Below are 52,988 nucleotides of genomic sequence, written 5' to 3'. Positions count from 1 at the left end.
GACTCGACGGGGCGGCCGTCGCCGGGATGGGACTCATCCTCGCCGGCGTCTACTGTCTGAACGTCCTCTCTAACGTCTCCGCACACTGAGAACGCATCGTAGTGCGCCGATTCGCACGACCACTTCCGCTGCGCGTGCCGAAGCTTGAACTACTGCGAGCGGCCACTGCGAGACATGTACGCCGTCGTCGGCTGTAGCGAGTGCTCGAACCTCTGGATCATCGAGGGCCGGTCGGAGACGACCCAGTGTCCCCGCTGTGGCTCCCGCAAGGCCTACGAGAAACGCAAGAAGTTCGTCGAGACCGACGACGCGGCCCACGCCCGCGACGTGCGCGCCTCGATGCTCGCGAACCGACAGGGCGAGGCCTTCGCCGAACTCGACTCCTTCGCCGCCCTCGAGGACGACGTGGCCGACGGCGTCGTCGACGACGCAGAGTACCTCGAGGAATCCGGACTCGATGTCGCGGAAGTCGAAGCGGCCGGCGACCGCGATCCGCGCGGCCCGAGTCGCAGCGGCAGCAAAAAGGAGATCGTCGAAGGCGCGCTCGCGGCCCTCGAGCGGCCGACCGAGGACGAGGTCGTCGACTACGCAAGCGAGCGTGGAGTCGACGCCGAGTACGTCAGGGACGCCCTCGAGAAACTCACTCGGCGCGGGGTCGTCAGCGAGAGTCGCGGGCGGTATCGCTTGCTGTAGGTCGGTACAGCGTATTGTCTGCTGGAGATCGGCGCGGCGGTATCGCCACGGCTATCCCCGTTCAACGGTTCGAGCCGGTATGACAGAGACGATCGATCTGCAGGGGAGCGTCATCGGCGCGGGGCTCTTGCTCGCGGTCGGATTGCTCGTCTACGGAACGGTCGTCAGCGAGACGATCGTCGGGATCGACGCGGCGGCCGCGGTGACGTGGGTCCTCGCGCTGACGTTCATCGCTCTCGCCGGCGTTCACGCGAGCGTCGGCCAATACGATTTCGCGCTCGGACACGGGGGTGCCGCCGCCGGCTGGCTGTTCGTGCTGCTCGGGTCATCGGGATTTCAGACCGTCCTCGGACTGGTACTGCTCGTCCTCTCCGGGAGTTACATCGCCATCAAAACGCTGCGAGCGCGGTCAGACGGAACCGACGAAGACGGAACCGACGAAGACGGGACCGGTACGGATAGGGAACGGAACTCGGTCTCGGACGACACGGAATAACGGACTCGCAGTCTCGGGAGACCCGCACGTCGCCGGCTGGGCGCGGGTGGCGGGACTCGAGGCCGACGTTACCCGACACCCGACTCGAGCCCTTATCGGCCCAGATCCTCGTGTGCGCTCGCGAGGTGTCGCGAGGAGAGCGCGCCGAGCAGGGAGAGTTCGCCGGCCAGCGCGCCGACGGCGATGATCTCGGCGAGCGCGTCGGCGTTCGAGCCGGCCGGATCTCCCCCGCCCTTCAGACCCAGAATCTCGAGCGCTTCGGCCTGCGTCGGCAGTTTCGTCCCGCCGCCGACGGTCCCGACCTCGAGCGAGGCGAGCGAGACGCTGGCGTAGAGGTTGGTGGTGCCGTCCTCGCGCTCGCGGGCGTCCATGGTCGTGATCGTGTTCGCGGCCTCGACGACTTGGGCCTCGTCCTGTCCGGTCGCGAGGAAGGCCGCGCCGACGACGTTGGCGGCGTGGGCGTTGAAGCCGAGACTTCCCGCTTTGGCGCTGCCGATCAGGTTCTTGCGGGTGTTTGCCTCCGCGATGGCGTCGGCGGTCGTGTGGAGGCGGTCCTCGACGAGTTCGCCCGGGATCTGGACATCGGCCGTCACCGAGCGTCCGCGACCCTCGACCGCGTTGACCGCGGCGGGTTTCTTGTCCGAGCAGAGGTTGCCCGAGAGCGCGACGAGGGAGGCTGGGGTCTCGCTCTCGACGAGTTCGCAGGCTTCGCCGGTCGCGATCGTGGCCATGTTCATCCCCATCGCGTCCTTGGTGTCGTAGGCAAAGCGCAGGTAGACGGAGTCGCCGACGACGTAGGGCTCGATATCGAGGAGTTCCCCGTGGCTCGTCGTCGACTCGGCGGCCTCCCGAAGCGTCTCGAAATTGCCCTCGACCCAGTCGACGGTCTCGGCGGCCTCGGCGACGCCGTCGACCCGGAAGACCGGGGCTCGAGTCATCCCGTTTTTCGTCACGCGTGCATCGGCTCCGTCCGCCGCGCGGATCACGGAGAGCCCGCGGTTGACCGACGCCAGCAGCGCGCCTTCCGTCGTCGCGAGCGGGAGGTAGTGTTCGCCGTCGGCCGCGCCGCCGGAAACGGGCACCGGGCCCACGACGCCCATCGGCACCTGGGCCGCGCCGATCATGTTCTCGATGTTCGGCTCCGCTCGCTCGGCGGGGAACGCGTAGTCGCCGATCGCCTCGAGTTCGGTTCCCGTCTCGCGCTCGACGAGCACCCGGCGTGCCTCGGCCGCGGTGTCGTAGTCGGCGTGGTCCTCGAGTTCGTGAAGACGAAGGTCGCCCTCGCGCACTCGCTCGGCGAGGTCCTCGGGGTCTGTCATGGCTCAGCCAAGTGGGCGGTGGCTCCTAACAGTTGCTGATCGTGACGGCTCGAGGAATGTCCGCCGCTCGAGACTCGACGACGGCCGCCGCGTCGGCGATCAGGAAACCCGCGTCACGGACTCGTCGCTCGCAGTTCGGTAGTCGGTGAGAACCTCGTAACAGACCAGTGCGACGAGCGAGCCGGAGCCGATCACCCCGATCAGCAGGTGGGCCAGCCCCTCCGCATCGGCGGCAAACGCGATCGCGAACGCTGCCGTTGCGACCGCGGCGAACCGGAGCCGGCTCCGCGATCGGTCCCCGCTCGGAGAGTTCTCGTCGTCGGTGATCGCGAGATACAGTTGTGGGAGCGCCACGGCGAGGCCGGCAAACAGGAGATACGACAGAAGCGGCCAGTCCCGAATCCCGAGTCCGAACTGGCCGTCGATGACGAGCGAGCCGGCGATCGCGAGGACGAGCGCGAGGAGCGAGCCGAAGACGATGCGATCTTCACGATCGAGCATACGAACCGGTCGACGTGCCGGTAAGTCAACCTTGCGCTCGAATTCGACCCGTAGGCCGCCGTTACACTCCGGTATCGGCTGTTGGCGGTCCCTACTGACAGACACGCAAGCAGCGACGGCGGGCGGTGAGAGTCGGCGGACCCAACTGTTTTGGCACTCGCCCGCGGGCACTCTCCCATGACGGCGGCTGCAGACCTCCTGTTGATCAATGGAGAGGTCCACACGCTCACCGAACCCGATACCGTCCACGAGGCGGTTGCGATCCGGGACGGCGAGATCATCCGCCTCGGCGATACGTTCGACGTCGAGTTCCTCGCGGGCGTCGAAACCGACGTGATCGACTGCGAGGGCCGCGTCGTCCTGCCGGGGTTCATCGACGCGCACACGCACATGGAGCAACTGGGACAGCATCTGGTCCACGCGGACCTCTCGGCCGCCGACAGCGCCGAGGACTGTGTCAAGCGGCTCCGCGAACTGGCCGCGGACGAGCCCGACCGCGAGTGGCTCCTCGGGTTCGGCTACGACGAGAGCGAGTGGACGGGGACAGGGACGGAGACGGGAGCGAAGACGGAATCGGCACCGCTCACTCGAGCGGATCTCGACCGGGTCAGCGAGGATCGGCCGATCGTCGCGATGCGAGTCGATCTGCACACCGCGTCGCTGAACACGGTCGCGCTCGAGCGCCTCGCCGAGGAGTTGCCCGATGCCGATCTGCGATACGAGGACGGCAAACCGACCGGGATCGCCGTCGAAGACGCGGCCGAGGCCGTCAGGAAGCGACTCACGGCCGACCGAGGGGAGATGCGCGAAGTGCTCGCAGCGGCGACCCGTGACGCGGTCGAACGCGGTGTCACCGGCGTCCACGACAAGATCCGGGGCTCGGTCGCGCCGCGGGTCTACCGCGACATGGCCACCGACGGCGACCTCCCGCTGCGGGTTCGGATCGACTACTGGAGCGACCACCTCGAGGCCCTCGCCGAGGTCGGAGTCGGGACGAACGACGGAACCGACCGCGTCCGAACAGGCGCAATCAAGTCCTTCTCCGACGGTAGTTTCGGCAGCCGGACGGCGAAGCTCCGGGAGCCGTACGCGGACGCCAGCGGCGATAGTATCGACGAAGGAGCCGATGGCGACCCCGACGAATCCGAGGGTGGCGACCGCGGCCAGTGGGTCGTGGAGCCGGACGACCTCGCCGCTCTCGTCGAGCGGGCCGACGCCGAGGGGTTCCAGCTCTGCGTTCACGCCATCGGCGACGAAGCGATCGAGGAAACGCTGTCCGCCCTCGAGGCGACCGCCGACCCCGGCGGCTCGCGCCACCGGATCGAACACGCGGAGCTGGCGACCGACGACCAACTCGAGCGCATGGCCGCGGCGGGAATCGTCGCCTCGATGCAGCCGAACTTCCACCGCTGGGCCGGCGACGGCGGGCTCTACGAACAGCGACTCGGCGAGCGGCGGCGCGATCGGACGAACCGGTTCCGGCGGGTGCTCGAGGCCGGGACGTCCCTCGCGTTCGGCTCGGACTGCATGCCGCTGGATCCGCTGTTGGGCGTTCAGTACGCGGTGAACCCACCGACCGAGACACAGCGGCTGTCGGTCACTGAGGCGCTGCGGGCGTACACCGCTGGCGCGGCATACGCCGGCTTCGACGACGATCGGCTGGGGACGATCGAATCCGGCAAGCGCGGCGATCTGGTCGTGCTCGAGGAGTCGCCGTGGGACCGGGCGGATCGAATCGACGAGATCGAGGTCGCGATGACGATCGTCGACGGCGAGGTCGTCTTCGACGGACCCGACGGATAAGACGGACGGCAGCTGATGGTCGGTTCAAGCTTCATTGCGGTCGACGCCGAACGGCCGCGTATGAGTGACTCGAGGGCCATCGCCGAGATTACGCTCGTCCACCCGGAACTCGTATTGACCCCGACGATTCAGGCCGTCCCGGAGATGGAGAGCGAACTCGAGTACCAGACGATCGCCGGGCCGGGGGCCTATTACCTGTTCTTCAAGGTCATCGGCGGCGCGTTCGATCGGTTCGAAGCCGCGCTGGCGACGGATCCGACGGTGTCCGAGCCGACGATCATCATCGACGGGGGCGAGTTCCGAATCTACCGGATGCGGCTGACTTCCGCCGAGCGCCTCGTGCTGCCGAAAGCCGCGGAACTGGGCTTGCGCGTGCTCCACGCGACGAGCGGCCGAGGTGGCTGGATCGCGACGCTCGAGGTACCCGCTCTCGAGGCGCTCCAGGAGTTTCGGGCCCACTGTCGCGGCAAGGACGTCGAGTTCACCGTCGATCGACTCTACCACGCGAACGGTGACGAACCGGGGACCGAGTCGACCTACGGGCTGACACCGATCCAACAGGAGACGCTGCAAGTGGCCTACGAACGCGGCTACTTCGACGATCCGCGCGGGGCGTCCGTCGAGGATCTGGCCGAGGTGCTCGGAATCTCCTCGTCGGCGGTGAGCGGTCGACTCCGGCGCGCGCTCGACGCGCTCGTCGAGAACACGATCGCGCACTGATCGGGATCGTCGCCGTCGATCGGTATATAAAACCGGGTATATGCCGTCACCCCATTCAATCGGCTGAGAGCAGTAGAGTGTAGCAATGAGTAACCTCCTCTCCCGGCAGGACTCCGTTCCGCTCTGTCGAGCGCAGTTCGACCTCACCGGCCCGCGTCGGCCCTCGACCGCGATCATGGACGCGGTCGCGACCGCTGCGGACAGATCGCCGCTCGAAATCGAGCCGCTGTACGAAACGATCGAACTCGAGGCCCTCGATCGGCTGTTCGAGCACGCCGGGACCGCCGGCTCCGGACTCGCCCTCGAGTTCCCCGTCGACGAGTGGGACCTGCTCGTCACCGGCGACGGGCAGGTACTCGTCTTCGAGACCGACACCGACGACGAGGACATCGATATCGAAGCCGAGTGGACGGCGTAAGATCTATTTCGAGTCACCGATGCGGTTCTCCTAACGGGCCGGTGGAACGGGAGCAGGAAAGAGCGGGCGAGAACGGTTGGGTGAACGGGAAATTGGGGCCTTGCCCACGTCTCCAAGCCTGCAACGAACGAATCGATTTTTGCCGCCGGAGAGCGACGACACGCGCATGGAAACCGGACTCATGGTCACGGCGTTCGGCGATACGGACCTTGCGGACGTCGCGGTCCGCGCCGAAGACCGTGGCTACGATACCGTCTGGGTCGGCGAACTCTGGGGGGCAAGCGGCGTGGTCCAGGCGACCGAGATGGCCTGTCGAACCGACGAGATCGGAATCGGGACCGCGATCTTGAACGTCTACTCGCGCTCGCCGGCGGTCCTCGCGATGACGGCCACCTCGCTCGAGGACGCCGCCGATGGCCGGTTCACGCTCGGCCTCGGGACGAGCACGGCTGCCGCGGTCGAGGGCCTCCACGGAATGGCGTTCGATCGACCGGTGCGACGCGCCCACGAGACGATCGAACTGATACGCGACTTTACCGCCGGGACCGGCGACCCGGTCGACTACGAGGGCCAACTGCTCGAGGCGGCGAACTTCCCGTCGATCGAGACCGCGGTGCCGATCTATCACGCCGGCCTCGGGCCGGCGAACCGCCGCGTCGTCGGCCGGCTCTGTGACGGGTGGATCCCGCACAATATTCCGTTCTCGCGGCTCGAAGACGCCTTCGAAGAGGTCGCGGCAGCCGCGCGCGAGCGCGACCGAGAGCCCGACGAGATCACGATCGCGCCGTACGTCCCGTCGGCGGTCAGCGACGACTCGAGCGAGGCCCGCGAGGTGTTGCGGCGACACATCGCGTACTACGTCGGGAGCGGGGAGGGGTACCGGCGCGCGGTCGCGACGGAGTACCCGGACGAGGCGGATCGGATCGCAGACGCGTGGCGCGCCGGCGAGCGCGACGACGCCGCGAGCGCGGTGACCGACGCGATGCTCGCCGATCTCGGCGTGGCCGGAACGCCCAAAGAGGCCCGCGAGCAACTGCAGACGCTCGTCGCCGAGACGGGTATCGACCACCCGATCGTCGTCGTTCCGGAGCCGGCCTCGAGCGACGTGACCGAGACGACGATCGAAGCGCTCGCACCGGAGCGAACGTAGCGCCGGCTCGGCGCGGTCGCCACCCGAGGATCGGACCCCCTTGCGAATCCGCGGATAGCGTTTTTGCAGTCCACTGCCGACAGCCTCGAGTACCAGACGACCATGAGCACGAGCTATACCGACTTCATCGGCGAGATACAGCACCGAATCGAAGCCGGGACCCAAGCCGAGGCCGTCCGAACGACGCGAGCAGTCCTCGAGACCCTCGGCGAGCGCGTCGGGGAAGGCGGCGCGACGGACATCGCGAGCCCGCTCCCGATGGAGATCGATCGGCACCTCTTGGCCGCCGATCACGGCCAGACCTACGACTACGATGCGTTCGTCGATCGCGTGCTCGAGCGGCTGAACTACGAGGATCTGGCCCTCGACGCGTCGTACGGACGACCGGCGAACGTCGACCAATCAGAGGCGGTCTACCGGATCAAGGCCGTCATCGACCTCGTCAGCGAACGGGTCCCCGGCGGCGAACTGGCCCACGCCGAAGAGCAATTGCCCGAGGAGTTCAGGGACATGTTCGAGTTCGTCGACGCCGAGACGAAACCGTGGGAAGAGGCCTGACGGTCGCCGTCGCGGTGAAATCGGGGCCGGTCAGTCAGCGCCGGTCGTAGACCCGGACCGCCCGGTCGTGTCGCGTCGAGAGCCCGTTTGGATTTCGCTTGCTCGAGCGATCGGCATAGCGGGCGCGGACGCCGTCCCAGAGCCCGCGCGTGACGTTTGCGGCGACGTCGGTTCCGTCTCCTACCCACCCCGTCGGCGTCGCCTCGCCCGACGCCAGCCGGCGAACGCCGCTGAGGCCGTCCCGAAGCGCGCTCCCGGCAGTCCGGGCGAGGACGGCCGGCCGCAGGCCGTAGTTCTTCGCGAGTCGGTAGGACAGCGACCGGTAGGTCGCCCCCCAATCGGGGTCGGCCCGGCCGCCGTCGGTCCCGACCTCACAGCGGGCGGCCATCGTCGCCGACCACGACACCTCGTGGCCGAGTCCGGCCACGCGGTGGGCACAGTCGCGTTCGCTTTCCTCCTCGAGATACTCGTCGAAGCCGTCCAGGGACTCGAGGATAGACCGTTCGAACGCGACGTTGTCGCCGTGAAAGAGAGCGACCGATCGACCGGCGACCCGCCGCGGAGACTGCAGGTCCGCGCCGACGGGGCCACCGGTCACGGGGCCGGTGACGATCGGTGTCTCGTCGCCGATCGACTCCTCGATTGCGGCGTACCAGCTGTGATCGATCGCGTACTCGCCGTCGAGGAAGGCGACGACATCGCCGGTCGCGAGCTCGAAACCAGCGTTCCGGGAGACGCTCGCGTTTCGTTCCGAAATCTCGACGAGGACGTCGACGTCGTCCCGCTCGCGAACCACGCCGGTCGTCCCGTCCGAGGAGGGGCCGTTGACAACGATGACTTCCGTCGATGCCGGCGTCCGCTCCGCGAGGGCGTCGAGACACGATAGCAATCGCTCCCGGTCGTTGAGCGTCGAGACGACTACCGAGAGCTCCATACGCCCCGATAGGAGCTCCTGATAGTAAATAGATGGGATTCGAAACGAGTCTCAGCGGACCTGCGCGTTCCAGTACGATACCGACGCGAAATGGTCGGTGATCGGCAACTCCCCGACCGCGTTATCGAGCGCGCGCAGCGGCGACGCGAGTCCGTTCGGGATCGATCGGTACAGTCCGTACGGCAGGAGGAAATCGTCCTCGACGTCGACGAGGGTCAAATCCGTCTTCGCGAGGAGGACCGCTACTTCGCTCTTCGAGTAGAGCCGCGATCCCATCGGGAGCGCCCAGTTGTAGACGCTCCGCGTCGAAAACCGGTTGAACGTATCGAAGACGATCTGATCGCGGGAGACCCGGCGCATCTCTTCTAAGAACGCCTCCGGATCGTCTGCGAGGTGGAAAAACCGCATTGCGACGACGGTATCGAAGTGGTCGTCCGGAAACGGCAATCGCCCCGCGTCGCCGCGGAGGAACTCGAGTGTCCCGGCCAACTCCGCGTTCTGGGCCTTCCGCCGTCCCTGCTGTAGCATCGCCGCCGAGATATCCAGTCCGACGACGTCGGCACCCTGATGGGCCAGCATGACCGTAAACCGCCCGGTACCACAGGCGATCTCGAGGACCTTCCGGTCCTCGACGGGCATGATGGCCTCGAGGACGGCCTTTTTCTCCCGGCGGTCGATCAGCTGTCCGCCCTGGGAGAACCGCTTGTCGTCGTACTCCTCGGCGATATCGTCGGCTTGGTACCACTCCTGTCCTTTCACACTGGGCGAATCTACTGTTGTGATAGGATAAAACGATACTGGAGTCCGCTGGCGATTCCGTCCCGGCTACGGATTTGCCCCGACTCGGACCGACACCCGTCAATTTCGACGCTGGATACCACCGAAACACGGGGGTAAAAGTTCTGTGTTAATACCTCATTCATACACCTTATACAAACTGCATTATTCGTATCCACATATAGGGAAGCTTTACCATCACCGATTCCGCTCTCGTAGGTATGAGCATGAGTACAGCCGAGGACCGTGGCGCTGCCGCCGAAGAAACCCTCTCGGAGGACGAATACCGCGATCGGCTCCGGGATCTGCCGCCGAGCGCGAAACTCGTCGCGAAAGTCCTCGAGACCGATTCGCCGCTCTCGCAGGGCCAACTCGCCGAGGAATCGCTGCTTCCCGACCGCACCGTCCGCTACGCGCTCAACCGACTCGAGGACGTCGGCCTCGTCGGCTCTCGGTACAGCTTCCGAGACGCACGCAAGCAGGTGTACTTCCTCAAGCACTGAGCGGTCGAACCGATCCAGCGGCGAATCGATCGCGTTTCGCGACGGGTGGGACAGTCGTCACGGTCACGGGGGGCCGGGGCCGTCGATATTCACTTTTTCGCTCGGTCGCATGTCCACGTATGGATCTCGTTTCCCGGTCGCTTCCAGTCGCGACGCGTGCCCCCGGCGGCGAAACCAACGCCTATCTGCTCCGAGCGTCGACGCCGGCGACTGCTGACGGAGAACACCAACGCCCAGAATCCGATCCCAAGCCGGCGGTTCTCGTCGACCCGGCGGCGCGTACCGACGACCTCGACCGGCTGGTCCGCGACCACGCCGTCGAGCACATCCTCATCACTCATACCCATCCCGATCACGTCGGTGCCGTCGACGCCTACGCCGCCGAGACCGGTGCGACGGTCTGGGCTCGGTACGGTCGAACCGAGCGGTTTCGCGACGCGACGGGCTGCGAGCCGGACCGGACGTTCATCCCGGGAACGACGATCACACTCGAAGGAGAGCGCGTTCGCATCCTCGATGCACCGGGCCACGCGCCGGACCACGTCGCACTCGAGGCCGGCCGCGACGGCCCGATCGTCTGTGGCGACTGCGCCGTCCGCGAGGGCAGCGTCGTCGTCGGCGCGCCCGAGGGCGACATGCGCGCGTACGTGACGACCCTCCGACGGCTGTGGGCGATCGACCCGCCCGCACTGTTCCCCGGCCACGGCCACGAAATCGACACACCCCGTGCAACCCTCGAGCGACTGCTCTCCCACCGAGCCGAGCGCGAAGCGCGGGTGCTCGAGGCGGTCACTGCGGGAGCCGAGACCCTCGAGGATATCCTCGACTCGGCCTACGAGAAGGACCTCTCGGGGGTTCGCGACCTCGCGCGGGCGACGATCCTCGCCCACCTCGAGAAACTTGCCGTCGAGGGGCAGATCGAATGGGATGGCGAACGAGCGACGCCAGGAGCGACCGCGGGCGCGGACGACTGACTTTTCCGCGTCGACCGCGTCCACTGCGGTGTGCAATCGCTCGACGCCGAACTCGAGGACGCCCGCCGACTCGCCATCGACGACCTCGCGGACGCGATCGAGTCGATCGGCTTCGAGTGTACCCGCTGTGGGGCCTGCTGTACGGGCGAAGCCGAGGACGATCACACCGCGACGGTGTTTCCGGACGAAGTGCGTACTCTCGAGGAAAGCGACGAGTACGACGGCGACTACGACTGGCGCGATGTCGCTCGACCCATGCCCTACGGACTCTCGGAGACCGAGGCGGGCGGCCTCGAGGGCGAGACCTTCGAGTGGGCCCTCCAGACCGACGACTGCGGCGACTGTACCTTCTACGAGGAAGACGAGTCGGGCACAGGTGCCTGCGCCGCACACGGGGATCGCCCGCTGATCTGTCAGACCTACCCGTTCAGCGTCGCGCTCGCGGGGACCAGCCAGCCGATGGGCGAAGCAGTCGACGAAGCAGGCGTTGTCCGCGCCCACGAGTGCGAGGGGCTCGGCCGCGACATCTCCCGCGAGGACGCCGAGGAATTGGCTCGAGCGCTGAAAGAACGGGCGGTTCGAGAACTCGAGGAGGCCATCGCGGTCCGGGATAAGTACGAACCCGCGAGTCCGGACTCCGGCGAGGTCGTCGTCCACGACTCCGAAGGCGCGAAACGGGTAGACGGGACGCCGCTCGAGGAATGACCAATCACTTCGGTTCGAGCAACGAAAGCTTCTCAGGAGCGGTCATCGTACGGCGCGCGAAGCGCGCCGTTTCACCGAGCGCGAGCGGCGCTCGCGCTCGGCCTTTTTTGGCCGAGGTTTTTTGCCGGGGATTGAGGCCGGCGTCTTCGACGCCGGCCGATGTCCCCGGCAAAAAAGGTCGTTTCTAGAACGTGTCTTCGATGATCTCGCCGACCGCGAAGTTCGACTTGACCTCGGTGACTTCGATTTTGACGCGTTCGCCGACGTCGGCACCCGGAACGATGATGACGTAGCCGCGTTCGACGCGGGCGATGCCGTCGCCCTGTTTGCCGATGTCTTCGATCTCGACGTAGCGCGTCTCGCCGACGTCGACCGGCGGCTGGGGCTCCGATGGTGCGCTCTGGGGTGTCGCCGTCGTCGAGGCGTCCTCGTCGCTCGCGACCTCATCCTCGCGCGAGATGAGCGCGACGCGGTAGACCTCGCCCGGGTCGATGTCGCCGGTCTCGACCTCTTGACGTGGTACCTCGATGACGTATCGATCCTCCTCTTCCGAAACGTCCGTACTGAACAGACACAGCAGTTTTTCAGATATTTCCACAGGCAGACCCTCGATTTCACCTCTGACTGCCCTCCATAATAGAACTACCGACACCGTGCCGTCGATTGACGGGGAAATCCTCTTGGGATCGCGCGAACGGGCACCGCCACGGTCGGTTACGGGGTAGCCGTCCGATTAGATGTTTGGCTTAGTCTGCCGGCTCGAGCGGTCGCGTCGTCATGAACTGGGAGAGATCGAACTCGGTCCCGAGATCGGCGTCGGCGATCGCCTCGTAGGGCCGGTTGACGACGATGTCGCCGGCGGTGCTGTCGCCGATACCGGGGATGGCGGTGAGTTCGTCCATCGAGGCCGCGTTGAGATCGAGCGGGTAGGGGACGCCAGTTACCGAGCGGTAGCCGTGGTCGACGACGGCGACATCGATCGTCCGGCCGAGTTCGCGTTTGCCCGGAATCCCGACCAGCAGCGGGTAGGTGCCGAGCTGGCGGCCGAAGGTCTTGCCGTCCTGATGGTACTCGAGGTGGACGTTCTGGAGAACGGTCCCGGGCGGGGCGACCCGCTCGAGCATCGGGTTGTCGATCTCCTCGCGGACTTGTTGCTTGTACTGTTTGAACAGCTTCTTGTGGTCTCTGGCGATCTCGGCTCCGGTGTCGGACATGTCGGTACCGTCGAAGGCCATTACCTGCCGGATGTTGATCCGGCGGAGCATGTAGCCCTCGTCGTAGACCCGCTGGAGGAACTCGCGGTTGCGCTCGTAGGTCTCCTCGCGTTCGCCTTTGAGCCCGTGGAGGAGGTTGATTCCGGGGAGGAGCTTCGGCAGGTGACGCGATGCATCGTCGCCGAAATTCGGTGCCGAGTCCCTGTCCCCGTCCGGTCGCCACCCCGCTTCCTCGTTGACGATTCGGACGGCCTCGAAACACTCCTCGGCGCTGACGTTCAGATTGTTCTCCTCCTGGACGACCGGATCGGCCGACTCGAGCCCGAAGGCGGCCGTGTCGCCGGGCGTGTTGTGCTCGGCGATGATCCGGATCCCCTCGCGGCTCTGTTCGGGCCACTCGACGATCGTGATGGGGTTCATGTTGTCCAGATGCAACGTCTCGAGGTCGGGAGCGACCTCGCGGATGCCGCTGTAGAGCTGGCGCAAGGCGTCGGGGTTCGGTGCCTCGCCGTCGCCGCCGTAGGCGAGAATGTCGGCCTGTCGACCGATTCGGAAGTGTTTCACCCCGTAATTCGAGAGCGCGTCGACCTCGCCGACGACCGTCGGCGGCGGCCGGAACGAGGGGTTGCCGTAGAGCGGTTCCGTACAGAACGAACACCGATACGCGCATCCGCGGGAGGTCTCGAGCTCGCAGATGAGGTATTCCGGATGGTTGGGATGCTGTTCGACGATGAACGCGCCCTCTCGGGCCCACCGCGAGACCTCGTCGAGGTCCCGCATCCGGTTGTTGAATCCCTCGAGGCCGCTCTCGACCAGATCGTAGACGGCGGCCTCGACGTCGCCTTTGGCGACGAAATCGAAGTCCAGATCCTGCCGTTCGGTCTCCGTCGCGCCGGCGTTTTCGTCGCCGACGCCGAACTTGACGGGGCCGCCCATCAGGCTCGTGCCGTTGGCGGTCCAGGCCAGTTTACGGACCTCGTCGGGTTCAGCGGGCGTGCCGCCGACGTACTTGCCGGGAACGGTCATGCCGCCGAGGTAGAGCAACAGGTCGGCCTCGTCGACATCTCGCCAGTAGTCGGGCTCGTCGCGGAGTCGATCGATCGTGTGATACGTGATCTGCTCGCGCGGGACGCCCGCGTCAACGAGCGCGCCCGCCGCGTACCGCGGGTACGTCGAGATATACGGCGGCACCCCGAAGTGAGCGGGCTCGTCGACGTAGCCGTCGACGATCGTCACCGACAACGTCTCGGGGTCAGTCATGGCTCCCGATAGCGCCTCGAGCGATAAAACGGTGACTACACGCCGTCGATCGATCGTTCCGAGCCCGAGGCCGCTGTCCAGCCAGCTCGAGGAAGGCGACTGCAATAATTTAATGGACGAAGCGTTCAATTATCGTGAATAACTGGAAGAAACGCCGCCAGTCCCTCCCGCTGGTCATCACGCACTGAGCCGCGGCGCTCTGCCGTTCGATTCGCCCCCAATCCGCTTGCCCGCGCTGGCGACCGCGAGTCCACCACCGATCGATGTCTCGAGCCATGACCCGGAACACGACCGTTCGCACGGTGCTGTGTGCGAGTCTCGTCGTCGCACTCGTCGCGACGACGTTCACCGCCGGAGCCGCGGCAACGGTCACCGCCGGGCCCGAACACGAGACAGTGACAGCCGACTCGAGCGCGACTCAGTCGGTACTGGCAGTACAGAACGACTCTGACGATCCGGACGACCCTGACGATCCCGATGATCCCGATGACTCGGACGATCCGGATGGGACGACCGAGACGAACGATACCACCAGTTCTGACGATACCGACGGGACGACTGATACGAGCGATACCAGTGACCCGGACGATCCGTCTGATACGAGCGATACCAGTGACCCGGACGATCCGGCCGATACGGATGATCCAGATGACCCGGACGATCCGGCCGATACGGATGATCCAGATGACCCAGACAATCCGGATGATCCCGACGACTCCGACGACTCTGATGACCCAGATGACCCCGACGATCCGGACGATCCCGATAACTCGGACGACGTAAACGAGACCGAAAACTCGACGAACACCACCGAACCCGCCGACTCGGGGGACTCGAGCGGCGGGACCGAACCAGAATCCGACGGCTATCGTGGGGGATCGACGGCGAGTGACGGTGGCGGAAACGGCTCCGCTGTGGCCGCAGACGACGGGGAAGCGACCGACAACGAGAGCGAAGCGGCTCCCGAGGAGTCGTCACAACAGGGAGCCAGCATCGCGCTCGCGACCCTGCTCACGGCGGCGGCCGCCAACGCGTCGTCGGTCGGGACCGCGACGGCCGTCGTCGGCCAGTCGTCATCGCTGCAGGGGACGGTTCGCGTAGCGGCGACGGCCCTCGAGCGGGCGGGCTCCGACGGCGGGTGGCGATACCTCGGTACGCTGTTTCGCTACAGCCGGTTCGACGATTCCGATCCGCTCGAGCACGACTCCCGGCGGAAACTCTATCGAACGATCGCGGACGATCCGGGGATCAACCTCTCCGCGGTCGCGGCGGCGACCGACGCGTCACTGTCGACGGTCCGACACCACCTCCGAATTCTCGAGGAGGAAGGGCTGATCGATTCGGAGAAGGTCCGCGGGGAGCGCTGTTACCGTCGCGCGGATACGACCGACGATATCGATATCGCGCTCCAGACAGCACTCGAGAAGCAGGCGACCCGCCGGATACTCGAGACGCTAGCCGAGCACGGGCCGGCACAGACGACGACGCTGGCCGACGAGTTGGACCGGGACCCGAGTACGGTGACCCACCACCTCTCGACGCTGTCGGACGACGGACTCGTCGTCAGGGACCGAGACGGGTCGGCGGTCATCACCCGGCTCGCCCCCGGCGTCGAACGCAGCCTCGAGCGCCGAGAGTCGGCATCCGCGGACTGAAAGTATTACTGCTCCGTCGTCTCGAACGATGCCGGCCGAACGACGAGTTCGCCGTCGCTATGGACGACGACGGTGAAGTTCCGGAAGGCGATCCGAACGCAACTACCGGCCGGGCGCGGGCCGGCAGCGGTCGGTTCGAACAGCGAATCCAGCGCGTCCGGGTCGACCCGGTCGTGGACGGTCTCGGTTTCGGCGAACTCGAGAGCGGGGATGGCGTCGATGACGGTGACGATGGCGACCGTCGTCGATTGCGACGCCGTCCACTCCCGGGAGACGTGATACGTTCCGTCGGCCGGGTTGCGCTCGATCGGCGGGCTGACTGAGTCGGACATGTCGAAGCGATTAGCCGAGCGTGCCATATGGGTAGGGACAAACGCGTCCAAACAACCGGTCGGCAGACGGACGATCGGAACGCGGTCGATCCCTGCAGTCATCGTGGGTGAAGCCAATGTTGATTAGTTCGGCCCCCCAAGGGCCGATATGCCGCCGACGGAAGAGATCGTCTGTACCGACGAGGATTGTTTTCTCGACATCTTCGAGAACCACTACACGTACGACGTCCCCGACGATTTCGGCGTCTCGGAGCTGTCGTGTCCGGTCTGTGGGGGGACCGACTGTCTCGAGCGGGTCGAACTCTGACCGGTGCCCGTCTCCGCTCTCACACCGTCGGGACCCAACTGGGAACTGACGACTTCGTCAGACGTTTCTTTTGAACCGGGCGAAAGGGATATGAACAGGGCTGACATAGCCGCCTGTACGGCCATCTCTGCCATGTACTGTCACGCCCCCCTCTCGGTCCCCACGACCCCCGCCCGCGCCGCACGCGCCGCTCGAGGTGAGGCCCCGTGAGCCTCAAAGATCTCGGGAAATCGGTCGGCAGCACGCTCTACCGTCAGATCGGCCGCGCGAACGGCCGCGTCCAGAACCACCGATCGCTCCCCGTCGATATCCTCGAGACCGACACCTCGTATCGCGTCGTCTTCGACGCCCCCGGCGCTGAACCGGACGACGTGCAGGTCCGCTATCTCGAGGGGAACATCAAGATCCGCATCGACCGGTTCCGCCAGTTCCGCGAGGGGTACGAGATGCGATTCCCCGGCCGCGGAATGTCGCTGAACGGCGAAGCTGAACTCCCGACCGACGCCGTCGTCGACCCGGACGCCGGAACGGCTCGACTCAGCGAAACGGGCACGCTGAGTGTCGAACTGCCGAAAGACTCGGCGGTCGACGACGCCGATCGGACCGGCGCGCCGGACGGTCTCGAGGCGGATGGCGACGCTGACTCGAGCTCCGAGGCTGAGACGAACGATCGGACCGAATCAGCTATCGAGCAAGAAACGGAGACGGACACGGAACCGGTCGCCGTCGAAGACTGACCCGAAGGCCACCGCCTCAGTCCCGGTCGAGGGCCATCCCTTCGACGACATCGAACGACTCGTCGCCGTCGAACCGCGTCGGATCGAAGGCGTCGATCCCCGACCCGCCGAGTATTTCTTCCGCGAGTCGCGCGCCGATTGCCGGCGCGCGCATGAAGCCGTGGCCCTGGAATCCGGTCGCGACGTACAGCCCTTCCTCGATCCGTCCGACCAACGGGTCCCGGTCCGGCGTCGCCGTACAGAGGCCGGCCCACGCCCGCTCGAGGTCCCCGTCCGCGACCCCCGGAACCCGATGTGTGATTCGCTCGAGGAGATCGTCGGCGAACGTCGGGTCCGCGTCGCGATCGTACGCGTCTGGATCGGCCTCGCGTTCCTCGGTGCCGTCGCCGGCGAGGACGCCGTCGGCGTGGGGCCGCAGATAGAAGTCACCGCTCGCGTCGTAACACATCGGTTCCGCGAGGTCGGCGTCCGCGACGAGCGCCTGCACGCGGTAGGGTTTCATAGCGATCGAGATGCCCGCGTCCGCGAGCAGCGCCCTCGTTTGCGCACCGGCAGCCACGAGCACCGCGTCGACCTCGCTGGTCTCGCCGTCCGGATGGACGACCCGCGGCGGATCGGTCCGCACCGCGACCGGGGTCTCGGTCTCGAGGGTCGCACCGGACCCGGTCGCCGCAGCCGCGAGACAGGCCGTGTATTTCGCGGGATCGGTGTAGCCCGCCGCGCCGGCGATACCCGCCACGGCGACGTCGTCAGTTCGCAACGCGGGGAACCGATCGGCGAGCGCGTCGGCGTCCATCTCGAACGCGACGATCTCGTTGTCCTGCATGCGACGGACCTGTTCGCGGATGGCGTCGGCCCGGTCGGCGTCGCCCTCGCGGGCGAGCCAGACGTAGGGACACTCGACGAACGGGAAGGTGTCGTCCCCCGAGAGTGCGCGGAACCGCTCGATCGCGTCGCTGGCGATTTCGGCGTCGAGCCCGTCCGCAAAGGCGTCGTAGCAAATCCCCGCCGCCCGCCCGGTCGCGTCGCTCGCGACGGTGTCGCGATCGTAGAGGGTCACGTCCGCGCCCTCGCGTGCGAGATCGTAGGCCGCGGTCGCGCCGACGGCCCCCGCGCCGACGACCGCCACCTCGAGGCCCGCACCCTGGTCGATGAAGGCGTCCGCGCCGACGGCCAGCTCGGGCTCGTCGGATCCGCTCATGGCCGATCACTCGCCGGGGCGGGTCGGTGGGAGCGACTCGAAACGCGACTTCTGGGCGTCCTCGCGTCGTCGGGGTCGGCGTGCATAGTCCCAACTCGAGCCGGGGCCTACTTACCTGTGGGTGGTTACGGCGCGGAATGTACTGCCACGGCTCGAGCCGAGTCGGGTCGAAGTCGGACGGCTCTGACTGGCCATCGGCCGTGCAGTCGTCAGTCGGACGGAAGGAAGGGGGAAGGGGAGGGGTACGACGGCAGGGACGAGCTCCATGGTTCAGTGCCGTCTGTCCTGCCGTAATTCGATAAATCACGGACGAACGCATACGACTGTTCCCAAAACGATTTGGGTCACCCGAGATCCGGAGTCAAGACATCCCCACGGGCCCGGTCGAAGCGAGGACCGAACCGCAGTCCCGGTCTCACTCGAGGACGCAGGCGCGACTTACGTGATGTACAGCGAACGCGCGATCACGAGGAAGCCGGCGAGCACTAACAGGCTCTCGAGCAAGACACCGGTCATCAGCGGCACGGCGAGGAGTTCGTACAGCATACCGGCCAGTACCAGTCCGAGAGTGACGAGACCGAACCCGAGCGAGAGGTAGCCAAGCGCCGGCTGTCGCGTGCGCTGATAGGCCTTGTACGCGAAGAACGTAATCACGCCGCCAACCATGAGCACGAGCGTCTTGACGACCGCGAGCGCGATCGCCGTCGACATTGCCTCGGCGTGAAACGACATCTCTGTTCTCGTTTCGATATCCAAGACCCGAACCAAGAACCTTGCCGTTCCCAGAAGGTGTGATATATGTCAGCTTCTCACTCGTCGTGGTTCGCGCCGCTTGCCACCGCGAGCGAAGGGTTTTGCAGTCGGCGACCGGAGAAACGTCCGATGACACGACTGGTCGAACTCGAGGAGACGGGTCCACGCAAACTCGAGCCGTCGGATATCGACGACGAGAAGGGGGATATCGCGGTCTGTCGGTGCGGACTCTCTGACTCGTTTCCGTTCTGTGACGGGAGCCACCGGCGGACCTGCGACGAGGACGAGGGCACGACGTACGTCTACGAGAACGGCGATCGGCGGGAAGTCGAACGGATCGTGACGAGCGACGACGGCGATGGTGCGGATACGACGGACGCGACCGACACAGCGGACGACTAGATCAAATCGAAGCTGCAGTCGTCGACCAGCCGATGAAGCCGCGGTCGGCGATCGGCCGATCAGATCGACCGCGCCGAGTTACAGACGACGAGTGCACTGCTCGCCGCCATCGCGGCGGCGGCAAAGAGCGGGTTCAACAGCCCGGCGACCGCGAGTGGGATCGCGACCGCGTTGTAGGCGAACGCCCAGCCGAGGTTCTGTCGGATCCGACGGTGGGTCCCCGTCGCGATAGCGAGCGTCTCGGCGACGGCCGCCAGGTCATCGTCGACGATCACCGCATCGGCTGCCTCTGTCGCCAGTTTCGTCCCGCCGCCCATCGCGATACCGACATCCGCGGCGGCCAGCGCAGGGGCGTCGTTGCTTCCGTCGCCGACCATCGCGACCGTTCCGCGCGCTCGAAGCCGGTCGACGGTTTCTGCTTTCGCCTCCGGCGGAACGCCGGCGAAGACCTCGTCGACGCCCTCGAGTTCGCGAAATCGCTCGGCCGCCGGCCCTTCATCGCCGGTCAGGACGACGATTTCACGACCCGCGGAGAGCGTCTCGAGTGCGTCCTCGAGGGCTGCGCGCCGCGAGTCGCCGACGGCGATTGCGCCGCGGACCCGCCCGTTCCACCCGACGGCGACCGGAACGCGGCCGGCGGCGCGGACCTCGTCGATTCGGGACTCGAGGGCCGTGGGAACAGTCATCCCACGCTCGCGGCAGAAGTCGGGGTGGCCGACGGCGACGCGCTCGCCGTCGACGAGTCCGCTGACGCCCCGATCCGCGCGCTCGAAGCTTTCGACAGTGCTCGCGGTCGGGCTGTCAGCTGTGGGGGCATCCGCCGCAGCGTCTTCGGTTGCTGGCTCCGAGGCGGCGTCGGCGACGGCTTCCGCGATCGGGTGCTCGGAGAGCACCTCGACCGCGCCGGCACGGGAGAGGAGTTCGTCAGCACCGGTCTCGTCCGCATCGGCGGGATGGACCGCTTCGACGGCCATCGTCCCCGTCGTGAGCGTTCCGGTCTTATCGAGGACGACGGTGTCGACGTCAGGAGCGTCCTCGAAGATCGTCTCCGCGGCGACGACGATCCCGCGCTCCGCGGCGGTCCGAATTCCCGCGGCGATCGCCAGCGGGGTCGCCAGCCCGAGCGCGCAGGGACAAGAGACGATGATCACCGTCAGACCGACCAGCAGGGCCGTCGACGCGCTCGAGTCGGTCGCGAGCAAGACGGCGGCGGTTCCGACGGCGAGGGCGACGACCAGCGGGACGAAGACCGTCGCGAGCTTGTCCGCGAGCCGCTGGACGCCGGGCCGGGCGCTCTGGATCGACCAGAGCAGGGAGACGAGTCGGTCGAGCGTGCTCTCGGCTTCGTCGCCGACTTCGACGACGATCGGCGCGTCGGTGACGACGGTCCCGCCGCGGGCGAAGTCGCCGGACTCCTTCTCGACGGGGAGGGATTCACCGGTCACGAGCGATTCGTCGATCGCGGCGGTCCCCTCGGCGATCTCACCGTCGAGGGGCACCCGCTCGCCGGAGCGCACGAGGAGCCGGTCGCCGGGCTCGACGGCCTCGAGCGGCACCGTCTCGCCGTCCTCGCGGCGGGCTTCATCGACCTGCCGTTCGGTCAGCTCGGAGAGGAGACCGGTCGCGCGGCGCTTGACCGCCCGTTCGTAGTGGCCGCCCGCGGTCACGACGAGGACGATCGCGACGGTGATGTCGAAGTAGAGGTGAGACTGGCCGAGCACCGTCGCGACCGCGCTGTAGCCGTACGATCCCAGCGCGGCCGTCGCGACGAGCAAGTCCATGTTCGGCCGGCCGGCACGGAGGCTGACGAACGCGCCGCGGAGGATGGGGAATCCGGTATAGAACAGGATGAACGACGTCAGCAGCCAGATGTTCGCCGCGAGGAACGCCCCGTCGTAGCCGCCGAAGTCGGCGACGGGCTCGTAGCCGAAGTAGGTCGGGTAGAGAAAGAGGACGTACCACACCATCACCATCATCCCGAAGAACGCGCCGAGCAAGAGCGCGGCAACGCTGTCGTCCGCCCCCTCGTCGTCGGCGTCGGCCGATCGGTCGGTCGCGGTGTAGCCGTGGCCGGAGACGAGGTCGGGGAGGTCCGCGGCCGTGATCCGGTCGGGATCGTAGGCGATCCGGATCGTATCCGTCGCGTAACTGGCCGTCGCGCCGAGGATTCCCTCTTCGCGCTCCGCGGTCGCCTCAAGGAAGGCCTCACACGTCGAGCAGTGCATTCCCTCGACCGACAGGAAGGCGTCCTCGCCGTCGAGATCCGCGAGGTCGGGGCTGCGTTCCTCGCTCTCACCCTGCTGGCCGATCCGGGAGCGCAACGCCGACTCGTCCGGCGCGTCGTCGGCCGTCTCGAGGGTCCGAGCCACCTCGAGACAGCCCCGACAGCAAAACGAGCCATCGGCGTCGGGGTCGGTAACCGGATCGGCGGGGGTCGGCAGGTCACAGAGGTCGCAGGTATCGGCGTCGGTCGCCGCCCCCGGATCCGTCTCGGGAGCCGGACGCGCCGAGACGGCGGGCTCCGGCGTCGGTGCAGACGAGTTCGCGGTCGGCTGCGGGTCTCTGCTCATGTTAGAGTTGTGCGAACGGGATCGGCGGATGCGGCAGGTGAACGCCGTACAGCATCAGTCCGTGCGAGAGGGGAATGTAGCCGAGGACGATGAACGCCGCGCCAAGCCCGCGGTGAAGTCGCACGCGCGTGTCGGACTCGAGCGCGGTCAAGATCGTGCCGTAGGCGAACAGCGTCGGTATCGTCCCGACTCCGAGCGCGGCCAGCGAGAGCGCGCCGCGGGTCGGCGATCCGAGCGCGAACGCGTAGAGATAGGCCGGATAGATGATCGGACACGGCATGAACCCGTGAACCGCACCGAGCGCGACGATCCCCGGCGAGGTCGCGAGGCGGTCGATCCGGCTCGAGAGCGCGCCGGAGACGCGGCGAAACAGCGAGCCGACGACGGGGAGGCCATGACCGGGAACGGCGGTTTTCCCTCGCAGGTAGTAGCTGCCGCTCACGATGATCGCGACGCCGACGAGGATGCCGATCGCGCCCCTGACGCCGTTGCCGACCGCGGCGACGGTCTCGCTCGAGGCGATGGTCGCCGCGCCGAGCAGGCCGAACAGGCCGCCGATGGCCGCGTAACTCGCCGTTCGCCCGAGGTTGAACAGTGCGTGCTGGCGGACCTCGAAGGCGGAGAGGGCGTCCTCGCGGCGCTTTTCGCTTGCGGCCCCGATCCGATCGGCGTAGGTCGTCACCAGCGGACCGCACATGCCCAGACAGTGCGCGCCCGCGAACAGGCCGACGACGACGAGGACGAGCAGGTCCGCGTTCTCGAGGCCGGCGGACGAGAGCGCGAGGGGAACTGTCGTCATCGAGAGCGTGGGCGTCAACTCGCTGTGCCGCTCCTGTCGTGGTCGTGGCCGTGCCCGCCCTCGACCGGGGACATGGCGACGTACAGCGATCCGTAAATGAGCAGGAGGTTGATCCCGCTGACGACGCCGGCGAGCACCGAGTTCGTAGCCGCATAGACCAGTACCGGAACGAACGCCACCAGTCCGATGGCAGCCGCGTGTCGCGGCGTGACAGACTCGAGAGTCATACGCGCCACTGAGCGGGCTGACGGCTTAATACCCCACGGACTTCCCAATTGGCGGGAAATACGACTGGTCGTAAGTCCTCACTCTTCCGTACCCTCCTGTATGGCTTCGGCAACAGAAAGGCAGGAGACCGATCGAGTTCGGGAGATCGGTCACGACGAGTACGATCCCGTCGGCACGGCGATCTTGATCGGGATCTACTTCTTGATACTGGTACTGCTCTGGCTGTTCATGTACTTCGTGGAGTTCCTGGGCAACGGGCCGACCGTGGTCGGGGCGCTCCAGCCCGTTCTGTTGGGGGTGGGGCTGGCATGAACATTCACACGTACGAAAAAGTGTGGCTGGCCGCGGCGATGGTGTTGATCGTCGGCTTCATCGCAACGATTACCTACGGTGCGGTCGGCCCCGGCATCGCGATGATCGACGACGGCGGCGGGGACATCACGCCGAGCGAGATCAACGACGACGAACGCTTCGCCGAGCCCGGCGTCGAACACGTCGGCGACAACGAGTACGAAGTCGCCGTCGTCGCGCAGGCGTGGTCGTACACGCCGGAGCAAATCGAGGTGCCGGCAAACAGCGAAGTAACGTTCTACGTGACGAGTCGGGACGTGACACACAGCTTCTCGGTCGTCGGAACGAACGTCAATACGATGGTCATCCCCGGGCAAGTCTCGGAGATGACCGTCCGGTTCGACGAACCGGGCGAGTACGGCATCCTCTGTAACGAGTACTGCGGCGAGTATCACCACACGATGGAAGGGAAACTGACCGTCGTCCCCGAAGACGAATTCGACCTGACCGAGCTGTCGGTCGAGGCTCCCGACGAGGTCGACGCGGGCAACGAGACGACGATCACCGCGAACGTGAGCAACGGCATGCAGGACGACCTCGAGACGACCGTCGCACTCGAGATCGGCGACCAGCAGTCCGAACGAGACGTTACGGTGGCCGGCGACAGCACCGAGCAAGTCGAGTTCACCGTCGACACCGCCGACCTCGGCGAGGGCGACCACGACTGGACGGTGACCGTCGACGACTACGAGCAGAGCGGGACGCTCTCGGTCGTGACAGACGGCGGCAACGAGTCCGCCGACGGAGGTGATGGCGATGCGTAACGCCTACGTCGACCAGTTCCCCTCGGAAGCGCGGCTGATCTCGGCGGCGTTCTGGAGTTCCTTCCTCGCGCTCGCGATCGGCGGCTCGCTCGGCCTCGTGCAGGCGCTCCACCGAACCGATTACCTCCGCTTTATCGACTCAGCCGACTACTACACCGTCCTCACCGCCCACGGCGTGTTGCTGGCGATCACGTTCACGATCTTCTTCCTCGTGGGCATCTTCACGTGGGCGGTGACGACAAGCCTCGATCGCGGCCTCGAGGACCTGCGCTTTAGCTGGGCGTGGTACGCGATGATGGTGGTCGGAACGGTGCTGGTCGGGGTCTCGATCCTCGGCGGCGTCGTGGATTCGATCAATATGCAAGCGGACGTGCTCTTTACGTTCTACGCGCCGCTGCAGGCCCATCCGGCGTTCTACGTGGGACTGGTGCTGTTCGTCGTCGGAACGTGGCTCGCCGGGGCCGACTGGTTCCGGACGTGGTGGGCCTGGCGCGCGGAGAACCCCGATGAGCGGATCCCGCTGCCGACGTTCATGACGCTGACGACGACGCTGTTCTGGTACCTGTGTACGCTCGGCGTCGCGCTGTCGATTCTCGTGCTCCTATTGCCGTGGTCGATGGGGATCGTCGATTCGGTCAACCCGCTACTGACCCGGACGCTGTTCTGGTACTTCGGCCACGCCGTCGTCTACTTCTGGCTGATGCCGGCGTACATGATGTGGTACATCATGTTGCCGAAGCTCTCCGGCGGGAAGCTGTTCAGCGATCCGCTCGCGCGGGTCGTCTTCGTGCTCTTCCTCCTGCTGTCGACGCCGACGGGGATCCACCACCAGTACCTGGACCCCGGCATCGCTGAGGGATACAAGTTCATCGCGATGACGAACACGATGTTCCTCCTGTTGCCCAGCCTGCTGACCGCCTTCACCGTCGTCGCGAGCATGGAACACGGCGCGCGCCAGCGCGGCGGCAAGGGCTATCTGGGCTGGCTCAAGGCCCTTCCGTGGCGGGATCCGGTCTTTACCGGCATGGCGCTCGCGGGCCTGATGTTCGCCGCGGCCGGCTTCTCCGGCATGATCAACGCCGGCATGAACATCAACTACCTCGTCCACAACACCTGGTGGATCGTCGGTCACTTCCACCTCACTGTCGGGACCGCCGTCGCGCTGACGTTCATGGCCGCGGCCTACTGGTTCGTCCCGCAGGTCACTGGTAAGGAACTGTGGAACCGCTCGCTCGCGTTGGGGCAGGTACTGCTCTGGTTCGTCGGCATGACGTTCATGTCGAACGCGATGCACCGCTCCGGGCTGTTCGGCATGCCCCGGCGGACCGCCGAACCGCAGTACCAGAACTTCTCGTTCGAACCCGCCGCCGGGACCGTCGGCGAGATCAACGCACAGGTCGCACTGGGCGCGGCGTTGCTGACCATCGCGCTGGCCATGTTCCTCCTGAACATGGTCATGACCTCCATCGGAAACTCGAGCGACGCCATCCCGGACAACACCTACGCCGGGACGCTCTCGGGTCCCGAGGACGCGCCGGTCGTCCTCGACAACCTCAAGCTCTGGACCGCGATCGCGACCGTCCTCGTGGTCTTCGCGTACACGCTCCCACTCGCGAGCATCATCGACGCCGGCGGCCTGTTCGGCCCCGGCATCGACGGCTTCCAGCTGACCATCGGAACCGACCCCGCGATCGTCCTCGAGTCCGTCCGAGAGGTGATCCCCTAGATGCGAATCTCGCCGGGCGCACTACTGGTCGTCATCGCCGTCCTCGTGCCGTTCGTCGTCGAATTCCGGACGGCGCTCTCGTGGTTCGGAGTCGAACTATCCGTCCTCGAGTCGGTCGCGCTCGCCGGTGTGGTCGTCCTCGGACTCCTGATCTGGGCGATCTGGCCCCAGAACGGTGGCGACGAGATGGGATCGGCCGACTCGAACTAGCGGAGGAGAGCGGCTACTCGCGTTTTTTGAGCGGAGAGACGAGGAACACCTGCATCGGTCTCAGAACAGATCGCGCTCGCGCAGTCGAGTGACCGCGTCCCGGACCCGCTGTGAGGAGTCTCGCGGCGCGACGAGAATCCGATCGTCGTAGGCGGCCACGATCAGGTCCTCTACCTCGAGCAAGGAGACGTGAGCGTCGGGGGCCGCGACGACGTTGTTCGCGGCGTCGATCGAGAGGATATCCCCAGCGACGGCGTCGTTCGCTGTGCCTCCCGCTTCGTCGGCATCCGACTCGAGGGTTCGGCCGACGGCGTCCCACGTTCCGAGGTCGTCCCACGCGACCGACAGCGGGGTGACGAAGACGTCCGTCGCGCGCTCCATAATCGCGTAATCCACGCTGACGGGGTCGACCGCGTCGAAGCCGCGGTCCGGGTCGCCGGCCTCGAGCGCCTCGACCAGCGGGGCGAGCGGCGAGTCCCGAGCCGCGTCCAACAGCGCGCCGGGCGTCCACGCGAAGACGCCGGCGTTCCAGTACGCGCCGGCGTCGACGAGTCGCACCGCGTCCTCGCGGTCGGGTTTCTCGGTAAAGCGCTCGACCGCGGCGTAGTCAGCGCCGGAGTCGCCATCGGGACTGCTCCCCGAGGGGACGACGTACCCGTAGCCCGTCGACGGCCGCGTCGGCTCGACGCCCAGCGTGACCAGCCCGTCCGTTTCGACCGCGATTTCGGCGGCGCGCTCGAGTCGGGTCGCGAACGCCGCCTCGTCGTCGACGTGGTGGTCGCTGGGAAGGCAGACCAACACCGGCTCCCGGTCGAACCGCTCGCGGAGCCGCCACGCGGCGTAGACCAGCGCCGGGCCGGTGTCCTTGCCGTCGGGTTCGACCAGCACGCCCGCTTCGGGTGCGTGGCCGTGGATTTCGTCGGCAAAGGAGTCTCGAGTGAGCACGTAGCGCTCGTCGGCGAAGGCCGTGCGATCCATCGTCCGGGAGAGCAGCGAACGCTCCTCGCCGAGCGCGAGAAACTGTTTCGGGCGGTCGCCCCGGCTCGCGGGGTAGAGTCGGCTGCCGATGCCGCCGGCGAGGACGCAGGCGATGATCGGCCGGTCCATCTTACCACGTCTCGATGCGCCCGGCGCGGACATCCTCCGCACAGCCTTCGCAGTCGGGATGGCCCGCCTCGTAACAGGCCGGCCGGTACTCCGCGTCGAGTTTCGCCGCGCGCTGTTCGGCGTAGCGTCGGCAGACGATCTTCGCCCGGCCCGCCTCGTCGGATGGCAGTCCGCGGGCGTTCTTCGCGACTTCGTAGGAATCGCGGGCTTCCTCGAGTTGCTCGTCGGTCGATCTGCGGAGCTCTTCGAACTGCTCGCCCGCCTCCTGGAGCGTCGAACGGAGGAACCGCTCGAGTTGACGCCGATCCGCCATTGGGCCATCGTTCGCCCGCCGGACACATATACTGTTGGCCGTGGGCGGTCGTGGGATCCACCGAGCGTGTGACACCGATGACAACGGTTTTGCCCGGGTAGCCGAATCCACGGACATGGCTATCCGCGATTCGCTCCGAGGGATCACCTGTCCGCTGGTGACGCCCGTCGACGACGGAGAGATCGACGAGGACGCGCTGGTCGACCTGCTCGAGCACCTCCACGAGGGCGGCATCGACGCGGTCTTCCCCTGCGGAACGACCGGGGAATTCCCGTCGCTGACGGCCGACGAGCAACACCGCGTTCTCGAGGCGACCGTCGAGCACGCCGAGGTACCTGTCGTCGCGGGAGCCGCCGCGACGAGTGTCACCGACACGGTCGCTGCGATCGACCGCGCCGCCGAAGCCGGTGCCGACGCCGCCGCAATCGTCGCGCCGTACTTCATCGCCGCGAACGCACCTGAAGGGAACCAACGGTTCTTCGAGGCCGTCCTCGAGGAGGCGTCGCTCCCCCTCCTGCTGTACAACATCCCGCAGTGTACGGGCCAGCGAATCGAGCCCGAGACGGTCGCCGCCGTCGCGGACCACGAGCGGGCGCTCGGGATCAAGGACTCGAGCGGCGACCTCGCGTACTTCCTCTCGGTGCTCGAGGGGGCGCCTGATGAGTTCCTCTGTCTGCAGGGCTACGACGCCCTGCTGGTGCCCGCACTGCGAATGGGTGCCGACGGCGGGGTCAACGCGCTGTCGAACGTCATTCCCGAGATCATGGGCGAGGCGTTCGAGCGAGCCGGCGACGAGCGCGGGCGGGAGCTACAGCGCGACGCAATCTCGACGCTCTTCGAGGCGTGTACGACCCACGGCTTCGCCCCGGCGGCGAAGACCGCGCTGGCCGAGCGGGGGATCATTCCCAGCGACGACGTTCGGCCGCCGCTCGTCGCCGTCGACGACGCGGGCACCGAGGCGATCGGCGACGCGCTCGAGTCGGCGCTCGCGGTCGGCGAGCAGTAGCGATAGTGAGGGCGTAGAAGTCTTCATACGGAACCGATCACAGCCAATTTTTCGACGAATTGACTAACGAATAGGCGTGCCCTGGCCATACATTTCTCTCTACAGAGAGGCGAAAATACCCGCACCCCATTCGATCCATATCACCCAGATTGCGCCGATGACTGCCATAGCGTTCAACCCCAAGATAGCAATCGCAATGATACCTTCCGCGTTCATGGCCACGGTTCTGTCCCGCACGCAATTCAATAAAACAACGACTCGCTCATGCACGCCCGTCGCCCGGATACCGAGCAGGGACAGTGAGTTTAGCCGAGTCTGAGACAAATTAAAACAGTAGTCACCACACTTCTGTCACCCGTACCGATCGATTTGTCGATTCCAAGGGAGCTGTCGTGCGGCGGATCCCATGGCAACGTTCCAACGGTACCAATTGAAACAATTTACACCCGGTCGTACGGCGGCTGTATGATCGGGTACGTATCGGCTCTCAGTTGGTGTCGAATAGATCGACCGCGCCGATATCGATCACGAGACCGGAGGCCCCCATCGCCGCCCGCTTGCGGTTTCTTTCGCCGGCGTTCACTTTCGCTCCGGTGGCGGTACTTTAAATACTATCGGGCGCGAACGGACGTATGCCTCCCAGTGAAACCAAAGAGGAGGCGAGACACAATGAGCGACGTAGGACAACACGCGGACGATATCCACGAGCAGTTTTCGGACCACCTCGACGACGTAAGCGTCGAGGACGTCGAAGAGCGCCTGACCACGCTCGTCGACGAATACAAAGTACCGATCGACGAGGCGCGCCGGAGCGTCACCAACCACTACCTTGAGGAGGCCGGTCTCGAACGAGAGGACATCTCGAGCGGCGACAGCGAGGCGGCAAACGTCGAGGACGTCGACGAGCCCGAGGAGTGGATCGACCTCACCGCCAAGGTCATCGAACTCTGGGATCCCCGCAGCGACTCGGTCGCACAGGTCGGCCTGCTAGGCGACCCGACCGGGACGATCAAGTTCACCAAGTGGGCCAAATCCGATCTCCCCGCGCTCGAGGAAGGCGGGGTCTACGAGCTTCGCAACGTCGTCACCGACGAGTACCAGGGCCGGTATTCGGTCAAACTCAACTCGACGACGGTGATCGAGGAACTCGACGAGGATCTCGAAGTCGGCAACGACACCAGCGAGATCGAGGGCGCACTGGTCGACATGCAAAGCGGCAGCGGGCTGATCAAGCGCTGTCCGGAGGAGGGCTGTACCCGTGTCCTCCAGAACGGTCGCTGTAACGAACACGGCGAGGGCGAAGGCGAGTTCGACCTCCGCATCAAGGCCGTCGTCGACGACGGCATCGACGCCCACGAGGTCATCTTCGACAAGGACGCCACCGAGGACCTGACCGGACTGAGCCTCGAGGAGGCAAAGGACATGGCGATGGACGCGCTCGATACGACCGTCGTCGCCGACGAGATCGCCGATGATATCATCGGCACCTACTACCGCATCGAGGGGCCGACGTTCGGCCGCTACGTGCTGGCAGACGACGTCGAGGAACTCGACGGGCCGGCCGATCCCGAGGAACTGCTGATCAAAGCGAGGTCGATGTGAAATGAGCCAGTCAGAACTCACCCGCGAAGTCGCCCGCCGCGTCTTCGCATCGGAATTCAACGATTCGACGTACACCTTCAAAGAGAGCGACGACGAGCGCGCGCCCAATTACGCGCTGCTCCCAACCGGCGACCGGGCGAATCGCGTGTTCGTCGCCGGCACCCTCACCGAAACCGAAGACGTCGGCGACGACAGCGAGTACTGGCGCGGCCGGGTCGTCGGCCCGACTGGGACGTTCTTCGTCTACGCCGGCCAGTACCAGCCCGAGGCCGCCTCGGTCCTGCGTGATACGGAACCGCCGGCCTACGTCTCCATCGTCGGCAAACCCCGCACCTACGAGACCGACGACGGCACCGTCAACGTCTCCCTGCGACCCGAGTCTATCGCGGTCGTCGACGACGCCACCCGCGACCGCTGGGTCGTCGAAACCGCCGAGCGAACCCTCGATCGCATCGAGGCCTTCGAGGCGTGGGAAGCCGAGCAGGAAGCGCCCGAAAGCGGCTCGACCGCACCAACCAACGAGTACGCCGAGATGGCCCGCGAGCGCTACGACTCACCCGTCGTCAACTACCGCAACGACGTGATTCAGGCGCTCGAGAGCCTCGAGACCATCGACGCGAACGACGATCCGGAAGCGACGGTCTGAATCCGCACCGGCTGCACTCGTTATCTTTGTTTTCGAACCGCGAGCGACTGTGACGCCGGCTCTATAGCAGGGCTTCGAGCATCGCGCCGATCGCGTCGAACTCGTCGTCAGTGACCTCGTGGCCCACGTCGGGATAGCACCGTTCGTCGACCGCGGCGTCCGCTCGCTCGAAGACGCGGACCGTCTCGGAGACCCGTTCGCGGTCGGCATAGGGATCGGCCGCACCGTAGCCGACGAGGACCGGCGTCCCCTCGAGCGAGCCGTCGATCGCGGTCGAACGGAGTTCCGCGTCCGAACCGGGAAGCTGTCCGGAGAGGACAGCGAGTCCGCCGTAGCGGGCTGGACTGCGTCGAACGAACTCTGCGGCGACGCAGGCACCCTGTGAGAAGCCCGCGATGACGGTCCGCTCGGGCGGTACGTCGATGGCGCGGGCTTGCTCGAGTGCGGCCGCGACGCAATCGATGCTCGAGGTGAGCCACGGTTCGTTGTCGGCTCGCGGCGCGGTCGACGGTTTCGGATACCACCGGCTTCGCTCCGCGTGGGGCGCGATGACGGCGACGCCGTGCCGTGTGACTGGCTCCATGAGGTTGATGACGCCCTGTGCGGTCGCGCCGCGCCCGTGACAACAGACGAGCGCCGCGTCCGCGGCCAGTGCGGGCGCACCGGCGGTGCGCAGCGGCCGGCCGGCGTGGGGTCCCGAGACGGCGTCCATCGGTCGATTCGAGTCCGTCATAGCGTGTCGTCGTCACCGTCAGCCGACGGAACCGTCAGCGCCGGGAGCTGGCTCTCGATCAAGTCGCGGTCTCGTTCGAACCAATCGGGCAAGTAAAGCGACTCGCCGGGTTCGTTCTCCCCGTCGTTCGCCGCGACGCCGCCGGTTTCGGTCGCCAGTTCGAAGAGGATCCCGCCCGGTTCGCGGACGTACAACGAGTGGAAGAAGTGCCGGTCTTTGACCCGGGAGACGTTGTAGCCGCGGTCGTCGAAGAGTTCCCGCCACTCGTGGAGGTCGTCCTCGCGTTCGACGCGGACCGCGACGTGATGGAGCGTTCCTTGGCCTTCGCGGCCGAATTCGGCATCCCGATCGAGGACGTCCACGACGGTCGCTCGCGATCCGGACGCGCGATACCGGATTCGGTTGTCCTCCTCCCCGTCGTGTTCGAACCCCAGCGTCTCGAGCGTCCCCGCGGTCGCGTAGGGGTTGACCGACAGCGTCGACACGCCGTGGAGGCCGCAGATGGCGCGATTCGTCGGGACGGGGCCGGCGGTCCACGGCTCGATATCAGTCGGTACCGGCGGGCCGGCCACGAGTTCGACCCGCGTGCCTGCGGGGTCCTCAAACCGCAGTACTCGCTCGTCGAATCGCTCGAGCGGGCCCTCGACCGCGACGTCGTGACCTGCGAGTCGGGTGTCCCAGTACGCGAGCGACTCGGCCGGGACGACGAACGAAACCGATTCGATCTGGGGCTTGCCCGCCCGGCCGGGATCGCCGTGCGGGTCCGGGAAGTGCGTGAGGACCGTCCCCGGCGTCCCGTTCGCGTCACCGAAGTAGAGGTGATGTTGCAGGATGTCCTCGAAGTTGACCGTCTGCGTGACGAGTCGTAGGCCAAGGACGCCGCTATAGAAGTCGATCGCCTCCTGTGGGCCCCCGACGATCCCCGTCACGTGGTGGATTCCCGGCGTATCGGACAGCATTAGCCGTCAATTGGGTCTCGAGATGGATAGCCTGCCGGGTCGGGTGCCGAGTCGGGTCGGTCGCGAGCCACCTCTCACCGATCGACTCCCTGTCGTCTGACAAATGGTTAAGTGTCGTGAACGACGACTAGGGGTATCGATGGGGAACAAAAACAAGACCATCTCGTTTCGGGTCAACGAGGACGCGTTCGAGGCGCTGCAGGCGATCGCCGAAGAGCGCGACATCTCGCTGTCCGCGGTCTTCCGAGACTACGTCGACCAACTCGTCGAACACGACGGGCAGGTCGAAGTCGTCCCCGAGGACGACCTCGAGGCCCGAACCAGCGACGACGGAGAGGACGTCTCGTTCCCGCCGACCGTCGAAGTCCCGAAGCAGTTCGTCCGCGAACACGAACGACTCGAACTCGAGGCCGAGCATCTCCGGGAGCAACTCGACGAGTACAAGGGCTACGTCAACGACTTGCAGGACCGACTCGAGGACGAGGAAGACGAGGTACTGTTGCTCGACGAGTTAGACGACGAGGAATCGTACCAAATCGGTAGCGACCGGCGATAATTGCACGGGATACCCAACGCTTGCAAAACCGTCTCGCGCTGTGAAACCCCGACCGCTGGTGACCGCTCACGAGAGAACGCCCCGCCGACCAGTACCATCCGATAGCCCCCGACTGGCTGCCTACTCGAGATATCCTAACCGCTCGAGGTTTTCACGGGCCGACTCGTCGAGTTCGTCGACCGCCAACGCGGCTTGTTCGAGCCTCTTCCGCTCTTGGAGCACTCGCAGCAACTGACGAGAGGTACGGAGTTTGAACCGAAGGTCCGAGTCGTCGATCTCTTCCTGAACGCTCGCCAACATCGTATCGATCGCCTCGGCAGGCGCTTGAGACATCGATTTCGGGTAATTCTGATGCACTCATATACCCAGTGTCGACTCCGAACTGTCAGGAATGATGGTAGAAGCCTAGTAGCAGAGTCGGCATACCGGCGTTCCAATAGACAGCGGACTGGAGCCCGGTATCGAAGACAGTTGACTGAAATTTCGACTGTATCCACACCGACACAGACGCTGGCCGTGTCGAACAGATCGGAGTCGGTGTCTCGATCGGGTTCTGTTTCTCGGGAAAATACAAGTCCGAGGCAACCCATTGGTTGGACATGGTCGAACAGAATGTTGGCGGTCGCGACCGACTCATCCGCACACTACTCGCTGTCGTGTTGACCATCGTCGCGGTACGCACGCTCCGAACCGGGAGTCGTAAGACCGGCTTGGTCGCTCTCGTTGGGGCGTTGGGATTCGGATTCAACGCGGTGACCTGTTTCTGCGGACTGAATCAACGGCTCGGTATCGACACGACGACCGACGAGTAACGATTATTGGTGCCGAGTAGAAAAAGAGGGGTTAGACCTCGCTCACAAGCCGTTCAGCCTTGATCTCCGTTCCCGGTTCGAGTAATTCTGACAGAGAATGCTGGTCGAAGGTATCGAGAAGGACTTGCACCTCTTCAATCGCCTCGCGTGCTTCTGACCGCAGTCGATAGTGCGTTTCGCCGTCAATCCGATTCCGCTCGAAGAACGCGCCCGAACCCGGTTTGCCTGTAATTTCCGATGTTGCATTGATTCGCTTCCCAAATGCGCCCACGACACCTCTAAATTCGTCTTCGTCCCCCCACCGAATCTGGTCGACGAGTTCGCTACTCGGCACCCACTCGTCACGATCATAGAGATATTTTAGCAGAGTGATTTGCCCGCGCGGTATCGACTTCCGCCGAAGAACTTGCTCGAGCGCATGGGAGTTCATCGTTGGTCAGCGTTAGTACACGACTCGCTAAAATCTTCCCGACCGACAACTACAGTTCACTCACTATTTCTCCGAAAACGCTACGCACAGCGGTCACGTTCACACAATTCACCTCGCTATAGGAAGGAATGAAGAGCCTCGGCACGTACAATGTAGTGAAACGCCCGACGGCGAAGGGTGCGTTCGTGAGCCGGTTCAAATCTCTCCGGAAATCGAGAGGGCAACACTACCGAAATCCGCCGCTGTACGGTCAATAGGCAACGAACCGTAGCATTATGCCGCCTCCCGGATTTGAACCGGGGACAGCTCGATCTTCAGTCGAGTGCTCTCCCAGTCTGAGCTAAGGCGGCCTACCCACTTCTCCGTCCATGGTATAAAAAAGGATTTCGAATCGAGATCGTTGTCTCACACCAGTTACAAGAGATGCGATAACCGCGCTCACTGCTCGAGTAGGCCATCGAAAACCGAGTAACGGAGACAATACGGAACTCTCTATACGGGATTACCCATCGTCTGTTGGAATTTCGGATATTCAAGACACCCTTTTGCGCCTCGGGGGGTAATATCATGTTATGGAAGCCCTTACCTCGAGCCGAGAGCAGAAAGAACTCTCCGCTGACACGATCCTCGAGTTGCTGGCAAACCGCCGCCGGCGATACCTCCTCTATGCGCTACGCGGGCAGGAAGATCCCATCGAGCTGTCGACGTTAGCCGAGACGGTCGCGGGGTGGGAACACGACGTCCCGCCGGACGAAGTCGCGAAAAACGAGTACAAGAGCGTCTACGTCTCGTCGGTTCAGTGTCACGTCCCGAAACTAGACGACGCGGGCGTCGTCGACCACAACGAGGACAACCACACCGTCGTCCTCGCGGACAACTTCGCACAACTCGAGCCCTACCTCCGGATCGTCGTCGAGGACGAACCGGAGAATTCGACACTGCACGCCGCCCTCCAGACCGAGTCGGGCGACGGTCTCCTTGGCCAGATCCGAGAGAACGTCGCGCGACTCAAGCAGTAACTCTCCGACGTACGCGGCTGTGTTAGTAACTGATTGCGTAGCTCGTCCGACTCGAGGGCGCTGCTCCGGCCGGTTGCTGTTTCGTATGCATGACCGTCCTCGAACCCGCGGCCGGCACGCGGTCGCTCGAGACGAATTATAGGGACCAAGGAGGATGTCAAGGAGTCGTGGCTGGCGGGTAATTTCGGACTCAAAGCGACGCGAACTGCGATCACGGTGGACCCGCTCTCGGTCTTTGGTTCAGATCGGACTCGAGGTGAACGCGCCGCTCACGGTGGCCATCCAGAAAGGGTAGTTCGGGCGGGTTCGAACCGCCCTCGTTCCACGGACCTGCTGCTCGCGAACTTGCTCGCAGCAGGAAGTGGGCTCGGGCGGGTTCGAACCACCGACCTCGGCCTTGTAAAGGCCGCGTCATGACCAGCTAGACCACGAGCCCGCATCCGCAACGAGTGTGCCCGTCCGAATAACCTTTACTCTCTCGCGGTGCAGGTATCGTTCATGGCACTCGAGTACGTATGGAAAGGGCTGCTCGTGGTCGCCGCCCTCTCCATCGTCGGCGTGGTCCTCGTTCAGGCGGGTGTGGTTTCGGCCCCGTGGGGGCCTGATAGCGGAGAGGTCCGCGTCTTCGACGACGAAGACGGTGAATCGACCGCGGAAGCGAACAACGGAACTGCCGACGAATCCGGTGACGACGACCGCGAACCCAAGGCCGTCGTCGACGTCGAAATTGCGGACGACCAGCAGGAACGCTACACCGGTTTGAGCGATCACGACTCCCTCGAGTCAGGTAATGGGATGTTGTTCATCCACGGCGACGAGTCCGACCTGACCTACGTGATGCGCGAGATGGACTTCGATATCGACATCATCTTCATCGACGCGGACGGCGAGATCACGACGATTCACCACGCCCGCGCGCCCGGTCCCGGCGAGGACGGAAACGATCTCGAGTACTCCGGCCGCGGCCAGTACGTCCTCGAGGTGCCACGCGGCTACGCGAACGAGACGGGCATCGAAGTCGGCGACGAGGTCGAAATCGACCTCGAGTCGAATCGGACGATCATCACCGACGCCGAATCCGAGCCGCTCGACCGGGTTGCCGCGGCGGTTGATCGCGACGCGACCGCGCCAACGGCGGTCGCTGCGGCGGCGTATTTCGATTCGTAGGTAATCCTTATTGCTGGCGGTCCCCGAAACGCGGACAATGAGTGGCGCCGACTGGGACGAGGACGATCCGTTCGAAGAGCAGCGCGAGGAGATCGAGAATCCGATGAAGCGACTGTTTCTCGAGTACGGAACGAACTACAAGGGTGCCGCGGTCGTCGGCGTTATCGCGAGCATCTTCGCCCGGGTGCTGGATCTGCTGCCGGCGCTCATGCTGGGGGTCGCACTCGACGCCGTGATCCGGCAGGAGATTCCCTACGTCGAAGCGTTCCCGGTCGGCGGCGGGCTCGTCGCCCCTTACGTTCCCGAGGGGCGACTAGCACAGTTCTGGCTGACGATCGGGATCATCGCGGGGGCGTTCTTTCTCTCGGCGATCTTCCACTGGACCCGCAACTGGGGCTTTAACACGTTCGCACAGAACGTCCAGCACGACATCCGGACCGACACCTACGACGAGATGCAACGGCTGGACATGGGCTTTTTCGCCGACAAACAGACCGGCGAGATGATGTCGATCCTCTCGAACGACGTCAACCGCCTCGAGAAATTCTTAAACGACGGGATGAACTCCCTCTTTCGGCTGCTCGTGATGGTGCTCGGTATCGGTGGCCTGCTGCTCGCGATCAACTGGCAGTTGGCGCTCGTGGCGCTCCTGCCGGTGCCGCTGATCGCCGTCTTCACCTATCTCTTTATCCAGACCATCCAGCCCAAGTACGCACAGGTGCGCTCGACCGTCGGGAAAGTCAACTCCCGGCTCGAGAACAACCTCGGCGGGATTCAGGTCATCAAGTCCAGTACGACCGAGTCCTACGAGTCGGATCGCGTCGAGGACGTCTCACAGCAGTACTTCGACGCGAATTGGGGTGCGATCCGCACCCGGATCAAGTTCTTCCCCGGCCTGCGCGTGCTCGCGGGGATCGGCTTCGTCATCACCTTTCTCGTGGGCGGTCTCTGGGTGATCTCGGGCCCGCCGGGTCCGTTCTCGGGCACTCTGAGCAACGGGATGTTCGTCGTCTTCATCCTCTACACGCAGCGCTTCATCTGGCCCATGGCCCAGTTCGGGCAGATCATCAACATGTACCAGCGCGCCCGCGCCTCGAGCGCTCGAATCTTCGGGCTGATGGACGAACCCAACCGGGTCGGCGAGGAACCTGACGCTCCCGACCTCGAGGTCTCCGAGGGCTGCGTCGAGTACGATGACGTCTCCTTCGGCTACGACACCGACGAGCGAATCCTCGAGGACATCGACTTCACCGTCGACGGCGGGGAGACGCTCGCACTGGTCGGCCCGACCGGTGCCGGCAAGTCAACGGTCCTGAAACTCCTCTTGCGGATGTACGACATCAATGCGGGCGAGATCCGCGTCGACGGACAGAACGTCCAGGACGTAACGCTGCGGAGTCTGCGCGAGTCGCTGGGCTACGTGAGCCAGGACACCTTCCTCTTTTATGGCAGCGTCGAGGAGAACATCAAATACGGCACCTTCGGTGCCGACCGCGAAGACGTGGTAGAGGCAGCGAAGATGGCCGAGGCCCACGAGTTCATCGAGAACCTCCCCGAGGGATACGACACCGAGGTCGGCGAACGCGGCGTCAAGCTCTCGGGCGGCCAGCGCCAGCGGATCTCCATCGCCCGCGCGATCCTCAAAGACCCCGACATCCTCGTCTTGGACGAGGCGACGAGCGACGTCGACACCGAGACGGAAATGCTCATCCAGCGCTCGATCGACGACCTCGCGGAAGACCGGACCACCTTCGCCATCGCCCACCGACTCTCGACGATCAAGGACGCCGATCAGGTGCTCGTCCTCGAGGGCGGCGAGATCGTCGAGCGGGGAACGCACGAGGAACTGCTCGCAAATGGTGGCCTCTACTCCCACCTCTGGGGGGTCCAAGCCGGCGAAATCGACGAGCTTCCGGAGGAATTCATCGAGCGCGCTCAGCGCCGACAGGCTCGAACCGAAGTCGACGCCGGCGACGACGACTGAACGACGGCCTTGGTTCTTTAGTCCGCGGAAAGTCATCGAAATAATTATTATTCAGATTTTTAGATGTTTGGCCATGTCGGCGAGAACACCGTTGGTCGATCCATCGGAGTATTTCGAATCGGGAACCGAGCTGATCCGAGGGGCCGTCGTATTTGCTCTCCACTTGGTGCTCCAACTCGCGGGAACCTACATCGGGATCATCCTCCTTTTCGATCAGGTCGAAAACCTCGATCCGGAGTTCAGACGAGAAGTGATGTCGATCACGTCCAGCATTCTCGTCGTCGGTGTGATCTTCCTCGTCATCGGGTGAGTGATCGTTGCCGCGATCGTTCACTACGGAAGCGGCGGGTCACGGACAGCGGGGTCGTTTGCCGATGCGCTCACCGTCGCCGGTTGGGCCTACGCTCCCAACGTCGCCGCGTTCCTGCCGTCGTTCTTCTATCAATGTCGATACATCCAGCAACTCTCGTTCGACGGCTCCGATCCGGCGCCGCTCGTAACCGAATTCGAAGCAATGCAAGCAGAGCTAACGATGTCCTCGTTCCGGCTTCTGATTCTGGCTCTCGTGACGGTCTGGAGCGTGTATATCCTCGCATACGGTATCGCCGAGACACACGACGTCTCGGTCGAAACGGCCGCGACGCCGGCAATCGCCGTTGGGGTTGGCTCAGTGCTGTTCGCACTCCTCGGGTGAGCGGGACCGTGCTTAGAACGATTCCTGCTCTTCCTGCCCGCCCTGATCCGGTGCGCCCTCGTCCTGTCGGTCTTCGCCCGTGGCGGGCGGCGTGCGGTCGCTGTAGTTCTTCCGCCCGATCGCTTCGTCGCCGACCATGTTCATGATCGCCCCCTCGACCTCCTCGTAGTCCCGATACTCGTCTTCGCCGAGCGGGCCGATGAGGTCCTCGAGGGTCGTCGTGTTGCCGCTCATCTCGATCGTTTCGTCGCCGTGTTCCTCGAGGAGTTCCTCGTGGCCGATCGGGTACTCTTCGGACTCGAGTTTCTCCTGGAGATCTCCGAGTTCGACGCCGAGTTCGCGACTGTCGTCTGGCATACGTAAACTGACGAGAGGAAGTCGCAAACGGGTTGGGCCTGCGTTCGCCGTGGTACGGTTCAGCAGCGCGTCATCGTCTCGACGGCCGTCCGTCGCGGGACGACCACCGCCGGCAGCACCGACAGGAGTCCGAGGAGCGCAGCCGACGCGACCAGTTTCGGGCGGCCGCTGAGGGCACCGACGCTGCCGACGGCAGCCAGCGGGACGAAGGCGGTTGCCAGCGCCCTCGCCGGGGGCTCTCTCGGAGACTGCTCGAGGGGGAGCGGCTCGACCGCCGTTAGCGTCGTGTCGGCGAGCCAGCACGCGAGTCCCCCGGCCGCGAACGCGGCGTACTCGACCGCGCTGTCCGCGCGTCCGCTGGTGACCATCGCTACGACGGCCAGCCCCAGCGCGAGCGCGAACGCGGTGAGCGTCCGATCGACCGGCGAGTGCTCAAGCAGCCGCCACGCCGCGGCGAGGTAGCAGCCGCCGACGGCGACTCCCGCGACGACATCGAGCGGGTAGTGGACGCCGAGGACCAGCCGGGTGAGACAGACCGCGGCGACGATCACCGCGGCGGCCGCGAGTCGGAGTCGGCGCGTCCCGGCCTCGAGTACCAGCGCGAACAGGCCGTAGGTGACGGTCGCGCCGACCGCGTGACCGCTCGGAAAGCCGTAGCCGTCGGCACTCGCGATCGACGCGTAGCGCGACTGGGTTGACGAGGAAAGCACTGCCGGGTCGGGCGTCGCGAAGTCCGGACGCGGGAGCGCAAAGCGGTGTTTCAGGGCGGTCATCACCGCCAGCCCGCCGACGATGACGGCGACGATCCACGGGCCGTCCGGTCGCCGCACAGGTCGGTCGCACTCGAGCGACGCCGGCGCTCCCGTTGCCCGCTGCCATGCGACTGCCCACGACGCGCCGATCCCGAGCACGAGGAGAAACCAGCCATCACCGAGCTGTGTTACCGCTGCAGCGATGGCTCCGGCCCACGCTGGAACGCGGTCGTGAATCGCCTCGAGAACGGTTGCACCGCGGTACATACGACCCGACTTCGACGACGCCGGACATAACGGACGGGCAAGAACCTGCAGGGCACACTGACGGTACCCGAGACCGCGAGTCTCGGCCACCGCGGGTTTCATGGCTGCACGGACGACATACTCCGTCATGGATCTCACAACGGCGACGTGGACGGACGTGCGGGACCTCGAGACGGACCTCGCGGTCGTCCCCGTCGGGAGCACGGAACAGCACGGTCCCCACGCGCCACTCGGAACCGACGTGCTGACCGCAGAAGCGGTCGCCGACGCCGGCGTCGAGCGGGTCGACCGCGAGGTTGTACGCGCGCCGGCGATTCCAGTTGGCATCGCAGCGGAACACCGCCAGTTTCCCGGAACGATGTGGGTCTCCGAAGACACCTTCCGGGATTACGTCGCCGAGGCCGTCTCGAGCCTCGCACACCACGGGTTCGACCGAGTCGTCCTTGTCAACGGCCACGGCGGGAACGTCGACGCACTCCGGGAAGTCGGCGGCCGACTCACGCGGGCGGGCGACGCCTACGTCGTCCCCTTCACGTGGTTCGAGGGGGTCGGCGAACACACCGCCGACATGGGCCACGGCGGGCCGCTCGAGACGGCACTCCTGCGCCACATCGAGGCGGAACTGATCGCCGAAGAACGGATCGACGAGGCTCGAGCCGGCGCTGCCGACGGTTGGGGTGACTGGACGAGCTACGTCAATCTGGCCTACGACGCGGCGGAGTTTACGGAAAACGGCGTCGTCGGCGATCCGAGTGAGGGCAGCAAAGAACGGGGTGAGGAACTGCTCGAGTTGGCGACAGAGACGCTGGCTCGGCTCCTCGAGGCGGTCGCCGAGCGCGACGTTTCGCGGCCCGAGCACCGATAAGCCGCGGACTGAAGTACCCGCTGAACGCGATGGCCCGCTTGAAGCGAGTTACTCTTCGTCTTCTGCTGTCTCCGCATCCCCGTCGGCGTCCGCTTCCTCGTCCGCGGCATCGTCGGCCTCCTCCTCGTCTTCGTCCGCATCCGCGGGACCCGCGTTCTGGAGCGTGCCGCGCAGCGCCGGAATCGTCGACGTGAGTTCGCCGACCTGTTCGCCCGCCTCGGCGATGTCTTCGATGGCCTCCTCGAGGTCCGCGATTTCCTCCTCGAGGTCCTCGGCGTCGTCGAAGGCGTCGGCGCGCTGGCCCATGGTGAACCACTTTTTGGCGTCACGGAGGTCGTCTTCGGCGTCGCCGGCCTCGAGCGCCGAGTTGAGTCCGTTGAGGACGCCAAGGACGTTGTCGGCGTCGGTCTCCCAGACGTCGTCGGCAGCGGGCAGTGCCGCCCACGCGTCCGCGAGCGAGGATTCGACGTCCTCGCGCATCTCGTTGGCCGCTTCCCCGAACAGTTCCTCGTCGTCGCCGAGCGTGGCTTGGCTCATGTCACCGTCTTTGCGGGCACCGAGGTTAAAAGGTAGCCCGAAAGTGAAAGTGAAATCGGTCGGAAGCGGATCGATATCGGGCGAACGACGGCGGGATTTCGAAAGGAAGGTCATCGCACGGTGTGGCCGCGGACCGGTCGTCGGTCGAGATCAGAAGGGGTACTCCCGCGGCTCGTGTTGGACCGAGATCCACTTCTTCTCGGTGACCCGATCGAGGATTTCCGTGCTGTTGTAGCCGCCGGATCCCGACGCTTTCGTGCCGCTGAAGGGCACGTGGGCCTCGTCGTTGATCGGTTGGTCGTTGACGTGAACCATGCCGGTGTCGAGCCGTTCGGCGATCTGCATCCCGGTTCCGACATCGCCCGCGTGGACCGACCCGGAGAGGCCGTACTCGGTATCGTCGTGGAGTTCGATCGCCTCCTCGATATCGGAGAACGGAACGACCGGCGCGATCGGGCCGAAGTGCTCGTTGCACGCGGCGGACATGTCGTTGGTCACGTCCGAAAGCACCGTCGGCGCGACGACCAGTGAGTCGTCCACACCCTCGACACCGACCGTCTCGCCGCCGGTCTCGAGGGTCGCTCCGGCGTCGACGGTCTCCTCGACGTACTCGAGCATTTCGTCGCGCTGGCCCTCGTCGATGATGGGGCCGACGACCGTGTCCTCGTCGTGGGCGCTGCCGACTGGGAGCGAGGCCGCGCGGTCAGCGAGGGAAGCAACGTACTCGTCGTAGATGTCCTCGTGGACGAGGTGGCGGTTGATGGAGATACAAACCTGTCCCTGATGGACGAACGAGCCGAACGTTCCCGCGTCGACCGCCGCCTCGAGATCGGCGTCGGCGGTGACGATGTGGGCGTTGTTCCCCCCGAGTTCCATCGCCGTCACGGAGAGGTTCTCGCCGGCTTTCGCGGCGACACCGCGGCCGACAGGCGTGGAGCCGGTAAAGGCGACCACGTCGCTTTCGGGGTGTTCGACGACCGCGTCGCCGATGTCTGAGCCGTGGCCGGGAACGACGTTGAGCAGGCCGTCGGGCAGGCCCGCCTCCTCGTAGAGCTTCGCCATCAGGAGCCCGCCCGTGATCGGCGTGTTCGAGGCCGGTTTGACGACGACCGCGTTCCCGGTCGCGATAGCCGGCGCGATCGCCCGTCCGGAGAGATTGAGCGGGAAGTTCCACGGCGAGATGACCGTGACCACGCCCTGTGGCTCCCGGCGGACGAAGTTCTCCTTGCCGGGGATATTGGAGTCGGCCTGCTCGCCTTTCAGCCGACGGGGGAAGGTCGCGGCCTCGTTGGCCTGATCGGTCGTGATGCTGACCGAGGTCTCGCCCAGAATCCGCGAGCCGCCCGCCTCGGCGGCTAGTAGCTCGATAATCTCGTCTTTATACTCCTGAATCGCCCGCGCAAACGCCTGCGCGACTCGTTCCCGCTCGGCCGGCGGCGCGTTTTCCCATTCAGCCTGTGCTGCCGCGGCGGCCTCGTAGGCGGCGTCGACATCGGACTCGACGGCCGCGGGTACGCGTGCGACCGCCTCGCGCGTCGACGGATCCTCGACGGCGATCTCCCCGTCGCCGTCCGAGGGCGTCCACTCGCCGTCGATGTAGAGGCTGTTCCACTCGTCGTCGATCGAGAGTTCCGGTCCCATCGACCGCGTTATGCGGACCCGACTGAAAAGCCGATGGCGAGCACTCCCAAGGACTCGCCGCCGTTACCAGCTCGAGCGACCGATAGCGCCCCCGCCGAATCGTCTTCGCTTTAGCCGTCTCGAACCGACTCGAGTCGCATCAGCGGATAGCCGTCCTCCATTTCCATGTGGGTGAGGACCTCACAGCCCTCGTAGTCGACGACGATCTCGACCTCGAGGAACCGGCCCGTGAGTTCGGTGTAGTCGGCGGTCGATTCTTCGAGTTCGGCCTCGAGTGCCTCGAGACGAACGTCGACGGTCACCTCGGTACAGTGGGGCTGGTTCTCGATCGATTCCTCCATCGCCGTCGCGAGGCTGGCGGCGCTGTCGGGCGAGATCGGCGCGCCGGCGAACTGGTGGTAGAGCGTGCCGAACTTGATGCCGGCCTCGAAGCAGGCGGCTTCGGCGTCGGTGGGTGTCGTGTCCGGAGGCATATGCGAGTGCTCGCGGGCGGGCGGGAAGGGGGTTGTGATGTCTCCGATTCGTTGGCACGGCTGGGAGGCGCGTGCCACCACCGACCGCACCGACGCGGAACCGCATGGTACTTATCGGCGCTTTCCCTCACACCGAACGAATGGCACAGTCAGTCCTGCTCACGGGGGCTGCGGGGCGGGTCGGAGAGGCCATCCTCGGCGGCCTCGCGGACGACCACGAGTGGCGGTTATTGGATCGCGATCCGCCGACGGGCGACCACCCGGGCAAGTTCGTCGTCGCGGACATCACGGACGACGAGGCCGTCCGCGAAGCGATGGAGGGAATCGACGTCGTGATCCACCTCGCGGGCGACCCGCGCCCGGAAGCGCCGTGGGACAGCGTACTGACCAACAACATCGACGGCGCACAGACGGTCTTCGAGGCCGCCGTCGACGCGGGCGTCGAGAAGGTCGCCTTCGCCTCGTCGAACCACGCCGTCGGCAACTACGAGACCGACGAGCGCACGCCCGAGATGTACCGCGAGCACGACGAGTATCTGCTCGACGGCACCGAACTCCCCCGCCCGAGCAACCTCTATGGCGTCTCGAAGGCCGCCGGCGAATCGCTCGGGCGCTACTACCACGACGAATACGACCTCTCGGTCGTCTGCGTTCGCATCGGGAACCTCACCGAAGGCCACCCGCCGATCGACTACGAGCGCGGGCAGGCGATGTGGCTCTCCTACCGCGACTGCGCACACCTCTTCGACCGCTGCATCCGGGCCGACTACGGCTACGAGATCGTCTACGGAATCTCCGACAACGACCGGAAATATTACTCGCTCGAGCGGGCTCGCGACGTGTTGGACTACGATCCGCAGGACAACTCCGCGAACCACGACTGACGCCAGCAGACGCAGCGGGACCGATCCCGGCGCGTTTTTCCCAAAGCCGGCAACCGACTTGGACGAGCCACGACGTTTTGTCGCCGGCCGTCGCAACTGGCCCCATGGAGTACACGACCCTCGGTTCGACGGGCATGACAGTCAGCCGCATCTGTCTTGGCTGTATGAGCTTTGGGACCGGTCGAGAGTGGATGCTCGAGCCCGAGGAAAGCGAGGAACTCATCGAGCGCGCGATCGATCTCGGAATCAACTTCTTCGATACGGCCAACGTCTACTCAACGGGCGAGTCCGAGGAGATTCTCGGCGACGCCCTCGCGGGCTATGACCGCGACTCGCAGGTCGTCGCGACGAAGGTCTTCGGCGAGATGGACCCCGACAACCCGAACGCGAGCGGGCTCTCGCGCAAGGCGATCGAGCAGGAACTCGCAGCGAGCCTCGATCGGCTGGGCATGGACACGATCGATCTCTATCAGACCCACCGCTGGGATTACGACACGCCGATCGAGGAGACGCTGCGCGCCCTCGACGACGCGGTCCGGCGCGGACAGGTACGGTACGTCGGCACCTCCTCGATGTGGGCCCACCAGTTCGCCGAGGCCATACACACCAGCGACGCCCTCTCACTCGAGCGGTTCGCGACGATGCAGAACCACTACAACGTCCTCTACCGCGAGGAAGAACGCGAGATGTTACCGCTGTGTGAGAACGAAGACATCGGCGTCATCCCGTGGTCGCCGCTGGCCCGCGGCGTCGCGACCCGCCCCCACGAGGAGATCGAGTCGACGACGCGGGGCCAGACCGACCAGTACCTCGAGCAGATGTCCTATCTCCAGGGCGGCGGCGAGGCGATCAACGAGCGGATACAGGAACTCGCCGACGAGAAGGGCGTCTCGATAGGCCAGATTTCCCTCGCGTGGCTGCTCCACAAGGACTGGGTCGACGCCCCGATCGTCGGCACCACGAGCGTCGAACACTTGGAGGACGCCGTCGAGGCGCTCGAGATCGACCTCTCCGACTCGGATATGGAATATCTCGAGGAGCCCTACGAGCCGCTGCCGGTGGCGGGCCACGAGTGAGCACGGCTCTCGCAGCGAGGGGTTAGAACAACCCTTTCACGTCCTCCTCGCGAGCGCGGCGTCTGCCGACGTGGTCGGAGAGGCGCTGGAAGATGATCCCGCGATGGTCGTCCTCGCGGACGAAATCGAACAACAGCGTGATGAACTTGCTGTCGTCCGCACCGTCCTCGAGGTCCCGCCGAGCGTACGTGCGAGCCCGCTCGATGGGCTCCTCGTCGTATCCAAACTCCTCGGCGAGGACGACCGCCGCGATCGCGGTCGGTTCGAACGCGAGCGCTGTCAGCGTCGGAACGGTGCCCTCATGTTCGATGCGAACCGGCGGCCGGCGCTCGACGACCTCGGGATCGGCCGCAAGCCGGGCGAGAAACGACCGCACGGGCTCGAGTCGAAGGTCGCGGTAATCGGCGGGCAGGGCCGCGAGATACTCGCCGGCGCTCTCAGCGAGCCCGACGGCTCCCTCCCAGTTGCGTTCCCGAGCGTGAAACACCGCGCCGCTGTACTGGATGAGGCCGTGGAGCAGGCGCTCGTCGTCGCTACCGGCCTCGAGTTCGAGCCAGCGGTTCTCCCAAGCGTCGTGGGCGGCGTGATAGTGGCCGTCGTTGAAGATGGCGACGCCCGCCCGGAGCCGATCGCGCATACCCGTGGTTGGGGCTCAAGACTCGAGAGCGTGACGAAAACGGTGACCGCCGGATATTCCGTCGTGCGACGGCGGGCGGTCTCGACCGGGAGAGCGAGACCGCAACGCCGGACGACCGACGGCGCGCTCCGCCTCCGGCAGGGCGGGCAGACAACTGAGGACGGTTCCTCGGGACGGGGAGTCCCAACCGGTTACTGACCGCCACCGGTTCGGCGGTACTCGAGATATGTCGCCCCATCTGTATTAGTATGCGATTGCTTCCCCAGTTCGGGGATGCCTTCGGCGGGGTGTAAGCGGTTCTTACCGGTGCTCGAGCGGCGGTGCTGTCTTCCCCGTGACATCGAATCGATCCGTCACGTGTGCCGACCAAATCGACGATTCGTCGGTCGTCAAGAAAGGGTACGACGCGACTGGCCTGCGAGACCGCGCACCTGCGTGACTCAAATCCCATCGTCCTCGAACCGGAAGGCCCCGTTGCGATGGACGACCGACACCGAATTTTTTCCGCTCGGGTTGCAGCGGCAACCCGTCGCGCAAAAATGTCGATGAAAAACCGTCGACTCACACCGTTTGTCGCCGTTGCTATCCTTCGAAGCTGTTCTCCCAGCGGAACCGCCCGTTGCGCTGGACGATCTCACCGTCTATCTCGAGCTGGGAGTCCGCGCTGACGTCGGTAATCAGATCGACGTGGACGTCCGACTCGTTGCCGGACTCGCCGTCGGGCAGGCAGGCGTCGTAAGCCCGGCCGAGTGCCAGATGGACGGTATCGCCCATCTTCTCGTCGAAGAGGATGTTGTCCGTGTAGCGGTCGATACCGCGATTCATACCGATTCCGAGTTCGCCGAGCCGACGCGCACCGGCATCCGTCTCGAGGATATCGCCGATCACGTCCGCACCCTGCTCGGCGTCGTAGTCGACGACCTCGCCGTCCTCGAATTCGAGGCGGACGTTCCGGACTGACTCACCCCGCAGCGTCATCGGCACGTCGAAGGTCACCTCCCCCTCGGTCGCGTAGGGCGCAGTGAAGACCTCGCCGCTCGGCAGGTTGTGCGAGTCGTAGGCGACCGACGCGGCGCTGTTGACCGCCGTCCGGCCCTCTATCTGCATCGTGAGGTCAGTCTCCCTCGAGACGAGCCGTACCTCGCAGCCCACATCGAGCAGGCCTTTCAACTGTGCCATCTCGTCGGCCAGCGCCTCCCAGTCTCGTAGGATAGCGTTGTAGGCGAAGTCTTGGTACTCCTCGTAGGCCATGTTGGCTTGCTGGGCGAGCGACCGCGTCGGATGGACCGTCGACACCCACCGGGTCCCCAGCCGGGTTTCGCGGATCTCGCTTCTGGCTCTGTTGTAGGCCCGCCGTCGATCACCGGGAACGTCGGCCGTCGCGCTCGTGTTCCGGCCGCCGCCGAGCGAGAGGTAGACGTCTGCGTGTTCGACTAGCGCGAGTTCGTGGGCCGGATTCTCGTCGAAGTCGCCGTCGTGGGCCCTGAGATAGGCCCGCGTGATCTCGCCAGAGCCGTAGGTCGCGAGCAGGTTCGCGCCCCGCTCCCCGAGTTTCTCGGCGACAGCCACCGCCAGCTCGTGGGCGTCCGGCCCCACCGAGAGCACGACATCGTCGCCCGCCTCGATGCGGGCGCTCCAGTCGACCAGCACGTCGGCGTGTTCGCGTACGCGTTCGTCCATATCTCACCCTCTCGAGCGGGCTACTAAACGCTCCCCGTTCGGACCGTGGCCTGCTCGAGTCGGTAACGCAGGTCGTTCGGAACGCGAAACTCAGGCTGCGTGAGCGTCGTCCGCGGTCACTCCCTCGTGCGAGCGCACGAGCGAGACGATCGCATAGACGACCGGCGTATCCAAAAGAGCGATCGCGAGTTTCAGCACGTACTGGCCAACCATCAGCGAGAGGATGATGTTCATTGGGGGAACGGTACCGACGCCGAGGACCGCGGGCGCGACCGCGAACGCGACCGAGACGAAGATAACGGTATCGATCGCCTGGCTGCTCGCCGTCGACGCGATGTTCCGGAGCCAAAGCTTCTCGGACCCGGTGTAAGATCGAATGCGATGGAAGACGAGCACGTCCCAGTTCTGGCTGACGATATACGCTAACAGGCTTCCGAGGACGACATTCGTGGACGCGCCCAGGGCCGTCTCGAACGCCGCGGGATCGACGCTCGAGGGGGACGCAGGTGCGGCGATCGTCGACCAGACCAGCGCGAGGACGACGAAGTTCAGGACGAATCCGACGTTGACGACGATCTGAGCCGCTCGCCGGCCGTACAACTCCGTGTAGCAGTCGCTCGCGAGAAATGTCAGTGCATACGCGAGCGCCGCACCGGGCAACGCGAGTTGCGCGCCCGTAACCGGGAGCGCGAACGGCAGTTCGAACGCGAGAATCTTCGAGGCGGTCAACTGTGCCGTCACGAGCGCCGTGACGAAGAGGCCGATCAGCGCGACCTGCGCGATCGTCGGCCCACCGTGGTTCCCAGTCTGACTCATACAGCCGCGTATCAATCGGATCCACGTAAGCGGTGCTATTCGGCGATTATTAGACGATGGGTATACCCTGACTCGAGTATGCCCGAACGGTCGTGTTCCGAGGTACCACGGCTCGAGAACGACGATCAAGGTTCCCTCGTTGCCCCTTCTGGACGAACAGTCGATTAGGGGCGAAGAGAAACACGGAGCTGAACCCGTATGTGGCGGCTCTCGTAGGAAGGGGCAAAGCAACGACAGCATCGAAGCGACTGCACACCAAGTGCGAACGATCTACGGCCGGTTTCTCGCTGAGACTTCTCGGAGAACGTTCAAAACTGATTCCGCGATTTCACAGAGCATCGACGGCCGATCGTCGAATTCAAATTGGAATTGTGTTTGTTTCGACAGGCAGTTCGTAACACAACTGTTATACGTATCCCGGGCCTCGATTGAATTGCAATGGCGAAAGGAAACGTTGATTTCTTCAACGACACAGGCGGCTACGGTTTCATTGAGACGGACGACGCAGACGATGACGTTTTCTTCCACATGGAAGACGTTGGCGGTCCGGACCTCGAAGAAGGCACAGAGATCGAATTCGATATTGAACAGGCCCCCAAGGGCCCCCGCGCCACCAACGTCACCCGCCTGTAATACGGCTTTTTACGTTCGGTAACGGGTTTCACACTTCAACTACCATTCTTCAGCGCACTACTTGACTAGCGGCGGCTGTCCCTCCCGAGACAGGATGGATAGCTCGCCCGTAGTCTCAATGCTACTCGTCGGGTTCTCGAGTCCTGTGCAAGCGGGGACGAACTGCCGACTGTAGGCTCTGGTTATCAGACGAAACGACAGACAGTACCACGAATGACTTTGTTAGCTTCGCTGAACGTACTGGAAACAGTTGATACGAAATCGATAACAAATAGTCGGGTTCCCGTCCGTCCACCTGAGTACAAAATGGACGATTTGACAGGGTTTCAACGCGACCTTCTGTACGTGATCGCAGGAGCCGATCAACCGTCGGGCCAAGACGTAAAAGACGAAGTCGAGACATATTACAACAGTGAGATCAATCACGGGCGGTTGTATCCCAATCTCGATACACTCGTTAACAAAGACCTCGTCGAGAAAGGCCAGCTCGATCGGCGAACTAATTACTACGAGATCAGTGATCGCGGCCAGCAGACCATCGAGGAGCGCCGCGAATGGGAACAGCAGTACATCGAGGACTAACCGCCCGACCCGTCCTGCGATACCGTCCCCACCGCGTCACAGCCGGGACACCAGAGCGACGGCTCTCTCGAAGCCGCTCTACTCGAAATATTATCCAGCCCTGCGGTGTGACAGCCACAGCGGCAGCGACCGGGGCGTCTCTCGCAGAAGCCATCGGTTCGAACGGTCACTGGAGTGACGACCGAAAGGACTCTCTCCCGAGGTTCGATTGCGACCTCGATTCTGCAGTCGTCGACGACCAGCGCCCGGATCGCGTGTCGAAACGCGCCTCGCCGCTGTGGGTCGAACTCGTGCCGTAACACTCCGCGATCGACCGGCTTCCCGATCCGATCGTCGCTTGCGTCGCCTGGTTTCTTTCTCCAAAACCCAGAACTACTTACGTCGGGAGAGCGGTTGTTCTACTAACCGAAATAGGCGCTGTCCTTGGCGCAGTCTGGACGGAACGTTCAACGCTAAGGACGTGACCGAGGATTCGCTCACGTGCAGGACGTTTCTGCTCCCGCGGCCATCCGGCCACGAGACTGTCCGCAGGACAGCTATGATCGGCCCTACCAATGGAAATAGAAATTGCGACAATTGGCGGTTACGAGGAAGTCGGCCGACAGATGACGGCTGTCCGCGCTGGCGACGACATCGTGATCTTCGACATGGGTCTGAACCTGTCGAAAGTACTCATTCACGACAATATCCGAACCGAAGGGATGCACAGTCTCGACCTGATCGACATGGGTGCCATCCCCGACGACCGGATCATGAGCGACCTCGAGGGCGACGTGAAGGCCATCGTGCCGACCCACGGCCACCTCGATCACATCGGTGCGATCAGCAAACTCGCACACCGATACGACGCACCGATCGTTGCGACGCCGTTTACGCTCGAACTGGTCAAAGGCGAACTCGAAGAGGAAGGAAAGTTCAACACTGACAACGATCTCGTCGAAATGGAAGCCGGCGAAACCATGTCGATCGGCGATAGCGGCGTCGTCGACCTCGAGTTCGTCAACGTCACCCACTCGATCGTCCAAGCGATCAATCCCGTCCTCCACACGCCCGAAGGTGCCATCGTCTACGGCCTCGACAAGCGGATGGACCACACGCCCGTTATCGGCGACCCGATCGACATGGAGCGGTTCCGCGAGATCGGCCGCGAAGGTAAGGGTGTCCTCTGTTACATCGAAGACTGTACCAACGCGAACAAGAAAGGGCGCACCCCCTCCGAGAACGTCGCCCGCGAACACCTCCGCGACGCCCTCTACAGCATGGAAGACTACGAGGGCGGCATCGTCGCAACCACCTTCTCGAGTCATATCGCCCGCGTGAAATCGCTGATCGAGTTCGCTCGCGACATCGGCCGCCAGCCGATCCTCCTCGGCCGCTCGATGGAGACCTACTCCGGGACCGCAAAACAGATTGGGATCGACTTCCCCTCCGACGTCGAGATGGTCGGCTATCGACAGTCCATCGAGCAGACGTTCGAGCGTATTATGAACGAGGGGAAAGAGAATTTCCTCCCCGTCGTCACCGGTCATCAGGGAGAACCCCGTGCAACCCTCACACGAATGGGCCGCGGCGAGACACCCTACGAACTGGAGGAAGGTGACAAGGTCGTCTTCTCGGCACGAGTCATTCCGGAGCCAACTAACGAAGGCCAGCGCTACCAGGCCGAAAAGCTACTTCGCATGCAGGGCGCACGCATCTACGACGACATCCACGTCTCCGGCCACCTTTGTCAGGAGGGCCACTACGAGATGCTCGACGCGCTCCAGCCCGAGAACATCATCCCGGCCCACCAGAACATGAGTGGCTTTTCGGGATACGTCGATCTAGCGTCCAACCGAGGATACAAACTCGGACGTGATCTCCACGTCACCTCGAACGGCAACATCATCGAGCTCGTCTAAGCCAGCCAACTGCGGTACTTCGCTTTTCTACTCTCTTTCAGACTCGAGTAGAGATAGCGCTGTGAGAAACAAATACGAAAAACCCGCACAGTAGCTACTGTGCGGGTTGAAAGTATGAATGAAGCGGCGAAACGGATTTTCCAGAGGGTCGCCCACTCCAGTACTGACCGTAACGTAGGCGAGCTTATCTTCCGTGTTCGGGATGGGTACGGGAGGAACCTCGCCACTGTGGCCGCTGTAATACCGATCGGCGGAATCGAACCGCCGTCAGACCACTATCGGGATCGCAATTCGACCGGATTGGTCGATATGAGTGGTGGCGGCGAAACGGATTTCCCAGAGGGTCGCCCACTCCAGTACTGACCGTAACGCAGGCGGGCTTATCTTCCGTGTTCGGGATGGGTACGGGAGGAACCCCGCCGCTGTGGCCGCCGTAATGCCGATCAACGGATTCGAACCGTTGTGATACCAATATCGGTGTCGGTGGTGTGTCCAAGACCGTAGTATACGTGTAGTCCAGTTTGCGTCCGGACCCGTTCGCGCGTCACGGATCCAATGCGATGTAGTGTATGAGTGTGTGGCTTGGCCGATTAGTGCTCGCGGACTCAACACCTCGTTGCCTTGGTGCGTACATCCCGAGTCTATCGATCTCGTCTTCTACGAGTGGCCTCGGTGGTATCTCTTTTTCAGGTGGGTTTCGAGCTTAGATGCGTTCAGCTCTTACCCCGTGGTGCGTCGCTGCCCAGCACGTGCCCTTCCGGACAGCTGGTACACGAGTGGCACCCATTCGTAGTTCCTC

Annotated in this window: 61 protein-coding genes, 2 tRNA genes and 3 rRNA genes (1 of these 66 running past the window's edge); 35 read left to right on the top strand and 31 right to left on the bottom strand. The window is 64.9% G+C overall.

The genetic code is table 11. The annotated features are described in order from the left end of the window. From ACJYUO_RS00330 to ACJYUO_RS00320, 3 genes are all read left to right on the top strand, one after another. Window positions 1–89, top strand: the 3' portion of a protein-coding gene (locus ACJYUO_RS00330; RefSeq protein ID WP_494343433.1) for a DMT family transporter. 244 nt of this gene lie to the left of the window's left edge; the window shows 89 of its 333 coding nt (coding positions 245–333); its start codon lies beyond the left edge, outside the window; its stop codon occupies window positions 87–89. 85 nt (window positions 90–174) lie between these two features. After that, window positions 175–693: a DUF5817 domain-containing protein gene (locus ACJYUO_RS00325; protein ID WP_494343432.1), complete on the top strand. Its 519-nt coding sequence runs from the start codon at window positions 175–177 to the stop codon at window positions 691–693. A 79-nt stretch (window positions 694–772) separates the two neighbouring features. Beyond that, window positions 773–1,189, top strand: a complete 417-nt coding sequence (locus ACJYUO_RS00320) for a hypothetical protein (RefSeq protein WP_494343431.1) — start codon at window positions 773–775, stop codon at window positions 1,187–1,189. Between the two features lie 92 nt (window positions 1,190–1,281). Here the strand turns inward: ACJYUO_RS00320 and hmgA are convergent, their stop codons facing one another. After that, complete coding sequence (gene hmgA / locus ACJYUO_RS00315; protein WP_494343430.1) at window positions 1,282–2,508, bottom strand: hydroxymethylglutaryl-CoA reductase (NADPH); 1,227 nt, start codon at window positions 2,506–2,508, stop codon at window positions 1,282–1,284. 99 nt (window positions 2,509–2,607) lie between these two features. Next, window positions 2,608–3,009, bottom strand: coding sequence for a hypothetical protein (locus tag ACJYUO_RS00310; protein WP_494343429.1), 402 nt, complete (start codon window positions 3,007–3,009; stop codon window positions 2,608–2,610). Between the two features lie 177 nt (window positions 3,010–3,186). Between ACJYUO_RS00310 and ACJYUO_RS00305 the strand changes: the two genes are divergently transcribed. The 5 genes from ACJYUO_RS00305 (at window position 3,187) to ACJYUO_RS00285 (ending at window position 7,658) form a co-directional block, all read left to right on the top strand. Then, window positions 3,187–4,812, top strand: a complete 1,626-nt coding sequence (locus tag ACJYUO_RS00305) for an amidohydrolase (RefSeq protein WP_494343428.1) — start codon at window positions 3,187–3,189, stop codon at window positions 4,810–4,812. A 60-nt stretch (window positions 4,813–4,872) separates the two neighbouring features. Next, window positions 4,873–5,532: a helix-turn-helix domain-containing protein gene (locus tag ACJYUO_RS00300; RefSeq protein ID WP_494343427.1), complete on the top strand. Its 660-nt coding sequence runs from the start codon at window positions 4,873–4,875 to the stop codon at window positions 5,530–5,532. A gap of 85 nt (window positions 5,533–5,617) precedes the next feature. Beyond that, window positions 5,618–5,950: a HalOD1 output domain-containing protein gene (locus tag ACJYUO_RS00295; protein ID WP_494343426.1), complete on the top strand. Its 333-nt coding sequence runs from the start codon at window positions 5,618–5,620 to the stop codon at window positions 5,948–5,950. Window positions 5,951–6,116: 166 nt separating this feature from the next. Beyond that, window positions 6,117–7,100 (top strand): LLM class flavin-dependent oxidoreductase, encoded by a 984-nt coding sequence (locus ACJYUO_RS00290; protein WP_494343425.1) that lies wholly within the window; start codon window positions 6,117–6,119, stop codon window positions 7,098–7,100. Between the two features lie 102 nt (window positions 7,101–7,202). Further along, the gene (locus tag ACJYUO_RS00285; RefSeq protein WP_494343424.1) at window positions 7,203–7,658 is read left to right on the top strand and encodes a DUF2267 domain-containing protein; all 456 of its coding nucleotides are present in this window, start codon (window positions 7,203–7,205) and stop codon (window positions 7,656–7,658) included. A gap of 34 nt (window positions 7,659–7,692) precedes the next feature. Here ACJYUO_RS00285 and ACJYUO_RS00280 read toward each other — a convergent pair whose 3' ends face one another. Both ACJYUO_RS00280 and ACJYUO_RS00275 read right to left on the bottom strand, forming a co-directional pair. Next, entirely contained in the window at window positions 7,693–8,592 is a 900-nt protein-coding gene (locus ACJYUO_RS00280; protein WP_494343423.1) for a glycosyltransferase family 2 protein, read from the bottom strand. Window positions 8,593–8,643: 51 nt separating this feature from the next. Continuing rightward, window positions 8,644–9,351 (bottom strand): class I SAM-dependent methyltransferase, encoded by a 708-nt coding sequence (locus ACJYUO_RS00275; RefSeq protein WP_494343422.1) that lies wholly within the window; start codon window positions 9,349–9,351, stop codon window positions 8,644–8,646. Between the two features lie 239 nt (window positions 9,352–9,590). Between ACJYUO_RS00275 and ACJYUO_RS00270 the strand changes: the two genes are divergently transcribed. From ACJYUO_RS00270 to ACJYUO_RS00260, 3 genes are all read left to right on the top strand, one after another. Further along, entirely contained in the window at window positions 9,591–9,872 is a 282-nt protein-coding gene (locus tag ACJYUO_RS00270; protein WP_174680617.1) for a MarR family transcriptional regulator, read from the top strand. A 119-nt stretch (window positions 9,873–9,991) separates the two neighbouring features. Then, complete coding sequence (locus ACJYUO_RS00265; protein WP_494343421.1) at window positions 9,992–10,846, top strand: MBL fold metallo-hydrolase; 855 nt, start codon at window positions 9,992–9,994, stop codon at window positions 10,844–10,846. Between the two features lie 30 nt (window positions 10,847–10,876). Next, on the top strand, window positions 10,877–11,551 hold the full coding sequence (locus tag ACJYUO_RS00260; protein WP_494343420.1) for a YkgJ family cysteine cluster protein: 675 nt from the start codon (window positions 10,877–10,879) through the stop codon (window positions 11,549–11,551). A gap of 184 nt (window positions 11,552–11,735) precedes the next feature. On the opposite strand, the gene ACJYUO_RS00255 is transcribed toward ACJYUO_RS00260, so the two are convergent. Together ACJYUO_RS00255 and ACJYUO_RS00250 are read right to left on the bottom strand one after the other, a co-directional pair. Next, window positions 11,736–12,149, bottom strand: coding sequence for a TRAM domain-containing protein (locus ACJYUO_RS00255; protein ID WP_494343419.1), 414 nt, complete (start codon window positions 12,147–12,149; stop codon window positions 11,736–11,738). A gap of 148 nt (window positions 12,150–12,297) precedes the next feature. After that, window positions 12,298–14,025, bottom strand: a complete 1,728-nt coding sequence (locus tag ACJYUO_RS00250) for a radical SAM protein (RefSeq protein WP_494343418.1) — start codon at window positions 14,023–14,025, stop codon at window positions 12,298–12,300. Window positions 14,026–14,300: 275 nt separating this feature from the next. On the opposite strand from ACJYUO_RS00250, the gene ACJYUO_RS00245 reads away from it, so the two are divergent. Further along, window positions 14,301–15,680 carry a winged helix-turn-helix transcriptional regulator gene (locus ACJYUO_RS00245; RefSeq protein WP_494343417.1) on the top strand — a complete coding sequence of 460 codons (1,380 nt, stop codon included), beginning with the start codon at window positions 14,301–14,303 and terminating at the stop codon, window positions 15,678–15,680. Between the two features lie 5 nt (window positions 15,681–15,685). On the opposite strand, the gene ACJYUO_RS00240 is transcribed toward ACJYUO_RS00245, so the two are convergent. Then, window positions 15,686–16,012, bottom strand: coding sequence for a HalOD1 output domain-containing protein (locus ACJYUO_RS00240; protein WP_494343416.1), 327 nt, complete (start codon window positions 16,010–16,012; stop codon window positions 15,686–15,688). A 148-nt stretch (window positions 16,013–16,160) separates the two neighbouring features. Here ACJYUO_RS00240 and ACJYUO_RS00235 point away from each other — a divergent pair, with 148 nt between their 5' ends. Continuing rightward, window positions 16,161–16,319, top strand: a complete 159-nt coding sequence (locus ACJYUO_RS00235) for a DUF7559 family protein (protein ID WP_444719925.1) — start codon at window positions 16,161–16,163, stop codon at window positions 16,317–16,319. Window positions 16,320–16,525: 206 nt separating this feature from the next. Next, complete coding sequence (locus tag ACJYUO_RS00230; RefSeq protein ID WP_494343415.1) at window positions 16,526–17,056, top strand: Hsp20/alpha crystallin family protein; 531 nt, start codon at window positions 16,526–16,528, stop codon at window positions 17,054–17,056. Window positions 17,057–17,072: 16 nt separating this feature from the next. Here ACJYUO_RS00230 and ACJYUO_RS00225 read toward each other — a convergent pair whose 3' ends face one another. Both ACJYUO_RS00225 and ACJYUO_RS00220 read right to left on the bottom strand, forming a co-directional pair. Continuing rightward, a complete protein-coding gene (locus ACJYUO_RS00225; protein ID WP_494343414.1) occupies window positions 17,073–18,257 on the bottom strand; it encodes an NAD(P)/FAD-dependent oxidoreductase in 1,185 nt (394 codons plus the stop codon). A 438-nt stretch (window positions 18,258–18,695) separates the two neighbouring features. After that, window positions 18,696–18,989 (bottom strand): DUF7521 family protein, encoded by a 294-nt coding sequence (locus tag ACJYUO_RS00220; protein ID WP_494343413.1) that lies wholly within the window; start codon window positions 18,987–18,989, stop codon window positions 18,696–18,698. Between the two features lie 150 nt (window positions 18,990–19,139). Between ACJYUO_RS00220 and ACJYUO_RS00215 the strand changes: the two genes are divergently transcribed. Beyond that, the gene (locus ACJYUO_RS00215; RefSeq protein ID WP_494343412.1) at window positions 19,140–19,412 is read left to right on the top strand and encodes a CDGSH iron-sulfur domain-containing protein; all 273 of its coding nucleotides are present in this window, start codon (window positions 19,140–19,142) and stop codon (window positions 19,410–19,412) included. Between the two features lie 59 nt (window positions 19,413–19,471). Here the strand turns inward: ACJYUO_RS00215 and ACJYUO_RS00210 are convergent, their stop codons facing one another. From ACJYUO_RS00210 to ACJYUO_RS00200, 3 genes are read right to left on the bottom strand one after another with little or no spacing between them, the layout of a single operon-like run. Beyond that, window positions 19,472–21,982: a heavy metal translocating P-type ATPase gene (locus ACJYUO_RS00210; protein ID WP_494343411.1), complete on the bottom strand. Its 2,511-nt coding sequence runs from the start codon at window positions 21,980–21,982 to the stop codon at window positions 19,472–19,474. Window position 21,983: 1 nt separating this feature from the next. Further along, complete coding sequence (locus ACJYUO_RS00205; RefSeq protein ID WP_494343410.1) at window positions 21,984–22,781, bottom strand: sulfite exporter TauE/SafE family protein; 798 nt, start codon at window positions 22,779–22,781, stop codon at window positions 21,984–21,986. A 14-nt stretch (window positions 22,782–22,795) separates the two neighbouring features. Further along, window positions 22,796–23,008 (bottom strand): DUF8131 family protein, encoded by a 213-nt coding sequence (locus ACJYUO_RS00200; RefSeq protein ID WP_494343409.1) that lies wholly within the window; start codon window positions 23,006–23,008, stop codon window positions 22,796–22,798. Between the two features lie 100 nt (window positions 23,009–23,108). On the opposite strand from ACJYUO_RS00200, the gene ACJYUO_RS00195 reads away from it, so the two are divergent. Genes ACJYUO_RS00195 through ACJYUO_RS00180 form a run of 4 tightly spaced genes read left to right on the top strand, consistent with a single transcriptional unit; the run spans window position 23,109 to window position 26,060 of the window. Beyond that, entirely contained in the window at window positions 23,109–23,321 is a 213-nt protein-coding gene (locus ACJYUO_RS00195; protein ID WP_494343408.1) for a hypothetical protein, read from the top strand. After that, a complete protein-coding gene (locus ACJYUO_RS00190) occupies window positions 23,318–24,124 on the top strand; it encodes a cupredoxin domain-containing protein (protein ID WP_494343407.1) in 807 nt (268 codons plus the stop codon). Before ACJYUO_RS00195 ends, ACJYUO_RS00190 begins: the two co-directional genes overlap by 4 nt. After that, a complete protein-coding gene (locus ACJYUO_RS00185; protein ID WP_494343406.1) occupies window positions 24,111–25,850 on the top strand; it encodes a b(o/a)3-type cytochrome-c oxidase subunit 1 in 1,740 nt (579 codons plus the stop codon). Before ACJYUO_RS00190 ends, ACJYUO_RS00185 begins: the two co-directional genes overlap by 14 nt. Beyond that, complete coding sequence (locus tag ACJYUO_RS00180) at window positions 25,851–26,060, top strand: CbaC protein (RefSeq protein ID WP_494343405.1); 210 nt, start codon at window positions 25,851–25,853, stop codon at window positions 26,058–26,060. Between the two features lie 60 nt (window positions 26,061–26,120). On the opposite strand, the gene ACJYUO_RS00175 is transcribed toward ACJYUO_RS00180, so the two are convergent. Both ACJYUO_RS00175 and ACJYUO_RS00170 read right to left on the bottom strand, forming a co-directional pair. Continuing rightward, a complete protein-coding gene (locus ACJYUO_RS00175; protein WP_494343404.1) occupies window positions 26,121–27,167 on the bottom strand; it encodes a mannose-1-phosphate guanylyltransferase in 1,047 nt (348 codons plus the stop codon). Between the two features lies 1 nt (window position 27,168). Then, complete coding sequence (locus ACJYUO_RS00170; RefSeq protein WP_494343403.1) at window positions 27,169–27,480, bottom strand: DUF7091 family protein; 312 nt, start codon at window positions 27,478–27,480, stop codon at window positions 27,169–27,171. A 115-nt stretch (window positions 27,481–27,595) separates the two neighbouring features. On the opposite strand from ACJYUO_RS00170, the gene ACJYUO_RS00165 reads away from it, so the two are divergent. From ACJYUO_RS00165 to ACJYUO_RS00155, 3 genes are all read left to right on the top strand, one after another. Then, a complete protein-coding gene (locus ACJYUO_RS00165; protein WP_494343402.1) occupies window positions 27,596–28,486 on the top strand; it encodes a dihydrodipicolinate synthase family protein in 891 nt (296 codons plus the stop codon). A 669-nt stretch (window positions 28,487–29,155) separates the two neighbouring features. Beyond that, the gene (locus ACJYUO_RS00160) at window positions 29,156–30,088 is read left to right on the top strand and encodes a replication factor A (protein ID WP_494343401.1); all 933 of its coding nucleotides are present in this window, start codon (window positions 29,156–29,158) and stop codon (window positions 30,086–30,088) included. 1 nt (window position 30,089) lies between these two features. Beyond that, the gene (locus ACJYUO_RS00155; protein WP_494343400.1) at window positions 30,090–30,734 is read left to right on the top strand and encodes an RPA family protein; all 645 of its coding nucleotides are present in this window, start codon (window positions 30,090–30,092) and stop codon (window positions 30,732–30,734) included. Window positions 30,735–30,795: 61 nt separating this feature from the next. On the opposite strand, the gene ACJYUO_RS00150 is transcribed toward ACJYUO_RS00155, so the two are convergent. Together ACJYUO_RS00150 and ACJYUO_RS00145 are read right to left on the bottom strand one after the other, a co-directional pair. Continuing rightward, a complete protein-coding gene (locus tag ACJYUO_RS00150) occupies window positions 30,796–31,467 on the bottom strand; it encodes an alpha/beta hydrolase (RefSeq protein ID WP_494343399.1) in 672 nt (223 codons plus the stop codon). Continuing rightward, a complete protein-coding gene (locus tag ACJYUO_RS00145; protein WP_494343398.1) occupies window positions 31,464–32,426 on the bottom strand; it encodes a VOC family protein in 963 nt (320 codons plus the stop codon). The genes ACJYUO_RS00150 and ACJYUO_RS00145 overlap by 4 nt, the downstream gene beginning before the upstream one ends. A 139-nt stretch (window positions 32,427–32,565) precedes the next feature. On the opposite strand from ACJYUO_RS00145, the gene ACJYUO_RS00140 reads away from it, so the two are divergent. Further along, window positions 32,566–32,982 carry a DUF8146 domain-containing protein gene (locus tag ACJYUO_RS00140; protein WP_494343397.1) on the top strand — a complete coding sequence of 139 codons (417 nt, stop codon included), beginning with the start codon at window positions 32,566–32,568 and terminating at the stop codon, window positions 32,980–32,982. 120 nt (window positions 32,983–33,102) lie between these two features. On the opposite strand, the gene ACJYUO_RS00135 is transcribed toward ACJYUO_RS00140, so the two are convergent. Next, window positions 33,103–33,315 (bottom strand): hypothetical protein, encoded by a 213-nt coding sequence (locus ACJYUO_RS00135; protein WP_494343396.1) that lies wholly within the window; start codon window positions 33,313–33,315, stop codon window positions 33,103–33,105. A gap of 266 nt (window positions 33,316–33,581) precedes the next feature. Between ACJYUO_RS00135 and ACJYUO_RS00130 the strand changes: the two genes are divergently transcribed. After that, window positions 33,582–33,794, top strand: a complete 213-nt coding sequence (locus ACJYUO_RS00130; protein ID WP_494343395.1) for a YgaP family membrane protein — start codon at window positions 33,582–33,584, stop codon at window positions 33,792–33,794. A gap of 31 nt (window positions 33,795–33,825) precedes the next feature. Here ACJYUO_RS00130 and ACJYUO_RS00125 read toward each other — a convergent pair whose 3' ends face one another. Together ACJYUO_RS00125 and ACJYUO_RS00120 are read right to left on the bottom strand one after the other, a co-directional pair. Beyond that, window positions 33,826–34,224 (bottom strand): hypothetical protein, encoded by a 399-nt coding sequence (locus ACJYUO_RS00125; protein WP_494343394.1) that lies wholly within the window; start codon window positions 34,222–34,224, stop codon window positions 33,826–33,828. A gap of 276 nt (window positions 34,225–34,500) precedes the next feature. Next, window positions 34,501–34,574: transfer RNA gene (locus ACJYUO_RS00120), tRNA-Phe, on the bottom strand. A 222-nt stretch (window positions 34,575–34,796) separates the two neighbouring features. On the opposite strand from ACJYUO_RS00120, the gene ACJYUO_RS00115 reads away from it, so the two are divergent. Continuing rightward, window positions 34,797–35,243, top strand: coding sequence for a DUF7344 domain-containing protein (locus ACJYUO_RS00115; protein ID WP_494343393.1), 447 nt, complete (start codon window positions 34,797–34,799; stop codon window positions 35,241–35,243). A 362-nt stretch (window positions 35,244–35,605) separates the two neighbouring features. Here the strand turns inward: ACJYUO_RS00115 and ACJYUO_RS00110 are convergent. Next, a tRNA-Val gene (locus ACJYUO_RS00110) sits at window positions 35,606–35,679 on the bottom strand. A 62-nt stretch (window positions 35,680–35,741) separates the two neighbouring features. Between ACJYUO_RS00110 and ACJYUO_RS00105 the strand changes: the two genes are divergently transcribed. From ACJYUO_RS00105 to ACJYUO_RS00090, 4 genes are all read left to right on the top strand, one after another. Next, entirely contained in the window at window positions 35,742–36,410 is a 669-nt protein-coding gene (locus ACJYUO_RS00105; protein ID WP_494343392.1) for a DUF192 domain-containing protein, read from the top strand. A 37-nt stretch (window positions 36,411–36,447) separates the two neighbouring features. Next, entirely contained in the window at window positions 36,448–38,394 is a 1,947-nt protein-coding gene (locus ACJYUO_RS00100) for an ABC transporter ATP-binding protein (RefSeq protein WP_494343391.1), read from the top strand. Window positions 38,395–38,467: 73 nt separating this feature from the next. Next, a complete protein-coding gene (locus ACJYUO_RS00095) occupies window positions 38,468–38,704 on the top strand; it encodes a hypothetical protein (protein ID WP_494343390.1) in 237 nt (78 codons plus the stop codon). Next, the gene (locus ACJYUO_RS00090; RefSeq protein ID WP_494343389.1) at window positions 38,705–39,088 is read left to right on the top strand and encodes a YIP1 family protein; all 384 of its coding nucleotides are present in this window, start codon (window positions 38,705–38,707) and stop codon (window positions 39,086–39,088) included. 12 nt (window positions 39,089–39,100) lie between these two features. Here the strand turns inward: ACJYUO_RS00090 and ACJYUO_RS00085 are convergent, their stop codons facing one another. Continuing rightward, complete coding sequence (locus ACJYUO_RS00085; protein WP_494343388.1) at window positions 39,101–39,445, bottom strand: DUF5789 family protein; 345 nt, start codon at window positions 39,443–39,445, stop codon at window positions 39,101–39,103. Window positions 39,446–39,504: 59 nt separating this feature from the next. After that, window positions 39,505–40,464, bottom strand: coding sequence for a phosphatase PAP2 family protein (locus tag ACJYUO_RS00080; protein ID WP_494343387.1), 960 nt, complete (start codon window positions 40,462–40,464; stop codon window positions 39,505–39,507). Window positions 40,465–40,591: 127 nt separating this feature from the next. Here ACJYUO_RS00080 and ACJYUO_RS00075 point away from each other — a divergent pair, with 127 nt between their 5' ends. Continuing rightward, window positions 40,592–41,329 (top strand): creatininase family protein, encoded by a 738-nt coding sequence (locus ACJYUO_RS00075; RefSeq protein WP_494343386.1) that lies wholly within the window; start codon window positions 40,592–40,594, stop codon window positions 41,327–41,329. Window positions 41,330–41,377: 48 nt separating this feature from the next. Here the strand turns inward: ACJYUO_RS00075 and ACJYUO_RS00070 are convergent, their stop codons facing one another. The 3 genes from ACJYUO_RS00070 to ACJYUO_RS00060 all read right to left on the bottom strand — a co-directional run bounded on the left by ACJYUO_RS00070 (window position 41,378) and on the right by ACJYUO_RS00060 (window position 43,980). Further along, a complete protein-coding gene (locus ACJYUO_RS00070) occupies window positions 41,378–41,866 on the bottom strand; it encodes a DUF5790 family protein (RefSeq protein WP_494343385.1) in 489 nt (162 codons plus the stop codon). A gap of 150 nt (window positions 41,867–42,016) precedes the next feature. Continuing rightward, window positions 42,017–43,507 (bottom strand): aldehyde dehydrogenase family protein, encoded by a 1,491-nt coding sequence (locus ACJYUO_RS00065; RefSeq protein WP_494343384.1) that lies wholly within the window; start codon window positions 43,505–43,507, stop codon window positions 42,017–42,019. Between the two features lie 110 nt (window positions 43,508–43,617). Continuing rightward, entirely contained in the window at window positions 43,618–43,980 is a 363-nt protein-coding gene (locus ACJYUO_RS00060) for a dihydroneopterin aldolase family protein (RefSeq protein WP_494343383.1), read from the bottom strand. Between the two features lie 140 nt (window positions 43,981–44,120). Here ACJYUO_RS00060 and azf point away from each other — a divergent pair, with 140 nt between their 5' ends. Then, the gene (gene azf, locus ACJYUO_RS00055; RefSeq protein WP_494343382.1) at window positions 44,121–44,864 is read left to right on the top strand and encodes an NAD-dependent glucose-6-phosphate dehydrogenase Azf; all 744 of its coding nucleotides are present in this window, start codon (window positions 44,121–44,123) and stop codon (window positions 44,862–44,864) included. Window positions 44,865–44,968: 104 nt separating this feature from the next. After that, a complete protein-coding gene (locus tag ACJYUO_RS00050) occupies window positions 44,969–45,940 on the top strand; it encodes an aldo/keto reductase (protein WP_494343381.1) in 972 nt (323 codons plus the stop codon). Between the two features lie 22 nt (window positions 45,941–45,962). On the opposite strand, the gene ACJYUO_RS00045 is transcribed toward ACJYUO_RS00050, so the two are convergent. From ACJYUO_RS00045 to ACJYUO_RS00035, 3 genes are all read right to left on the bottom strand, one after another. Next, entirely contained in the window at window positions 45,963–46,577 is a 615-nt protein-coding gene (locus tag ACJYUO_RS00045; RefSeq protein ID WP_494343380.1) for a DUF309 domain-containing protein, read from the bottom strand. A gap of 582 nt (window positions 46,578–47,159) precedes the next feature. Then, window positions 47,160–48,257: an aminopeptidase gene (locus tag ACJYUO_RS00040; protein ID WP_494343379.1), complete on the bottom strand. Its 1,098-nt coding sequence runs from the start codon at window positions 48,255–48,257 to the stop codon at window positions 47,160–47,162. 90 nt (window positions 48,258–48,347) lie between these two features. Then, window positions 48,348–49,073, bottom strand: a complete 726-nt coding sequence (locus ACJYUO_RS00035) for a queuosine precursor transporter (protein WP_494343378.1) — start codon at window positions 49,071–49,073, stop codon at window positions 48,348–48,350. A gap of 438 nt (window positions 49,074–49,511) precedes the next feature. Between ACJYUO_RS00035 and ACJYUO_RS00030 the strand changes: the two genes are divergently transcribed. The 3 genes from ACJYUO_RS00030 (at window position 49,512) to ACJYUO_RS00020 (ending at window position 52,189) form a co-directional block, all read left to right on the top strand. Then, window positions 49,512–49,706: a cold-shock protein gene (locus tag ACJYUO_RS00030; RefSeq protein ID WP_006182670.1), complete on the top strand. Its 195-nt coding sequence runs from the start codon at window positions 49,512–49,514 to the stop codon at window positions 49,704–49,706. Between the two features lie 306 nt (window positions 49,707–50,012). After that, window positions 50,013–50,288, top strand: a complete 276-nt coding sequence (locus ACJYUO_RS00025) for a PadR family transcriptional regulator (RefSeq protein WP_006429019.1) — start codon at window positions 50,013–50,015, stop codon at window positions 50,286–50,288. Between the two features lie 554 nt (window positions 50,289–50,842). Beyond that, window positions 50,843–52,189 carry an RNase J family beta-CASP ribonuclease gene (locus tag ACJYUO_RS00020; RefSeq protein WP_494343377.1) on the top strand — a complete coding sequence of 449 codons (1,347 nt, stop codon included), beginning with the start codon at window positions 50,843–50,845 and terminating at the stop codon, window positions 52,187–52,189. A gap of 118 nt (window positions 52,190–52,307) precedes the next feature. Here ACJYUO_RS00020 and rrf (ACJYUO_RS00015) read toward each other — a convergent pair. From rrf (ACJYUO_RS00015) to ACJYUO_RS00005, 3 genes are all read right to left on the bottom strand, one after another. Beyond that, a 5S ribosomal RNA gene (gene rrf, locus ACJYUO_RS00015) occupies window positions 52,308–52,429 on the bottom strand. Window positions 52,430–52,503: 74 nt separating this feature from the next. Further along, window positions 52,504–52,625, bottom strand: a 5S ribosomal RNA gene (gene rrf, locus ACJYUO_RS00010). A gap of 134 nt (window positions 52,626–52,759) precedes the next feature. Continuing rightward, a 23S ribosomal RNA gene (locus tag ACJYUO_RS00005) occupies window positions 52,760–52,988 on the bottom strand; the annotation flags it as partial.

It is taken from the genome of Natrinema sp. CRL1, assembly GCF_059162405.1.
This window is presented reverse-complemented; position numbering and strand designations above follow the sequence as displayed.

Bases quoted from the DNA above. Each gene is read 5' to 3' on its own strand.
- ACJYUO_RS00325 (WP_494343432.1), top strand. From the start codon at position 175: ATGTACGCCGTCGTCGGCTGTAGCGAGTGCTCGAACCTCTGGATCATC.
- ACJYUO_RS00320 (WP_494343431.1), top strand. From the start codon at position 773: ATGACAGAGACGATCGATCTGCAGGGGAGCGTCATCGGCGCGGGGCTC.
- hmgA (WP_494343430.1), bottom strand. From the start codon at position 2,508: ATGACAGACCCCGAGGACCTCGCCGAGCGAGTGCGCGAGGGCGACCTT.
- ACJYUO_RS00310 (WP_494343429.1), bottom strand. From the start codon at position 3,009: ATGCTCGATCGTGAAGATCGCATCGTCTTCGGCTCGCTCCTCGCGCTC.
- ACJYUO_RS00305 (WP_494343428.1), top strand. From the start codon at position 3,187: ATGACGGCGGCTGCAGACCTCCTGTTGATCAATGGAGAGGTCCACACG.
- ACJYUO_RS00300 (WP_494343427.1), top strand. From the start codon at position 4,873: ATGAGTGACTCGAGGGCCATCGCCGAGATTACGCTCGTCCACCCGGAA.
- ACJYUO_RS00295 (WP_494343426.1), top strand. From the start codon at position 5,618: ATGAGTAACCTCCTCTCCCGGCAGGACTCCGTTCCGCTCTGTCGAGCG.
- ACJYUO_RS00290 (WP_494343425.1), top strand. From the start codon at position 6,117: ATGGAAACCGGACTCATGGTCACGGCGTTCGGCGATACGGACCTTGCG.
- ACJYUO_RS00285 (WP_494343424.1), top strand. From the start codon at position 7,203: ATGAGCACGAGCTATACCGACTTCATCGGCGAGATACAGCACCGAATC.
- ACJYUO_RS00280 (WP_494343423.1), bottom strand. From the start codon at position 8,592: ATGGAGCTCTCGGTAGTCGTCTCGACGCTCAACGACCGGGAGCGATTG.
- ACJYUO_RS00270 (WP_174680617.1), top strand. From the start codon at position 9,591: ATGAGCATGAGTACAGCCGAGGACCGTGGCGCTGCCGCCGAAGAAACC.
- ACJYUO_RS00265 (WP_494343421.1), top strand. From the start codon at position 9,992: ATGGATCTCGTTTCCCGGTCGCTTCCAGTCGCGACGCGTGCCCCCGGC.
- ACJYUO_RS00250 (WP_494343418.1), bottom strand. From the start codon at position 14,025: ATGACTGACCCCGAGACGTTGTCGGTGACGATCGTCGACGGCTACGTC.
- ACJYUO_RS00245 (WP_494343417.1), top strand. From the start codon at position 14,301: ATGACCCGGAACACGACCGTTCGCACGGTGCTGTGTGCGAGTCTCGTC.
- ACJYUO_RS00240 (WP_494343416.1), bottom strand. From the start codon at position 16,012: ATGTCCGACTCAGTCAGCCCGCCGATCGAGCGCAACCCGGCCGACGGA.
- ACJYUO_RS00235 (WP_444719925.1), top strand. From the start codon at position 16,161: ATGCCGCCGACGGAAGAGATCGTCTGTACCGACGAGGATTGTTTTCTC.
- ACJYUO_RS00225 (WP_494343414.1), bottom strand. From the start codon at position 18,257: ATGAGCGGATCCGACGAGCCCGAGCTGGCCGTCGGCGCGGACGCCTTC.
- ACJYUO_RS00220 (WP_494343413.1), bottom strand. From the start codon at position 18,989: ATGTCGTTTCACGCCGAGGCAATGTCGACGGCGATCGCGCTCGCGGTC.
- ACJYUO_RS00215 (WP_494343412.1), top strand. From the start codon at position 19,140: ATGACACGACTGGTCGAACTCGAGGAGACGGGTCCACGCAAACTCGAG.
- ACJYUO_RS00210 (WP_494343411.1), bottom strand. From the start codon at position 21,982: ATGAGCAGAGACCCGCAGCCGACCGCGAACTCGTCTGCACCGACGCCG.
- ACJYUO_RS00205 (WP_494343410.1), bottom strand. From the start codon at position 22,781: ATGACGACAGTTCCCCTCGCGCTCTCGTCCGCCGGCCTCGAGAACGCG.
- ACJYUO_RS00200 (WP_494343409.1), bottom strand. From the start codon at position 23,008: ATGACTCTCGAGTCTGTCACGCCGCGACACGCGGCTGCCATCGGACTG.
- ACJYUO_RS00195 (WP_494343408.1), top strand. From the start codon at position 23,109: ATGGCTTCGGCAACAGAAAGGCAGGAGACCGATCGAGTTCGGGAGATC.
- ACJYUO_RS00190 (WP_494343407.1), top strand. From the start codon at position 23,318: ATGAACATTCACACGTACGAAAAAGTGTGGCTGGCCGCGGCGATGGTG.
- ACJYUO_RS00185 (WP_494343406.1), top strand. From the start codon at position 24,111: ATGGCGATGCGTAACGCCTACGTCGACCAGTTCCCCTCGGAAGCGCGG.
- ACJYUO_RS00180 (WP_494343405.1), top strand. From the start codon at position 25,851: ATGCGAATCTCGCCGGGCGCACTACTGGTCGTCATCGCCGTCCTCGTG.
- ACJYUO_RS00175 (WP_494343404.1), bottom strand. From the start codon at position 27,167: ATGGACCGGCCGATCATCGCCTGCGTCCTCGCCGGCGGCATCGGCAGC.
- ACJYUO_RS00170 (WP_494343403.1), bottom strand. From the start codon at position 27,480: ATGGCGGATCGGCGTCAACTCGAGCGGTTCCTCCGTTCGACGCTCCAG.
- ACJYUO_RS00165 (WP_494343402.1), top strand. From the start codon at position 27,596: ATGGCTATCCGCGATTCGCTCCGAGGGATCACCTGTCCGCTGGTGACG.
- ACJYUO_RS00160 (WP_494343401.1), top strand. From the start codon at position 29,156: ATGAGCGACGTAGGACAACACGCGGACGATATCCACGAGCAGTTTTCG.
- ACJYUO_RS00155 (WP_494343400.1), top strand. From the start codon at position 30,090: ATGAGCCAGTCAGAACTCACCCGCGAAGTCGCCCGCCGCGTCTTCGCA.
- ACJYUO_RS00150 (WP_494343399.1), bottom strand. From the start codon at position 31,467: ATGACGGACTCGAATCGACCGATGGACGCCGTCTCGGGACCCCACGCC.
- ACJYUO_RS00145 (WP_494343398.1), bottom strand. From the start codon at position 32,426: ATGCTGTCCGATACGCCGGGAATCCACCACGTGACGGGGATCGTCGGG.
- ACJYUO_RS00140 (WP_494343397.1), top strand. From the start codon at position 32,566: ATGGGGAACAAAAACAAGACCATCTCGTTTCGGGTCAACGAGGACGCG.
- ACJYUO_RS00135 (WP_494343396.1), bottom strand. From the start codon at position 33,315: ATGTCTCAAGCGCCTGCCGAGGCGATCGATACGATGTTGGCGAGCGTT.
- ACJYUO_RS00130 (WP_494343395.1), top strand. From the start codon at position 33,582: ATGGTCGAACAGAATGTTGGCGGTCGCGACCGACTCATCCGCACACTA.
- ACJYUO_RS00125 (WP_494343394.1), bottom strand. From the start codon at position 34,224: ATGAACTCCCATGCGCTCGAGCAAGTTCTTCGGCGGAAGTCGATACCG.
- ACJYUO_RS00115 (WP_494343393.1), top strand. From the start codon at position 34,797: ATGGAAGCCCTTACCTCGAGCCGAGAGCAGAAAGAACTCTCCGCTGAC.
- ACJYUO_RS00105 (WP_494343392.1), top strand. From the start codon at position 35,742: ATGGCACTCGAGTACGTATGGAAAGGGCTGCTCGTGGTCGCCGCCCTC.
- ACJYUO_RS00100 (WP_494343391.1), top strand. From the start codon at position 36,448: ATGAGTGGCGCCGACTGGGACGAGGACGATCCGTTCGAAGAGCAGCGC.
- ACJYUO_RS00095 (WP_494343390.1), top strand. From the start codon at position 38,468: ATGTCGGCGAGAACACCGTTGGTCGATCCATCGGAGTATTTCGAATCG.
- ACJYUO_RS00085 (WP_494343388.1), bottom strand. From the start codon at position 39,445: ATGCCAGACGACAGTCGCGAACTCGGCGTCGAACTCGGAGATCTCCAG.
- ACJYUO_RS00080 (WP_494343387.1), bottom strand. From the start codon at position 40,464: ATGTACCGCGGTGCAACCGTTCTCGAGGCGATTCACGACCGCGTTCCA.
- ACJYUO_RS00075 (WP_494343386.1), top strand. From the start codon at position 40,592: ATGGATCTCACAACGGCGACGTGGACGGACGTGCGGGACCTCGAGACG.
- ACJYUO_RS00070 (WP_494343385.1), bottom strand. From the start codon at position 41,866: ATGAGCCAAGCCACGCTCGGCGACGACGAGGAACTGTTCGGGGAAGCG.
- ACJYUO_RS00065 (WP_494343384.1), bottom strand. From the start codon at position 43,507: ATGGGACCGGAACTCTCGATCGACGACGAGTGGAACAGCCTCTACATC.
- ACJYUO_RS00060 (WP_494343383.1), bottom strand. From the start codon at position 43,980: ATGCCTCCGGACACGACACCCACCGACGCCGAAGCCGCCTGCTTCGAG.
- azf (WP_494343382.1), top strand. From the start codon at position 44,121: ATGGCACAGTCAGTCCTGCTCACGGGGGCTGCGGGGCGGGTCGGAGAG.
- ACJYUO_RS00050 (WP_494343381.1), top strand. From the start codon at position 44,969: ATGGAGTACACGACCCTCGGTTCGACGGGCATGACAGTCAGCCGCATC.
- ACJYUO_RS00045 (WP_494343380.1), bottom strand. From the start codon at position 46,577: ATGCGCGATCGGCTCCGGGCGGGCGTCGCCATCTTCAACGACGGCCAC.
- ACJYUO_RS00040 (WP_494343379.1), bottom strand. From the start codon at position 48,257: ATGGACGAACGCGTACGCGAACACGCCGACGTGCTGGTCGACTGGAGC.
- ACJYUO_RS00035 (WP_494343378.1), bottom strand. From the start codon at position 49,073: ATGAGTCAGACTGGGAACCACGGTGGGCCGACGATCGCGCAGGTCGCG.
- ACJYUO_RS00030 (WP_006182670.1), top strand. From the start codon at position 49,512: ATGGCGAAAGGAAACGTTGATTTCTTCAACGACACAGGCGGCTACGGT.
- ACJYUO_RS00025 (WP_006429019.1), top strand. From the start codon at position 50,013: ATGGACGATTTGACAGGGTTTCAACGCGACCTTCTGTACGTGATCGCA.
- ACJYUO_RS00020 (WP_494343377.1), top strand. From the start codon at position 50,843: ATGGAAATAGAAATTGCGACAATTGGCGGTTACGAGGAAGTCGGCCGA.